57 protein-coding genes and 1 riboswitch are annotated in these 57,671 nt (G+C 46.8%); of the genes, 21 read left to right on the top strand and 36 right to left on the bottom strand.

Translation table 11 applies throughout. The features are described from left to right. Positions 1-173 precede the first annotated feature (173 nt). A complete protein-coding gene (locus tag NLX78_RS13835; protein ID WP_061831457.1) occupies positions 174-740 on the top strand; it encodes a pyridoxamine 5'-phosphate oxidase family protein in 567 nt (188 codons plus the stop codon). 94 nt (positions 741-834) lie between these two features. Here NLX78_RS13835 and NLX78_RS13830 read toward each other — a convergent pair whose 3' ends face one another. Both NLX78_RS13830 and yyaC read right to left on the bottom strand, forming a co-directional pair. Continuing rightward, complete coding sequence (locus NLX78_RS13830) at positions 835-1,629, bottom strand: alpha/beta fold hydrolase (protein ID WP_254350704.1); 795 nt, start codon at positions 1,627-1,629, stop codon at positions 835-837. An 88-nt stretch (positions 1,630-1,717) separates the two neighbouring features. After that, positions 1,718-2,308 (bottom strand): spore protease YyaC, encoded by a 591-nt coding sequence (yyaC, locus tag NLX78_RS13825; protein ID WP_254350703.1) that lies wholly within the window; start codon positions 2,306-2,308, stop codon positions 1,718-1,720. A 120-nt stretch (positions 2,309-2,428) separates the two neighbouring features. Here yyaC and NLX78_RS13820 point away from each other — a divergent pair, with 120 nt between their 5' ends. Continuing rightward, positions 2,429-2,656, top strand: coding sequence for a DUF1128 domain-containing protein (locus NLX78_RS13820; RefSeq protein ID WP_013373034.1), 228 nt, complete (start codon positions 2,429-2,431; stop codon positions 2,654-2,656). A 197-nt stretch (positions 2,657-2,853) separates the two neighbouring features. Here NLX78_RS13820 and NLX78_RS13815 read toward each other — a convergent pair whose 3' ends face one another. Then, entirely contained in the window at positions 2,854-3,573 is a 720-nt protein-coding gene (locus tag NLX78_RS13815) for a pirin family protein (RefSeq protein ID WP_254350702.1), read from the bottom strand. Between the two features lie 231 nt (positions 3,574-3,804). Here NLX78_RS13815 and NLX78_RS13810 point away from each other — a divergent pair, with 231 nt between their 5' ends. The 4 genes from NLX78_RS13810 to NLX78_RS13795 all read left to right on the top strand — a co-directional run bounded on the left by NLX78_RS13810 (position 3,805) and on the right by NLX78_RS13795 (position 5,924). Beyond that, entirely contained in the window at positions 3,805-4,509 is a 705-nt protein-coding gene (locus NLX78_RS13810; protein WP_250260434.1) for a phosphatase PAP2 family protein, read from the top strand. A 137-nt stretch (positions 4,510-4,646) separates the two neighbouring features. Further along, complete coding sequence (locus tag NLX78_RS13805) at positions 4,647-4,904, top strand: GlsB/YeaQ/YmgE family stress response membrane protein (RefSeq protein ID WP_069011991.1); 258 nt, start codon at positions 4,647-4,649, stop codon at positions 4,902-4,904. 50 nt (positions 4,905-4,954) lie between these two features. After that, positions 4,955-5,356, top strand: coding sequence for a YtxH domain-containing protein (locus NLX78_RS13800; protein WP_023990268.1), 402 nt, complete (start codon positions 4,955-4,957; stop codon positions 5,354-5,356). A gap of 91 nt (positions 5,357-5,447) precedes the next feature. Continuing rightward, the gene (locus NLX78_RS13795) at positions 5,448-5,924 is read left to right on the top strand and encodes a DUF5665 domain-containing protein (protein WP_250260433.1); all 477 of its coding nucleotides are present in this window, start codon (positions 5,448-5,450) and stop codon (positions 5,922-5,924) included. A 115-nt stretch (positions 5,925-6,039) separates the two neighbouring features. Here NLX78_RS13795 and NLX78_RS13790 read toward each other — a convergent pair whose 3' ends face one another. The 11 genes from NLX78_RS13790 to NLX78_RS13740 all read right to left on the bottom strand — a co-directional run bounded on the left by NLX78_RS13790 (position 6,040) and on the right by NLX78_RS13740 (position 18,086). Further along, positions 6,040-6,999, bottom strand: coding sequence for a magnesium transporter CorA family protein (locus NLX78_RS13790; protein ID WP_165179366.1), 960 nt, complete (start codon positions 6,997-6,999; stop codon positions 6,040-6,042). Between the two features lie 119 nt (positions 7,000-7,118). Further along, a complete protein-coding gene (locus tag NLX78_RS13785) occupies positions 7,119-7,892 on the bottom strand; it encodes a sigma-70 family RNA polymerase sigma factor (protein ID WP_013311929.1) in 774 nt (257 codons plus the stop codon). Further along, a complete protein-coding gene (gene rsbW / locus NLX78_RS13780; RefSeq protein WP_254350701.1) occupies positions 7,889-8,341 on the bottom strand; it encodes an anti-sigma B factor RsbW in 453 nt (150 codons plus the stop codon). The genes NLX78_RS13785 and rsbW overlap by 4 nt, the downstream gene beginning before the upstream one ends. An 18-nt stretch (positions 8,342-8,359) precedes the next feature. Continuing rightward, positions 8,360-8,698 (bottom strand): STAS domain-containing protein, encoded by a 339-nt coding sequence (locus NLX78_RS13775; protein ID WP_061831464.1) that lies wholly within the window; start codon positions 8,696-8,698, stop codon positions 8,360-8,362. A gap of 99 nt (positions 8,699-8,797) precedes the next feature. Next, on the bottom strand, positions 8,798-10,468 hold the full coding sequence (locus tag NLX78_RS13770) for a response regulator (protein WP_250266672.1): 1,671 nt from the start codon (positions 10,466-10,468) through the stop codon (positions 8,798-8,800). A gap of 19 nt (positions 10,469-10,487) precedes the next feature. Further along, positions 10,488-11,357, bottom strand: a complete 870-nt coding sequence (locus tag NLX78_RS13765; RefSeq protein ID WP_254350700.1) for a CheR family methyltransferase — start codon at positions 11,355-11,357, stop codon at positions 10,488-10,490. A 79-nt stretch (positions 11,358-11,436) separates the two neighbouring features. Beyond that, positions 11,437-15,156 (bottom strand): response regulator, encoded by a 3,720-nt coding sequence (locus tag NLX78_RS13760; protein ID WP_254350699.1) that lies wholly within the window; start codon positions 15,154-15,156, stop codon positions 11,437-11,439. Continuing rightward, positions 15,140-16,321, bottom strand: a complete 1,182-nt coding sequence (locus tag NLX78_RS13755; protein ID WP_028541849.1) for a PP2C family protein-serine/threonine phosphatase — start codon at positions 16,319-16,321, stop codon at positions 15,140-15,142. The genes NLX78_RS13760 and NLX78_RS13755 overlap by 17 nt, the downstream gene beginning before the upstream one ends. Positions 16,322-16,556: 235 nt before the next feature. Further along, positions 16,557-16,898, bottom strand: a complete 342-nt coding sequence (locus NLX78_RS13750; protein WP_023990277.1) for a YflT domain-containing protein — start codon at positions 16,896-16,898, stop codon at positions 16,557-16,559. A 96-nt stretch (positions 16,899-16,994) separates the two neighbouring features. Continuing rightward, complete coding sequence (locus tag NLX78_RS13745) at positions 16,995-17,513, bottom strand: hypothetical protein (protein WP_254350698.1); 519 nt, start codon at positions 17,511-17,513, stop codon at positions 16,995-16,997. A 51-nt stretch (positions 17,514-17,564) separates the two neighbouring features. After that, positions 17,565-18,086, bottom strand: coding sequence for a DUF948 domain-containing protein (locus NLX78_RS13740; protein WP_250266674.1), 522 nt, complete (start codon positions 18,084-18,086; stop codon positions 17,565-17,567). A gap of 260 nt (positions 18,087-18,346) precedes the next feature. Between NLX78_RS13740 and NLX78_RS13735 the strand changes: the two genes are divergently transcribed. Next, a complete protein-coding gene (locus tag NLX78_RS13735) occupies positions 18,347-18,514 on the top strand; it encodes a DUF1328 domain-containing protein (protein WP_028541846.1) in 168 nt (55 codons plus the stop codon). A gap of 125 nt (positions 18,515-18,639) precedes the next feature. Here the strand turns inward: NLX78_RS13735 and NLX78_RS13730 are convergent, their stop codons facing one another. Both NLX78_RS13730 and NLX78_RS13725 read right to left on the bottom strand, forming a co-directional pair. Next, positions 18,640-19,806 (bottom strand): C40 family peptidase, encoded by a 1,167-nt coding sequence (locus tag NLX78_RS13730; RefSeq protein ID WP_254350697.1) that lies wholly within the window; start codon positions 19,804-19,806, stop codon positions 18,640-18,642. A 191-nt stretch (positions 19,807-19,997) separates the two neighbouring features. Then, a complete protein-coding gene (locus tag NLX78_RS13725) occupies positions 19,998-20,867 on the bottom strand; it encodes a cation diffusion facilitator family transporter (RefSeq protein ID WP_061831470.1) in 870 nt (289 codons plus the stop codon). Between the two features lie 410 nt (positions 20,868-21,277). On the opposite strand from NLX78_RS13725, the gene NLX78_RS13720 reads away from it, so the two are divergent. Further along, a complete protein-coding gene (locus NLX78_RS13720; RefSeq protein ID WP_029517162.1) occupies positions 21,278-21,463 on the top strand; it encodes a hypothetical protein in 186 nt (61 codons plus the stop codon). A gap of 156 nt (positions 21,464-21,619) precedes the next feature. On the opposite strand, the gene NLX78_RS13715 is transcribed toward NLX78_RS13720, so the two are convergent. The 8 genes from NLX78_RS13715 to isdC form a co-directional block, all read right to left on the bottom strand. After that, positions 21,620-23,248, bottom strand: coding sequence for an ABC-F family ATP-binding cassette domain-containing protein (locus NLX78_RS13715; RefSeq protein ID WP_061831472.1), 1,629 nt, complete (start codon positions 23,246-23,248; stop codon positions 21,620-21,622). 283 nt (positions 23,249-23,531) lie between these two features. Further along, positions 23,532-24,311, bottom strand: a complete 780-nt coding sequence (locus NLX78_RS13710) for an ABC transporter ATP-binding protein (protein ID WP_254350696.1) — start codon at positions 24,309-24,311, stop codon at positions 23,532-23,534. Further along, positions 24,301-25,284: a FecCD family ABC transporter permease gene (locus NLX78_RS13705; protein ID WP_254350695.1), complete on the bottom strand. Its 984-nt coding sequence runs from the start codon at positions 25,282-25,284 to the stop codon at positions 24,301-24,303. The genes NLX78_RS13710 and NLX78_RS13705 overlap by 11 nt, the downstream gene beginning before the upstream one ends. 14 nt (positions 25,285-25,298) lie before the next feature. Next, positions 25,299-26,258 (bottom strand): heme ABC transporter substrate-binding protein IsdE, encoded by a 960-nt coding sequence (gene isdE / locus NLX78_RS13700; protein WP_254350694.1) that lies wholly within the window; start codon positions 26,256-26,258, stop codon positions 25,299-25,301. A 159-nt stretch (positions 26,259-26,417) separates the two neighbouring features. Further along, positions 26,418-29,615, bottom strand: coding sequence for an NEAT domain-containing protein (locus NLX78_RS13695; protein ID WP_254350693.1), 3,198 nt, complete (start codon positions 29,613-29,615; stop codon positions 26,418-26,420). Between the two features lie 98 nt (positions 29,616-29,713). After that, positions 29,714-30,211 carry an NEAT domain-containing protein gene (locus NLX78_RS13690; RefSeq protein WP_254350692.1) on the bottom strand — a complete coding sequence of 166 codons (498 nt, stop codon included), beginning with the start codon at positions 30,209-30,211 and terminating at the stop codon, positions 29,714-29,716. A 32-nt stretch (positions 30,212-30,243) separates the two neighbouring features. Next, positions 30,244-30,711, bottom strand: a complete 468-nt coding sequence (locus NLX78_RS13685; RefSeq protein ID WP_025718712.1) for an NEAT domain-containing protein — start codon at positions 30,709-30,711, stop codon at positions 30,244-30,246. Between the two features lie 72 nt (positions 30,712-30,783). Next, complete coding sequence (isdC, locus tag NLX78_RS13680) at positions 30,784-31,299, bottom strand: heme uptake protein IsdC (RefSeq protein ID WP_254350691.1); 516 nt, start codon at positions 31,297-31,299, stop codon at positions 30,784-30,786. Between the two features lie 398 nt (positions 31,300-31,697). On the opposite strand from isdC, the gene NLX78_RS13675 reads away from it, so the two are divergent. The 4 genes from NLX78_RS13675 to isdG are packed head-to-tail and all read left to right on the top strand — an operon-like array spanning position 31,698 to position 34,826. After that, complete coding sequence (locus NLX78_RS13675) at positions 31,698-32,678, top strand: ABC transporter substrate-binding protein (RefSeq protein WP_254350690.1); 981 nt, start codon at positions 31,698-31,700, stop codon at positions 32,676-32,678. A 9-nt stretch (positions 32,679-32,687) separates the two neighbouring features. Continuing rightward, entirely contained in the window at positions 32,688-33,686 is a 999-nt protein-coding gene (locus NLX78_RS13670) for a FecCD family ABC transporter permease (protein ID WP_254350715.1), read from the top strand. Further along, positions 33,683-34,474, top strand: coding sequence for an ABC transporter ATP-binding protein (locus NLX78_RS13665; protein ID WP_254350689.1), 792 nt, complete (start codon positions 33,683-33,685; stop codon positions 34,472-34,474). Before NLX78_RS13670 ends, NLX78_RS13665 begins: the two co-directional genes overlap by 4 nt. Position 34,475: 1 nt before the next feature. After that, positions 34,476-34,826: a heme oxygenase gene (gene isdG, locus NLX78_RS13660; protein WP_061831483.1), complete on the top strand. Its 351-nt coding sequence runs from the start codon at positions 34,476-34,478 to the stop codon at positions 34,824-34,826. 95 nt (positions 34,827-34,921) lie between these two features. Here the strand turns inward: isdG and NLX78_RS13655 are convergent, their stop codons facing one another. The 4 genes from NLX78_RS13655 to NLX78_RS13645 form a co-directional block, all read right to left on the bottom strand. Continuing rightward, a complete protein-coding gene (locus tag NLX78_RS13655; protein WP_254350688.1) occupies positions 34,922-35,932 on the bottom strand; it encodes an MBL fold metallo-hydrolase in 1,011 nt (336 codons plus the stop codon). Positions 35,933-36,143: 211 nt separating this feature from the next. Continuing rightward, positions 36,144-36,254, bottom strand: coding sequence for a cytochrome bd oxidase small subunit CydS family protein (cydS, locus tag NLX78_RS26895; protein ID WP_414126406.1), 111 nt, complete (start codon positions 36,252-36,254; stop codon positions 36,144-36,146). A gap of 6 nt (positions 36,255-36,260) precedes the next feature. Continuing rightward, entirely contained in the window at positions 36,261-37,292 is a 1,032-nt protein-coding gene (locus NLX78_RS13650) for a cytochrome d ubiquinol oxidase subunit II (RefSeq protein ID WP_103050321.1), read from the bottom strand. Beyond that, positions 37,289-38,635: a cytochrome ubiquinol oxidase subunit I gene (locus NLX78_RS13645; protein ID WP_013373071.1), complete on the bottom strand. Its 1,347-nt coding sequence runs from the start codon at positions 38,633-38,635 to the stop codon at positions 37,289-37,291. The genes NLX78_RS13650 and NLX78_RS13645 overlap by 4 nt, the downstream gene beginning before the upstream one ends. 416 nt (positions 38,636-39,051) lie before the next feature. Here NLX78_RS13645 and NLX78_RS13640 point away from each other — a divergent pair, with 416 nt between their 5' ends. Beyond that, positions 39,052-40,185, top strand: coding sequence for a virulence factor (locus NLX78_RS13640; protein WP_254350687.1), 1,134 nt, complete (start codon positions 39,052-39,054; stop codon positions 40,183-40,185). A gap of 121 nt (positions 40,186-40,306) precedes the next feature. Continuing rightward, a riboswitch (Lysine riboswitch) is annotated at positions 40,307-40,509 on the top strand. A gap of 134 nt (positions 40,510-40,643) precedes the next feature. After that, positions 40,644-42,110: an amino acid permease gene (locus NLX78_RS13635; RefSeq protein ID WP_071642967.1), complete on the top strand. Its 1,467-nt coding sequence runs from the start codon at positions 40,644-40,646 to the stop codon at positions 42,108-42,110. Positions 42,111-42,228: 118 nt separating this feature from the next. Here the strand turns inward: NLX78_RS13635 and NLX78_RS13630 are convergent, their stop codons facing one another. Both NLX78_RS13630 and NLX78_RS13625 read right to left on the bottom strand, forming a co-directional pair. Further along, on the bottom strand, positions 42,229-43,605 hold the full coding sequence (locus NLX78_RS13630; RefSeq protein WP_250260417.1) for an MFS transporter: 1,377 nt from the start codon (positions 43,603-43,605) through the stop codon (positions 42,229-42,231). 47 nt (positions 43,606-43,652) lie between these two features. Continuing rightward, positions 43,653-44,780 (bottom strand): transglutaminase domain-containing protein, encoded by a 1,128-nt coding sequence (locus tag NLX78_RS13625; protein WP_254350686.1) that lies wholly within the window; start codon positions 44,778-44,780, stop codon positions 43,653-43,655. A gap of 280 nt (positions 44,781-45,060) precedes the next feature. On the opposite strand from NLX78_RS13625, the gene NLX78_RS13620 reads away from it, so the two are divergent. Genes NLX78_RS13620 through NLX78_RS13610 form a run of 3 tightly spaced genes read left to right on the top strand, consistent with a single transcriptional unit; the run spans position 45,061 to position 47,519 of the window. Next, complete coding sequence (locus NLX78_RS13620; RefSeq protein WP_016820309.1) at positions 45,061-45,306, top strand: FeoA family protein; 246 nt, start codon at positions 45,061-45,063, stop codon at positions 45,304-45,306. Next, positions 45,297-47,306, top strand: coding sequence for a ferrous iron transport protein B (gene feoB / locus NLX78_RS13615; RefSeq protein WP_254329531.1), 2,010 nt, complete (start codon positions 45,297-45,299; stop codon positions 47,304-47,306). The genes NLX78_RS13620 and feoB overlap by 10 nt, the downstream gene beginning before the upstream one ends. A gap of 36 nt (positions 47,307-47,342) precedes the next feature. Further along, a complete protein-coding gene (locus NLX78_RS13610; RefSeq protein WP_081112420.1) occupies positions 47,343-47,519 on the top strand; it encodes a FeoB-associated Cys-rich membrane protein in 177 nt (58 codons plus the stop codon). A 90-nt stretch (positions 47,520-47,609) separates the two neighbouring features. On the opposite strand, the gene xylB is transcribed toward NLX78_RS13610, so the two are convergent. After that, the gene (gene xylB, locus NLX78_RS13605; protein WP_254350685.1) at positions 47,610-49,133 is read right to left on the bottom strand and encodes a xylulokinase; all 1,524 of its coding nucleotides are present in this window, start codon (positions 49,131-49,133) and stop codon (positions 47,610-47,612) included. 57 nt (positions 49,134-49,190) lie between these two features. Beyond that, positions 49,191-50,507, bottom strand: a complete 1,317-nt coding sequence (xylA, locus tag NLX78_RS13600; RefSeq protein ID WP_013311966.1) for a xylose isomerase — start codon at positions 50,505-50,507, stop codon at positions 49,191-49,193. A gap of 134 nt (positions 50,508-50,641) precedes the next feature. On the opposite strand from xylA, the gene NLX78_RS13595 reads away from it, so the two are divergent. Then, positions 50,642-51,814: an ROK family transcriptional regulator gene (locus NLX78_RS13595; protein WP_254350684.1), complete on the top strand. Its 1,173-nt coding sequence runs from the start codon at positions 50,642-50,644 to the stop codon at positions 51,812-51,814. 180 nt (positions 51,815-51,994) lie between these two features. Here NLX78_RS13595 and NLX78_RS13590 read toward each other — a convergent pair whose 3' ends face one another. Both NLX78_RS13590 and trxB read right to left on the bottom strand, forming a co-directional pair. Continuing rightward, entirely contained in the window at positions 51,995-52,225 is a 231-nt protein-coding gene (locus tag NLX78_RS13590) for a glutaredoxin family protein (protein WP_254350683.1), read from the bottom strand. 58 nt (positions 52,226-52,283) lie between these two features. Then, positions 52,284-53,225: a thioredoxin-disulfide reductase gene (trxB, locus tag NLX78_RS13585; protein WP_013311969.1), complete on the bottom strand. Its 942-nt coding sequence runs from the start codon at positions 53,223-53,225 to the stop codon at positions 52,284-52,286. Between the two features lie 281 nt (positions 53,226-53,506). Between trxB and NLX78_RS13580 the strand changes: the two genes are divergently transcribed. Next, on the top strand, positions 53,507-54,238 hold the full coding sequence (locus NLX78_RS13580; protein ID WP_061828899.1) for a ZIP family metal transporter: 732 nt from the start codon (positions 53,507-53,509) through the stop codon (positions 54,236-54,238). Between the two features lie 81 nt (positions 54,239-54,319). Here the strand turns inward: NLX78_RS13580 and NLX78_RS13575 are convergent, their stop codons facing one another. Together NLX78_RS13575 and NLX78_RS13570 are read right to left on the bottom strand one after the other, a co-directional pair. Beyond that, the gene (locus tag NLX78_RS13575) at positions 54,320-54,781 is read right to left on the bottom strand and encodes a hypothetical protein (RefSeq protein ID WP_235309936.1); all 462 of its coding nucleotides are present in this window, start codon (positions 54,779-54,781) and stop codon (positions 54,320-54,322) included. Between the two features lie 10 nt (positions 54,782-54,791). Beyond that, entirely contained in the window at positions 54,792-55,346 is a 555-nt protein-coding gene (locus NLX78_RS13570; protein ID WP_254350682.1) for an NAD(P)H-dependent oxidoreductase, read from the bottom strand. A 132-nt stretch (positions 55,347-55,478) separates the two neighbouring features. Here NLX78_RS13570 and NLX78_RS13565 point away from each other — a divergent pair, with 132 nt between their 5' ends. Together NLX78_RS13565 and NLX78_RS13560 are read left to right on the top strand one after the other, a co-directional pair. Further along, positions 55,479-56,114 (top strand): HlyD family secretion protein, encoded by a 636-nt coding sequence (locus NLX78_RS13565; protein ID WP_103050342.1) that lies wholly within the window; start codon positions 55,479-55,481, stop codon positions 56,112-56,114. A gap of 9 nt (positions 56,115-56,123) precedes the next feature. Further along, a complete protein-coding gene (locus NLX78_RS13560; RefSeq protein ID WP_254350681.1) occupies positions 56,124-57,647 on the top strand; it encodes a DHA2 family efflux MFS transporter permease subunit in 1,524 nt (507 codons plus the stop codon). Positions 57,648-57,671: the final 24 nt, after the last annotated feature.

Here is a 57,671-nt window from a genome sequence, read left to right as displayed (position 1 = left end):
TGACGGTTTTTTTTAAATCAATATTGCTTCTTCGTTAGTGTTGTGATATTTTTGTTTCACACGAAACAAAAAATAATCAGTATATTTAAACATCCCACAAAATAATTCATAATAATTAATTTCTTTAGAAACAAAATTTATATGAATATTTTTGTGAGAAAGGATGATGGAGTTTGGGTAAACAATTTAGCTCGATATTACCGGAACATCAAGAGTTTATACAGCGGCAGCACATTTTCTTTGTAGGATCAGCACCGCTATCCAAGACAGGGCACGTTAACCTTTCCCCCAAGGGATATGATTCCTTTCGTATTCTATCGGACCAAAGGGTAGCCTATCTCGACTTGGCGGGAAGCGGCAACGAGACAAGCGCCCACATTATCGAGAACGGACGGGTAACAATCATGTTTTGTGCATTTGAGGGCGCTCCCAGTGTACTAAAGCTCTATGGTACTGGTACCGTCGCACTGCCCGATACTAAGCAATGGAATGAACTGTACCCTCTCTTCAACCCGCTTCCCGGTGCAAGACAAATCATTGTTGTGGACGTTCATATGGTGCAGAATTCATGTGGTTTTGCGGTTCCCTTTATGACATACACGAGCGAACGGGAAAAGCTGAAGGAAGTCTCGATTCAGATGGGAGAAGAAGCACTTAAAAAATATGCCTATGAGAAAAATCTGGAGAGTATTGACGGTTTGCCGACAGCGTTTGCCTTTAACAAAAGCAATATAAATTAGACACCTTACACACCTAAAAATAATTGACTACCCAAAAACCGGAACCTTCTAATTATCACATCAGAATTGTTCCGGTTTTTGGGCTTACCTTAGTCTACTTTTTCAAGTTTTGCTCTAAAAATGTCAAGATGGTGTTCGCTAATAACTCCGGTGCCTCGAACAAGCTCATGTGACCTACTTCCGGTAGGCTAACCTGAGTTACTCCGGCCCGATCTGTTGTAAACGTCCGCGCTGGAGGAACCGCCTGATCCTGCTCACCCGCTACTAAAAGGGCTGGCAATGCAGAAGCCGACAACACATCCCGCCGATCAGTACGCTCGCGCATAGCCAGTGATGCTCCGACGGCTCCTTGTGGTGGTGTTTTGTAGCCAATTTCTTTGACTTTAAGTAATTGGCTGGACATTGACTTCACATGATCAGGAGCAAACAGTCCCGGTACGAGTCCATCTACAAAGGTCGTAATCCCCTCCGTTTGGATGGTGGATACAGCCTTATTCCGCTTTTCTTTACCTTCATCCGTATCTGCATATGCTGTGGAATGAATCAGTCCAAAGGCTGTAAGGCGCTCTGCATGTCTCTGCACTGCCGAAAGGGCAAGATAGCCTCCTAGGGAGTGACCAAACCAAGCAGCCTGAGGAATGTCCAATTGTTCTTGAAGTTTAAGCACATCATCTGCCATTTGATCAATAGTATAGGCTCCTAGTGGAGCATCGCTGCGTCCGTGTCCACGTAAGTCTGGAACAATACAACGATAGCTTGGGGATAGCAAGGGAACAACCTCATCCCAGTAGGAAGAGCTTCCGCAAAATCCGTGCAATAGAATGATCGGATCTCCTTTTCCCTGTTCGGCATAGCAGATCGTCGTTCCTTCGCATAATACCTTTTCCATGTGGAACCCTTCCTTCTCTGTATATAATCTATTGGATCTGAATATATTAGTGAGTAGAACATGCTGATGTATATTATTAAGCAGACCATCAATATCTGAAACGGTAACCCTCTGGAAAATCTTGCAAAGCTGTTTTTAAACCAAATTCATAAGCCGCCGCATTAGCAATATGCGCAGCCATGGTCATGACCAAGTGAAGCGACGTCATTTGGAGTGTCCAATAGGGTTTGGGACTGCGCTCATTCACAATCGCTGCAACACTATAATGACCAACAGACGGCAGAGACAGCCCCACCGATCGCGCAGGAGTTAGCGGTTCACGCGCAATAAGAAACATTCCCGTTGAGCCGTGCTGTCCAAGACAAGCATCTATGGCGATCACATGATGATCTTGGGGAATGCACTCCAAGTATGAAACCAGATGATCTGCATCACAGGGCTCCGTCATTGTGCCAATCACGTGCGGAAAGCCTTGCTCCTTGAGCATGGTGCCTACCAGTGGCCCGAGTGAATCACCTGATGAGCGATCTGTACCGATGCAAACAAAAGTCAACTTATCTATAGCATGCTGATGATGAATTTCTCGGAAAAACGGCGCGAGTCCATCTCGATCTGTTTTCTTTACATTATGTTCTAAGGACGAGCGACCGGGTGTGGAAGCTCGATTATACAAAGACAACTTTGTCCATCCTCCTTGATTCGGTTGTATATCAGTAATCTGACTTTCAGTACATTCTACAACAAAAACATGATACAATACAGGCAACTTCCCCTGTTATGAAAGGATGGAAAATTAACGATGGATTTGTCTGTACCGTCTCATGCCAACATTGAGTATATGATTGAGGGTATTAAAACCAAGCTCCGTATGGCGAGTGGTGCTGCTATGCAGGCATCCGCTTTCTCGCTGGAGCAATACGAGGACATCCATGATGTCTATGATATGGTGATAAGCAAGCCTAACCTGAGCATTTCAGAGGTTGAAGCTATTGTTTCTGAACTGGGTAGATTGCGTAAGTCCTCCTGAATTAGCTTATAGGAATACAGCTTAGCTGTATTACAACCTACATCATGAACAACAGCCTTCATGATAGTGGCCCTGTCAGCGTAAATAAAGCTCGTATTCCCGCTCGTCTCAACAGACGTGCAACGCGGGATACGAGCTTTATTTTTTCGATTGCATATATGCATTTCCATACACTTTTTCACTCACTCAAGGATGCTTCAAGGCAAATCCGCAAACACCAATTCAGATATATCCTCATTGCCTGTTGCTCGTATCTTTAAGTTACAGCTTTTTTGAATTCGCGCGGCATCGCCAGGCCCTAACTGAAAATCCCCATCCCGGCACGTAACTTCCACATGACCGTTAACTACATAGATGTGGGTGCGGCGCTCCTCTTGCTGCGGATATTCAAGCTGCTGTCCTTTTTCCAATCTGCTCAGATACAGATTTATATCCTGCGCGATGGATAACGCCCCCTCCACTTCTGAACCAGACACAACAGGCTGAAGCCGATTTAGACGTTCACTGTGCTTGAATCTTTGCACCTGATAAGAAGGCTGAATGCCAGGACTCTCGGGTAAAAACCACATTTGCAAAAAACGAACCGGTCTTTCATCCCCAGTATTTCGCTCTTCATGTTCAATTCCGGTGCCTGCACTCAGAACTTGGATCGAGCCGCTTTTCAAATCCTGCTCATGTCCTAAGCTGTCGCTATGATGCAATTGGCCTTCAATTACATAGGTGACGATTTCCAAATCGTGATGCGGATGTCTTTTGAAGCCTTGTTGCGGTTCAAGCTCGTTATCATTATGGGCTAGCATACAGCCAAAATGGGCATTGCTCGGATCTTCATAATCGGCAAACGAAAAGCTAAACTCACTATGAATCCACCCTTTATTTGAGGTATGTCTTTCTGCCGATGTCACTATTTTAATCATCCTTAACACCTCCATGGATTACAGTTCCGTAAAGCAGCTTTGCTTCGTGATGACTATTCCACTTCCGGCCCTGGCATTACAAACGCTGTGATACGATCCCTTTACCCCGGGCTTATATGCCTCAATCAGCCTGTCGTCGCCGTCGGGTTTTGCTCTTAAGTTCATTATTAGTTAAGTTAATAGTACGAAAAATTAAATCTATTACAGCCATAAGGAGGAGATTTATTACATATGCTATCCCATGAACCCCAACCATCCCGGTTCCTACCAAGCTATTTGCGTCGTAGTCTGTATGCATCTATTATCATGATCGCTGTGTTGCTTCTCATCGCCTACTCTGTGAAGTGGATTGGCACAGCTCCTTTTCTATATTGGGATGAACGCATACAGGATGCCGTTTTTCCAGACACAGCAGCTGCTCGTTACCAACTGCTAACCATCGCTATATTCATTACATCTTTAGGTTCACTCCGCATGTCGTTGATCATCGCCCTCGGTGCTGCTACCTTGTGTTGGGTCAGCCTTCGTTCAAAAGCTTATTCCTTTGCGATCCTAAGCAGCTTTACGGCGATGTGGGTGCTAAATACGCTCATTAAGGAAATTTTGCAACGGGAACGCCCGTCACTTCAACATTTGGTTGAAGCCGGGGGTTATAGTTTTCCCAGCGGTCATGCGATGATTTCCATGGGATTTTTCGGAATGATATTTGCCATTTGGGCCATAGAACGAAAGATTCGTGGGCGTTCGCTCTTTCTTCCGTGCGCTCTGGGTGTACTACTGATTCTTTTGATTGGATTAAGCCGCGTATATCTAGGCGTTCACTTTCCTACAGATATTGTGGGTGGCTATATTGCAGGTATAATTTGGCTGGTGTTTACCGTTCCTGTGATCTATTGGCAAGCGCGCATGCAGCTTCCTTCCACCCCCCACCGGTAAATGTCCGAGACGGCTTTTTGTTTCACTCCGGGTCACGACGTTTATATACGAAGTAAGCAAGGCACAGCAATATCAAAGCTCAGCATTCATCAAAAACGTTATGGTTTTGTGAACTTAGGATAAGGGAGGCGATCCTTGTGTGGGGAATTGTACTAAGTATTGTAATGGCTATTATTATCGGATTGATTGGCGATGCACTGGCTGGTCATGAAATGCCTGGCGGCATTGCCGGCTCTATGATTGCTGGATTTGTAGGAGCTTGGCTAGGTGTCATGCTATTGGGAGACTGGGGCCCGGTCATCGGAGATTTTGCAGTCATTCCAGCCATACTCGGAACCGCATTGTTCGTGTTCTTGCTCGGACTGGCGTCCAGGCTATTAAGAAGGGCTACCTAACATTTATATATATCTTTTATTCTTTAATTCTATAAGAGGAGTGATATAACATGAGTAACATTGACAATCAAAATATGGCAAGTACTTCAGGTTTTGCAAAAGGTTTATTTATTGGAGGTTTGATTGGTGCTGCCGCAGCCCTGCTGTTCGCGCCGAAGCCGGGTCGTGATTTGCGTAGTGATCTGTCTGATAAAATTACAGTCGTCTCCGATAAAACAAAGGACGTGGCATCTGTAGTGAGCAGCAAAGCGACAGATTTGGCCAAAACCGTTTCCACCAAAACAGCAGATGTAGCCAAAACGGTATCCGAGAGCAAAGACAACATCGTATCCAGCGTAACCAAAGCTTCTGCAGATGTCGCTAATGAAGCAGCCAAAGCGGATAAAGAAGTCATGGATGCAACGGCTCAAGCGGCCAAGGATACGCAAAAACAATTGAATGCAAATTCCTAACAGCTACACATTCTGATGGCAAAAAATAAGCCCTACACTGAACAGCCAGCATGCAAGAAGCTGGCTGTTTTTAAATGATAGAAAGGCTGGGATGACAATGAACAAGCCAAATTCCTATGGAGATGATCTTACCGCGAACAACAAAAGAACCTTTCATCCCCTACAGACTCAAGATCAGCCAGATGAAGTTTCATCCAAGCAGACTTCTTCTACTCATAATCATGTTAAAACACATGATCAGGAGAGAGACTTTGATGTAAATGAACATCCTTTTGAGCTGCGCCATGAGGTCAAGCGGCTTAACAAACGCTTAGATCAAATAGCAGATACGCTCGAAAGAGCAGAATTCAAAGATATTCTGGAGAACTACTCCAGCACTAAAAGAAGAATTATGAGCAATCTGACCGCAGGCATTGCACGTGGTCTCGGTCTTACGCTGGGCACAGTGGTCATACTCGCCTTGCTCGCTTGGTTGCTCAGTTTCCTGGTGCAATTAAATCTTCCGGTCATTGGAGATTTCATCGCCGAATTATTAGGATATATCAAAATGAGCCAAGGTACTAAGTAATCGTCCTTATCTCATTTAAAAACGATCCATCGTAACCGGTAATAGACTCCTCAAAGAGCCTCCAGTTACGATGGATCGTTTTTTATTTTTATATTGTAACGACTGTAATCAGCCGTTACAATTTGTTGCGCTTGTTAGCCTTCAATAAGTCTCCTGTCCACCCCTTCATCATCAGCCAGCCGTACATTCCCGCCATACTTAGCAATGTGGCAATAATCACGGTTGTAAAACCCCAGCCTGTTTTAATCCAAGGCATATTTTCAAAGTTCATGCCCCATATAGCGCCCACTACGGTTGCTGGTGTAAATACGGCGGTGACAATGGTGAGCGTCTTCGTAATCTCATTCCCTCTAAATGCGGAAATGGCATCGTCAATGGAGATCAATGTGTCGATTTCCTTTTCATAATGCAGGAAAAGTCCTTCCATCCGAGTAACACGGTAAAGTAACTGCTTGAAAAAGCGATTCTCCTCCAGTTGATCCAGATATGCCTCCCGAGAAGCCGTCACCAGCTCTGAAAAAGGAATGAACATATTGCTCCAATACAACAGCTCGAAACGTGCATTCAATATAGAATCCATCAGCGTACGGGCATTCCTTTTCTCCATCTCCTCTTCCAGTCTTCTCAGGTTGATCTCGAACTTATCCATACCTGTATGAAAATAATGAAGCACGGCTCTCGCCAATACAAACATGCCGTCAGCTGCATCCTCACACTGTTCCAGCATTTTTTGGCGTTCCGCGGTGTGCATGATTTCACGGGTATTTTGATCCAGATTTAACGTCACTAACTTTTGGTTTAGAACCAGAAAATAAAACTTGTTGCAATTACGCTGACTGTCGATCTCCTCCTGAACGGAGTAAATCAACGACCCGTACATTAAGGGTTGATTGCCATCTGGAAAGCGCACAGATATAAAGCTGGATGGAATGTCCTCTACCTTGTCCAGCCATTCTGCGGCTTCTGGGAGCTTCTCCTTCAAGTGCTGTATGACCGAATCTTGCCAATTCCCAGCACTGATGTCCCACCATTCCCATCCTCCGCGAAAGGAAGAAATCTGTTCAAATGCTGTCATGGATTCCAACCTTCCTCCCAACCTTTTTGCTTTATAAAAAGGACACGCTTCCCATATCGGAATAACGTGTCCTTACGATGTGACGCCAAATATGTTAAGCCAAGAATTCCGCGGTCTTCTCATGAAATAGAGGAATTAGACATAATCTGCTTCAGCTTTTCCGTTGCCCGCTTCTGAATACGGGAAACGCTCATCTGCGATACGCCCAACGTCTGTGCAATCGCACGTTGAGATTGACCGTCCTGAAATGCCAGAAGAAGCACCTTTTGTTCCTGCTCCTTCAGTTGGCTTAAAGCCTGCTGCAAATCCATTCGTTTTTCCACAGTGTCATAATCGTTAGCATCCGAGCTAATGAGCTCGCCTAACGTAGCTGCACTCTCTTCCTGGGATAAAGGCGAGTCCAGTGAAACATAGTGATAGCACTCACGGCCAGCAAGCACCTCAATCGTTTCTTCTACGGTAAGATCCAAGTAGGTCGCAATCTCGTCCACATTGGGTGAGCGTTCCAATTTAACGGTCAGTTCATCAATAGCATGTTGAACAAGCGCACCCTTTTCCTTAATACGGCGAGGAACCTGGATATACCAGGATTTGTCGCGCAAATAATTTTTCATATGTCCCAGCATACTTTTCATAGCGTACGGTTCAAATGGGATACCCAAGCTGATATCGTATTGCTGAAGCAGACGTATCAAAGCCATCTGACCGGTCTGATATAAATCCTCGTATAAATCCGGACGGTTACGGGAGATCTTCCCGGCAGCCATCTTGACCATCGGCTCATACTTGCGGATCAGCACGGTAGCAATCTCGTTATCTTTTGTTTGCTGGTACTCCCAGATTAGACCAACGGCTTCATCCATCGACTCCGGGGGAGTTACCTTTTCATTCATACTCTTTCCTCACTTCTGGTCAGGCGCTTTACCAGCACCACTTCGGTGCCTTTTCCTGTCTCATTCAAGATATGGACATCGTCCATAAGCGCCTGCATGAGATAAAAGCCTAATCCGCCTATCTGCGCATCATTCAACTCCTTGTCATGCAAGGATGCGATACGGGACGGGTCATCCACACGTTCAAAGCTCTCCCCTTCATCTTTGACACGAATAGACAACGAAGCTTCATCAAATTCAAATGTTACTTCCACGACTCCCCCCTCATGACCATATGCATAAAGGACAGAGTTATTACAGGCTTCCGATACAGCCACTTTCATGTCTTCAATATCCTCATAAGAGAATCCCATTTTCGCGGCAATACCGTATAAATTTAATCTTACAATATCAACAAAGTCAGCAGTTGCCGGCAAATTAAGAACTACTTTTTGAATTTGAGCATTCATTTCTTTTTCTTTCCTTTCCTATTGGGAATTCTCCTGGGGGGCAAAGAATTTGGCAATACCGGTCATATCAAACAGCTTTTGAATCTGAGGCGGTACCTCTTGAACTGTAAACCGGGACTCCATCCCATGCCTTGCTTTTAAAATAGATAACAAGATACCAATACCCGTGCTGTCAATGTATTTAAGGTCTCTCAAGTTAATAATCAAATCTTGGCTGGACTCCCCCACCAAAGGCTCCATCACCAGACGAAAATCAGGTGCTACCGAAAGATCCAACTCTCCACTCAGATAAACGGTATTTACACCATCGGTTGTTTCTGTAATTGCATTAAATTTCTCATTTTTATTTGTATTCATAGGCCTACTCTCCCGAAAAAAGATTTCCCTACATACTAACCCATTATACGAGCGTTTGAATCACGGTATAACTTTTTAAACACTACCAAATGCCACCATCTAGGCTTCATTGATTTGATCTTTACCCGGCTGCATTGGAAAATGGTCCGGAGAATGCCGTAGCAACGCCTGTTTTACACTGCTGATTTTAACGGGCTTACTAATATAATCGTTCATCCCAGCTTCAATACATCGAGGCTGAATACCCTCCATGACGTTAGCCGTCATGGCGATAATGGCAGGTTGGGATCTTCCCGCCAATTGTTCACGCACTCTACCCGTACACTCCAGACCGTCCATCACAGGCATTTGCAAGTCCATAAAGATATAGTCATAGTCCTGATTCGCCATGACCATATCAAGCGCCTGTTGCCCATCTGCTGCCACATCTGAAGCTAAACCGAGCTTATCCAGTATATTAACCATTAGCTTCTGGTTGATCGGATGGTCATCCACCACCAGTACAGGTTTACGACTTGGAGACTCCTGATGTGGAATTTCCCAATCGTGGCTGGACTCCCCCTCCAGTTCATTTTCCTCAGCAAAGCCAAGCTTCATTGTAAAATGAAACGTCACGCCTTGTTCTCCACTCGTATCTACACGAATATCTCCGCCCATCATATTCACCAAGGTTTTACAAATGGCAAGTCCTAACCCGGTACCACCATATTTACGCGTCATTGAAGAATCCAGTTGGGAAAAGGGCTGAAATAGCCTTCCGACCTTAGCCGAATCAATGCCAATGCCTGTATCCTTCACAGAAAACTCAACGGTAAGTCCATTGTCACTGTGCTCTTTGACAGATGCGAAGACATATACCCCGCCTCGGTCTGTAAATTTGACGGCATTGGATACCAGGTTAATCAATACTTGTCGCAATCGCCCCATATCTCCATATAACACCGGAGGCATCTGTTCATCGAGAAAATAAACCAGCTCCAAATTCTTTCGGTTGACTTCTACTGTAAACAGGCTGAAAACTTCCTTGATACAGGAAACCAGATCAAAAGGATATTCCTCTACCTCCATTTTGCCTGACTCCAGCTTGGTAAAGTCCAGAATATCATTAATGACCGCTACCAGCGCGTCTGCGCTACGACGGATGATATCAGCATATTCCTGCTGATCGGTCTGCAGCTCTGTCTCCATCAGCAGATCAATCATGCCAATAACACCGTTCATAGGTGTGCGGATCTCATGGCTCATCATTGCCAGAAATTCCGTTTTGGCATTGGCAGCAATCTCTGCTGCCTCCTTGGCGGCAATCAGTTCGCTGTTCATCTTCTCAAGCTCCTGCGTCTTGTGGTGAAGCAGCATGGATTGTGTCTTCAAGCGTTTGTTTGTCAGATACATTTGCACGAAGCCTTCAATTTTGGACTTGAGAATTTGAGGGATGAACGGCTTCACCATATAATCAATACCACCGGCTGAATATCCCGCAAACAAATGCTCAGCTTCCTTGCTGTTAGCTGAAATGAAGATAATCGGAATATCCTTTGTTTTCTCTCTGGCCTTGATCAACTTTGCAGTCTCAATTCCATCCATACCCGGCATTTGTACATCGAGGACTACGAGTGCAAATTCATCTTTTAATAGACATCGCAGTGCTTCTTCCCCGGATGTGGCCTTTACTAGATTATATTGTTCACTCTCCAGCACCGCCTCAAGAGCGAGCAGGTTCTCAGGTCTGTCATCTACCAGCAATATATGAATCGGTTCATGAAGCCCCATGGAATCCTCCTAAGCATCTCTATTTAATCTTCCGGTATATTTTTTCTATCCGGTCCAGCGGCTCGTAGGAATCACTATAATCGGTAAAATGTATGGATTCCTTGGCCCCAAGCACCAACACACCAAAATGACTCAAGCTATCATAAAACAACCCATGTACATGGTTGCGAAGTTCGTCGTTAAAATAGATCATGACATTCCGGCAAAAAATCACATTGAACTCGTTAAAGGACCGGTCTGTCGCTAAGTTGTGCTCCGCAAAAATAATATTTTTCCGTAAAAAAGGATGAAACATCACTGAATCATACTTGGCTGTATAATATTCAGAGAACGAATGTGTGCCCCCCGACTCCAAATAATTTTTGGTATACAGCTTCATTCGGTCGATCCCGTATACGCCTTCCTTCGCCTGCTGTAAAGACAGGTTATTCATATCCGTCGCATAAATGCGAGCCTTATCATATAAGCCTTCCTCATGCAGCAAGATTGCCATAGAATATACTTCCTCACCAGTGGAGCAACCTGCATGCCAGATTCGAATGTACGGATACGTTCGCAAAATAGGAATGATTTTCTGCCTGAAATTCAGAAACAGCTCCGGATCACGGAACATCTCGGTTACCGGAATGGAAAGGCTTTGTACCAGTCTATCGAAGGCGCTGCGATCATGCAGCACCTTCTCCTGAAGTCCTGATATCGTGCTTACGTTCTCGGACTGCGCATGATAATAAACACGCCGCTTAATCGAAGGCAGAGCATAGTTACGAAAATCGTAGCCGTACAGCCGATGTATACCTTCCAGCAACAGCTCAATCTCAATCAATTCCCGCTCAGTATCATTCGATTTCACTTCATTAGCAGCATTATCCGCCATATCCTTAGATGTCATAATCTCTCTCCAATTCCTAAATAGGTTTTGCCTATGCCGCTCCAATCATGTGTCGATTTATATTACCCATTTTTTTGGGTTACGAATACAACCAAACCCGCATTAATGATAAAAGCTGTTCGGTTTGAATCGGTTTTTTCACATAATCGGAAGCGCCTGCCTCAATACACTTGGAACGATCATCCTTCATGGCCTTGGCTGTCAGGGCAATAATAGGCATCTTCTCGAATTGTGGCATTAGCCGAATACGTCGCATCGCTTCATATCCATCCATTTCCGGCATCATCATATCCATCAGCACCAGATCAAAATCAGGTGTCTGTTCCAGCAGTTCCAGTGCTTCTCTTCCATTTTCCGCAAAGGTAACCTCCATACGATAGCTTTCCAGCACACTGGACAGAGCAAATACATTGCGAATATCATCGTCTACCAACAATATTTTTTTACCTTCAAACAGCTCTTCCTTGTTGTATAGCTTCTGCAAAATTTTGCGTTTGTCCTCAGGAAGGTTCGCCTCTACACGATGCAAGAACAACGTTGTTTCGTCCAAAAGCCGTTCCGGCGATTTAACATCCTTAATAATAATAGACTCTGCATATTTACGAAGTTGCGTTTCTTCTTTGCTATCCAGATCTTTGCCTGTATAAATAATGATCGGCAGATCAGTTAGCTGCTCATTCTCTCGAATACGATCCAGCAGTTCAAAACCAGTCATATCGCTCAGCATCAGATCCAGTACCATGCAGTCATACCGCTGGGTAGCCAGCTCATTTAGTGCTTCCTGACCTGTCGATACCGCCGTAATGGCAACATCATCATGATCGATCAGCTCAATAATGGATTTACGCTGATTATCATCATCTTCAACCACAAGAAGACGTTTGACCATCTGGTCCGTATACGATTTGATATGTGAAAATGCCTTATCCAGACTTTCCTTCGAAGATGGCTTTTTGAGATAGGCAATCGCGCCCATCATCAAGCCCTGCTTCACATCATCTATGACCGAAATAACATGCACTGGAATATGACGTGTCGATGAATTTCCTTTTAGCTCGCCCAAAATGGACCAGCCATCCATCACAGGTAATTGAATATCTAATATAATAGCGTCCGGCAAATAAGACTGAGCCATGTTGAGCCCATCGTCTCCTTGGAGAGCGATCAGGGCCTTAAAACCCCGGCTACGGGCCATATCGTACAAAATATTAGCAAAATTAATATCATCTTCAATAATCAGCAGCACTTTATCCTGCGAGGTAATCTCGTTTCGGTCGTCCCCCGGATGTATAATGTCCGCCGCTTTGTTTTTCGAAGGCATCTGATATAATGGCAACCGTTTAGCAGGCATAATCATGGGAAGATCCGTTTCTGCCGAGGCTGCGACATTCTCAACATCCGAATTCACAACCGTACCGTTAAATTCCTCTCTCGAATGAGAATCCATATCCTCAGCCGTTGGCGTTTGTTCCGGCAAATACAATGTGAAGCAACTGCCCTGTCCCTGCTCGGATTCCACCGTAATAACGCCGCCCAACAATCTGGAAAGCTCGCGGCTGATCGACAGACCTAGTCCTGTCCCTCCGTACTTCCGGCTGGTTGTACCGTCTACCTGCTGGAAGGCTTCGAAGATCAGATCCGTTTTATCGGAAGCAATCCCAATGCCCGTATCACGCACAGATAGAGCCAGATAGGCTCTTCTTGGATTTAGCAGACCAGGAAGCTGCTCTCCGTTTGCCCGGGATACATTGAAACGAATAGAACCTTCCGTGGTGAACTTGAACGCATTGGACAGCAAATTACGTAAAATTTGTTTGAGACGATAACCGTCACTGATAATGGCATCCGGCAGGTTCTCTTCGATTTGGGTATGCAGTTGAAGCTCACGTTGGGCTGCAACCGGAGCAAAATTCTGCTCCACAAACAGTTCCAGTTCCTTCAAGTGGACCGCTTCATGGTTAATATCCATTTTTCCAGCGTCTACTTTGGATAAATCCAGAATTTCATCAATCATTTTCAACAAATCGGCGCCTGACATATAAATGGTTTGTGCATATTCCACTTGCTTTGGCTTGAGATTGCCTTCCTTGTTCTCAGACAAGAGCTGAGAAAGAATAAGCAAGCTATTTAGCGGAGTACGCAGCTCATGAGACATATTGGCCAAAAACTCGGATTTGTATTTGCTTGTAATTCCTAGCTGCATTGCCTGTTGCTCCAACTGAGCTCGTGCATGTTCGATCTCGTCGTTCTTTTCTTCCACTTCTCGAACTTGTTCTTCTAACGCTCTAGTTTTGGCAATCAGTTCAGTATTAAAATGCTCCAATTCTTCTTGTTGACGTTGTAACAATTCCTCTGAACGCTTGAGTTCTTCTGTTTGCTCCTCCAAATTTTCGTTGGAGCGCTTGAGTTCCTCTTGCTGAGTTTGTAGCTCCTCAGATTGGCATTGCAATTCCTCAGTAAGTGCCTGGGATTCGCGCAGCAATTGCTCTACACGCATCCGTCCCTTGATATTGTTCAGAATGATTCCCAAGCTCTCTACTAATTGAGCAAACAGCTTGGTTTCCAGATCACTGAAGCGATCCAGTGACGCTATTTCTACAGCACCGATACACTCATCCTCGAACAAAATAGGAAAAATCATAATTCCCACTGGCTTACTTTCTCCTAAGGCAGAGCCTATGGACAAATATCCGTCAGGAGCCTCTGTAATCAAGATCGGCTTACGATCCAGAACACATTGTCCGAGCAAGCCTTCGCCCACATGGATAACGTCCCTAATCGAATTTTCGCCAGTCACCTTTGCATAGGAACCGTATAACTTAAAACGGTTGTCTTCTACATCTTTCCCTTGCAAATAGATGGCTCCATAGCTGCCTCCCAAGATGGGCGTAAACTCACTAATGAACATCTGAGCAACCTGCTCCAGTGAATTTACGCCACGGAACAACTCAGTCACCCGAGCAGTATTGGCATTAAGCCAAGTTTGGTCCTTCTGCGTTTGAAGGACGGAATGTTCAAATTTCCGCTTTTCTTCCAAGTCTCCGGCCATTTGTTGAAATACACGAGCGACCTCACCAATTTCATCTTTGGAGGCAACACTTATTCGGCTGATGGCCCTGTACTTTCCCTTGCCAAAACCATTAATCATGAGATTCACGACATTTAGACCTTTGGCAATGCTTGGGAGCACCCACAAAATAACCAGTAAGCCCATGATCAGGCCGGCGGCCATCAGAATTGTGGTAATCTGCACAGATTCTTCATACGCCAAATTGGCCTGCTTCATGTCGCTATCAATTTCCCGATCCTGAAAAACGGCAAGGGCATTAATACTATCCATCGCCTCTTCTTGGGCAGGCAAACCAGTACTATTGCGGAAAGCGTTAGCCTCATCAATACGATCTTGCCCCAACAAAGAAACCAGTCTTTGTTCGTAACTTAAAAATTCATTCCACGCGACGGCTACCCGATCAACCTGCTGTTGCTCTTCACTGGTGCCGGAATTCGTTTGCAGACTAGCCAGCACTTTCGTTCCAGTAGCCGAAATATCGTCCAGCTCGCGTTTGGCCTCACTAACGGAGGAACCTGGATTCAAGATCAGATTGGCCATCACTTTGGCCATATCATTCACCTGCCCGCGAATAGCTGTTGTTTTCCGGACCTTCATATATCGATCCTGATAAACCTGGTTTAGCTGTTCATTCAGGCTCCCCATCCGGTCATAGCTGATTAGCGTCAGCACAAGGAGGATCGCCATAAGCGATCCAAAGCCGATCAGCAGTTTATTTCTGATTTTCATGCAAGCTCTCTCCCTCTTTCAATGAAATCCAGATCAGGCACTTATCATCATCGCGATCCTGTGGCGTCTCATTACGAAAAAATGCATCCAGCATCGCTTCTTCGTTCCATTCCTCATACTTACGTAGACACTCAGTCAGATACTCCAACTGCTCCTCATATTCACCTTCCACCGCTTCCAGCAAGCCATCCGTATACAAAGCGATATGTCCAGTTCCTTCATAATGAATCGTGTGCATTTCTGCATCAATCTTATCAAACAAACCAACCGGGCTACATGCACGGTCAAATTTGGTAATGCTGCCATCCTGGTTGAACAGCAAACCGGGAGGATGTCCCGCATTTACATAGTCAATTCGCCGTGAACGGGTATCAATCACCATATAAATCGCCGTAAAATAATACTGTACCAGCTGCTTGCCCAGATCCAGTTGATTAAAACGACGATTCAGCTCTTGTATGACTTTCTCAGGCTCCACATATGTGGTCACCGTATCCTTAAGTACAGACGCAATGAACATGCAGAACAACGAGGAAGAAATGCCATGCCCCATCATATCAAGCAAAATGATGGCATATCGCCCCTCCCCTAACGGATACCATGAATATAAATCCCCTGCCAGTTCAAAGGAAGGCTGATAGAGCGCATTCACTTGCAGCACTGGGTCATGGATGGCAGGACTAAGCACCGCCTGCTGCACCATCGCGGCCAGCTTCAACTCATCCTGAATTCGCTGATCCCGATCCTTATGCCAATCCTTCTCCTGTTTGAGACGCAAGGCAGACCGGATTCGCGCCATGAGCTCTACCTTGTTGATCGGCTTCGTGACGTAATCGACGGCTCCCACATCTAGAGCTTCGGCCAATTTTTTGGAATCTCCTACCGCCGTTACCATAATAATCGGGATATCTTTTAAATGCTCATATTCCTGCACAATACTGCAAGCTTCAATGCCGTCCATTTCAGGCATCATCATATCCAGCAGCACCAGATCAATATCGGAAGGACGGGGCCGAAGACTAATGGTACGGTCGCCGATTCCCAGATGCTCCAACATTTCTGCGGCCGAGCTAGCAGAGATCACATCCCGATAATTTTCTTTTTTCAGTATTTCACGAATAATAATGACATTCGTCGGGTTATCGTCAACAATTAGAATTCTCATTGGCCTCTCCTTATCTGTAACTCATGTATTATACTATACCTGCTTAAACGGCAACACCCTTGTTGATTGGAAGTAGTGTTTCCGTAAGAAGGCATTCCAAAAACATAGATAAGGAATGAGGCTAAAACCCCATTCCTTATCTATGTTTTTGGAGGACCCGCGAAACACTTGTGCTGCGGTCAACATCCTCTTTTTCGAATCTAATGTCACTCTGCTTTTATGTTGAACAGCAATATCACGCTTTTTTAGCAATGACCAGCACTTTACCCTGATCCAGTTCTTTTTCATAAAAGTCAGCTTCGGTATCTGTAAATCCCAAAGAAGTAATTTTAGCGCGAAGCTCATCGCCACGGGAACGGAACAAGTTGGCTAATGAATCGAAAACGCCCTCTTCCTTAATCCCGATTTCCTTGGCATCCACCGTATCGGCAATACGATCTGTCCGATCCTGATCATGAGCGAGCACGAACACATCCTCATAACGATAGCCCGTGTTACGCAACTCATTTACTGCTTCAACGGCTTGTACACCGTTATCTACCACTTTGGCATAAGATTTATGATTGGTCTGATTCATGTTTCTCACGCTCCTTTAAGGATTGACTTCTCTGACTATTACACTTCACATATCCATTTGAAACTTCCATGTTATGTCACGCCTCAAAAAAATCGATTACCACTCCGTTTCATCAAAAAACTCAACATACTTAGGTTTATCAGAATTCTCATCCATAAACACTTTGATTGCACGTTGTCCGCGTACATAGACCTCTCCGTCTTCCGCTGTGAATTGCGAGCCACCCAGCGCCTGATCCAGCGTTTTCCGTTGCAGCGGCAGCCACTTATCATTTACCTTGATTCGACCAGCAGCAGGATTTACATGCACATAAGAAACGACGTCCTCACGCATACCTACGACAACATCTGGATATTGGTATTCTGTAGAAAGCAGCAGCATATCCTTTTTGACTCGTTGTGGCTTGCCTAGCTTCTTCAACACATCCGCACGGGTGTCATCCAAAGATATGCCATTTAAGGTATGAAAATCTGCTGGTACAGCATGTGGAGCGGGTATCGTCTGCACAGTCCTAACCATATGCCCCGCTGTTTGCGGGGAAACGGTTTGCTGAACCGTATCCTGTCCGGAAAAGGGAGTGAGCAAACCAGCAGCTAGTAATAACGTCTTCATCATAAATCTCACCCTTTCAATGAATTTCCTGTAGTTTACGGTTCAGCCACTATGCTACTGACGCATTTTCTGCCACACCCCAGCAGCGATGTCTACATAACCCAACCAGTTTTTACCCGGTTTGGCCGCAGGTTCCTCATAAGTCGCATTGTAGCTCTGAACCGTCCGCTCCGTTGCGGTCAAAGGTCTATTCGGTGTCGTTGCCTTGATCGCGTGATCCGTTCTGGAGGTATTACTCGTAGCGCTATGCGATTTCTGAAACCGTGTCATTAACGCTGTTGAAGCCTGCTTGGCAGCCAGCGTCACTTCGCTGAGTACCTCTCCCAAGTTTCTAACCGATTCCATCACTGGCTCCACTTGCTTCAATTTATGATCAACGTCTGCGGTGATGTCATTCGCATGTCGAACCGTTTGTTTTACTTCATAACTCAGTTCATCTATCGTTTTTTGTACATCCTGCAAGGTTTGAGTCACCTTATCCAGAGAGCCTTGTGCTGCTTTTAACGTTTTGATGAGGAAAATAACGAGAACTGCAAATGCGATAGCAATAATAAAAATGCTGACCTGTGTTAACATAGCGTAACCTCTCTTTCGTCTTTCACGATGATGTTTATGATTACTGCATAGTTACCCTTTAGATTCAGACACGAAACAACGTCCAGGCTGGCTTCTTCTCCGCTCCAAACGTTATGATTCACGGACTCTCGCACCGTTTAAAACACCATATAACGATGGCACAGCCACGAATAATCTATAGAAGTCATTGTCATCTGCAACCACGCTCTATCGGAGCGTGAGTATGCCACATTATATACAATTAAAGGAGGATACAGAACATGCTAAAATGGTCCGCTTTATTCTTAATTTTTGCTGTGATCGCCGGGATCTTAGGTTTTTTTGGTATCGTCGTGTCCATAGCTGCTACAATCGCTAAAATATTATTTGTGATATTTCTGGTGTTGTTCGTCATTTCACTCTTTACCGGAAGAAAACGGGTTTCATAGTTATCGGATGCTAGCTGCACAAGAGCAATATTCTAAATGTTTATCAAAAAAGGATGTTCCCACCCTGGTTAACAGGGCTGTGGAACATCCTTTTTTGATGCAGCTTTTTAACAGTTAGCGGCGCTTTATTGAATCACGCTGCCCCCAAACAGGAAACGATCCTGCCAAGGCTTGCTGAAATCCGTAACTTTTACACCGCCACCCGCTACAGAAAACGTATGGAGAAGCTTGTTGTCTCCCAAATATACAGCTACGTGTGTAATCGTTTGGGAGGAATTATCCAAGGACGTGTACGCCCCGGAAGATGCATTATAATTTGTAAAGAAGAGCAAATCGCCACGCTTCAGCGTAGTCATGTCCGTATTCGGCTGACTGTTTTGCTTGATCCACTCACCCTGTGAACGAGAATCTGCCGGAAGCTGGATACCTACAGCCTGACGGAAAATTTGACGGGTAAATGCCGAGCAATCAAAAGTAGCCGTACTGTTGCGATCTGAACCATATTCATATGGAGTTCCGAGATAAGTCATCCCCGTGTTAATAACCTGCTCTATGGCAGCCGCTGCATCACCGGAAAACATGTTCATAGTTGACACAGGAGAGGCTGTCGCAGGTATTACGGTAGTATCAGGAGTGGTTGTCACCGGGGCAGACACAGGCTGCTGCACAACAACGCCCTCACCAATACGAATATACTGTGGAGACGAGCTGACGTAGCCCACCGTACCATCAGCTTTGGTAACCTTGAACCAATAAGCATTACTTGGGTCGGTAATCGTTACGACATCCCCTGCATTCAAATAGCCCAAAACCTCGGAAGAAGTGGATGCCTCCGCCCGCAAACGAACGGACGTTTGAATCGTGGCTTTCGTTTGACCGGCAGAACTATTCACTGAGGCCACTGCCTCTTTAGCTGAAACATTTTTAACTGACTCTGTGGCTTCCGATTTACGAGTGGTAGACGGGGTGACAGCAGCAGCGACGCTGGTAGCGCCAACTTTTATGTACTTGTCGGAGCTGCTAGTGTATCCGGTTACTCCATCAGAAGTCTTGATCTTATACCAATAGCTGTTGGTTTTCTCCAATACCGTTACGGCCTCTCCCTGCTTCATAAAGCTGACTACATCCCCTGTAGTCGAAGGACCGGATCTAAGCTTTACAGCCGCCTGAATAACCGCCTTCTGTCCTGTGGATGCTGTTGATGCGGCTGCGTCAACCTGACCCGGCGCCACATGAATTGCTGCCAACAGCGCGGCTGACGTCATGAGCATTCCCATCACGCGTCTTCTCAATGTTGCACCTCCTGGCTGTTTTTACGAATTTGAAGAGCATATCCAATTCCGACGAATATAGCCGGACATGCCTTCATTATAGTAAAAGCAGCAGGAAGAGAGATATAATCCAAACGTCACAAAAGGAAGCGTATACGCCTTTTGCATATAGGTCTAAAGTCACTTTTAATACTAACTATTTAATAATTAATCTATAATTTGGGTTCTACATGGACATGGACATGCATCGTGTTATGAACCTCTTGCAGGCGTTCCTCAATCCGGTCGCTGATCCGATGCCCTTCAATCAGGCTGAGTTGCGGATCCACCTCAATGACCACATCCACCAGCGCATGATTTCCGTGTACACGTGCCTTAACGTCCCGAATCCCCTCTACTCCAGGTATACAGGCAATCGTACTCCGTAAGTCAGACAGTTCTTGCTCATCAAATCCATCGGTCAAGCTGTGCGTGGAATCCTTAAAAATATCCCATGCTGTTTTACATATGATGAATCCTACCGCGATCGCAGCTACAGTATCCAGCCAGGGTAGCCCGAACTGTGCGCCGATAATGCCAACTGCTGCCCCAACACTGACAAGTGCATCCGATAGATTATCCTTGGCCGCTGCCAGCAAAGCCTTATTGTTAATTTGCCGTGCTAGTCTGTTATTGTAAAGGTACACTCCCAGCATAATCACCGCACAAATCACAGCTACACCCGCGGAGGTGATATCCGGTATTTGCTTTCCGCCCTTAAAAATGCTCCCGATCCCATCAATAAGCACCTGCAAACCGACGACAGCCATAATAAAGGACGCCAGCAGCGCCGCGATCGTTTCTGCCCGAAAATGTCCATAGGCATGGTCAGAGTCCGGTGGTTTTTGGGAAATTCTCAGCCCCACCAGTACAGCAACCGACACTACAATATCGGTGACATTATTGAAGCCATCCGCCCGCAACGCGCTAGAAGCAAATATATATCCGCTAATCAGCTTAAAGGCGGACAGCAAGAGATAAGCAGCAATGCTCACCCACGCCCCACGCTCACCTTTTCGTATTTCTTCATAGACATTTACCACAACGTAGGACACTCCTTCAAATATATAGTTTCCAGCAGAACGATCTCACCGGGCCCAAAATAAAAATAGCAGCATCGCTGCCCTGAATAATAACAATTTGTCTTTGGTTAACTGTTATTTTCAGGATAGCAGACGAACTTTGTGTGGGTCTAGAGAAACAGTCTTTCCGCTCTGCATCGCTGTAGTAACAACGAAAAAGTATTGCCAGACCCCATTCCTGTAGGTTACACAAAACATTTTTTCCTTCACACAAAAAACATACGTTTTCTCTTCCAACCCACCCGAGATGTGTGTTATCATTGTTGCCCTTGTCCCTTCTTTTAAAAACGTATAAAATGAGGACACAGCCGCGTTTTTCTTCAATCCAGCATGATTGACATGAATCTGGCGGCAACAGGAGGAATTTATTCATGAGCGATGCCAATGAACCACGTAAAGTTAATCTCGCAGATGCCATTCGGGAAAAGCTGGCACAAAAAAAACAGCAGTCCGGCGCTTCACAGCAGGGCGGCTTTCAAGGCGGTTCCACCAAAACACTGAAAAGCCAAAATACGAAGAAGCCGAACAACCAACGCCGTCGTACAGGCGGATCATAATCCACCTCATAGCCTTAATAGGGTATCAAAGGTCTGGCGTACCTCACTGCCAGAACCAAGTAAGCTATGGGCATGGTACAAAAACGAAAAAGAGGAGTCTCCCTGCCATCTTAATGGCCTGAAGGAGCTCCTCTTTCGTTTATCTAGTTGCTGAAGTTAGCCGATTTCTACCGGATACATACGTTCACGCAACTTTGTGATTTCTTCATTTTCCAAGTACTCATCATAGCTCATCGTACGGTCGATTACGCCGTTTGGTGTAATTTCCACGATGCGGTTCGCGATCGTTTGAATAAACTGGTGGTCATGCGATGTGAACAATATAGTACCATCAAAATCAATCAGACCATTGTTCAGCGCTGTGATGGACTCCAGATCCAAGTGGTTGGTCGGTTCTTCCAGCAGCAACACATTGGCACCGTTCAGCATCATTTTCGCCAGCATACAGCGAACCTTTTCGCCCCCGGACAGCACACTTGCTTTCTTAAGCGCTTCTTCTCCAGAGAAAAGCATACGTCCCAAGAAGCCGCGCAGGAACGTTTCGTCCTGATCCTTGGAATATTGACGGAGCCATTCCACAAGATTCATGTCCACACCTTCAAAATAGGTGGAATTATCTTTCGGGAAATAAGCCTGGCTAGTTGTAATCCCCCAAGAAAATTCTCCGCTGTCTGCTTCAATCTCGTTCATCAACACCTGGAAGAGCGTCGTTTTAGGCAAACCGTTCGGACCCACAAACGCGATTTTATCGCCCTTGTTCACAACCAGACTGAACTCGTTTAACACTTGCTCGCCTTCAACGGTTTTACTGAGACTGTCTACGGTCAGCAGTTGTTTGCCCGCTTCACGCTCAGGCTTGAAGTTAATGAACGGATATTTACGGTTTGAAGGACGGATATCGTCCAGCGTAATTTTATCCAGTTGCTTTTTACGTGAAGTTGCCTGTTTGGACTTGGAAGCATTCGCGGAAAAGCGCTGAATAAAGGCTTGCAGTTCCTTGATCTTTTCTTCCTTCTTCTTGTTCGCATCACGAGTCAATGCAAGCGCAAGCTGGCTGGACTCGTACCAGAAGTCATAGTTGCCGACGTACATCTGGATTTTACCAAAATCGATATCCGCAATATGCGTACATACCTTGTTCAGGAAGTGACGGTCATGGGATACAACGATGACGGTGCCTTCATAGTCCATCAAGAAATTTTCCAGCCATTGAATGGATTCGAGATCCAAATGGTTGGTAGGCTCATCAAGCAGCAAATTGTTCGGACGACCAAACAACGCTTGAGCCAAGAGAACGCGTACCTTGTCGTTCCCGCTCATCTCAGACATATTTTTATCATGCAGGTCACGCGGAATACCAAGACCGATCAGCAATGCAGCTGCATCCGGCTCGGCATCCCAACCGTTCAGCTCTGCAAATTCGCCTTCCAGTTCACCGGCACGCAAACCGTCTGCTTCGGAAAACTCCGTTTTAGCGTACAGCGCATCCTTTTCCTTCATGATTTCATACAGACGCGTGTGACCCATAATAACGGTTTCCAGAACCGGGAATTCATCGTATTCATAATGGTTCTGCTTGAGGACTGCCATCCGTTCGCCCGGTGTCATGTGAACCTCACCAGAATTGGCTTCGATTTCACCGGAAAGAATTTTCAAAAAGGTGGATTTACCCGCGCCATTCGCCCCAATCAGGCCGTAGCAGTTCCCAGGAGTAAATTTGATATTTACGTCTTCAAAAAGTGGGCGTTTACCATAACGAAGCGTTACGCCGCTTGTACTGATCATATAAGCATACCATCCTTATCATTAGTAAAGTGCTAAACACAAAATTACCGACGGCAATAGTATAACACACAAAAGATCGGATTCGAACCGTAGTATAAGCATAACCGTCCCTGAATCTCATCCAATATCTTATAAATAAAATAAAAAACGCTTCTGTCTCCACGATTGTCACGTGACAAACACATGGACCAGAACCATTTTCATGTTTTAAATTCGTTGAGATGCCGTGAGGACAGACGCGTTATTCAGTCGCAGCATTGATTGTTCTGTGCGCTGGTAAACGTCAGGAAACCCCGACACCTATCGGAATGAGGTACATGCCCGCTTCATCATCCTGTTTGATTACGACCTCCACGTCATAGACCGCCTGGATCAGCTCAGATGTAACGACCTCTGTAGGTGGGCCGTTCGCTATAATACGCCCTTCCCTCATGGCAATCATCACATCGCTATACCGAATAGCCTGATTGATATCATGCAGCACCATCACGATGGTCAGTCCATGTTCCTGGTTTAACTGCCGAATGAGCTCTAAAATTTCAAGCTGGTAGTACATATCCAAATAGGTGGTCGGCTCATCCAAAAATAAAATTGGCGTCCGCTGTGCCAAGGCCATTGCAATCCATACACGCTGTCGTTCTCCTCCTGAGAGCTGATCCAACGTGCGAGTTCTACGTTCGTTCAGATTAGTACAGGCTATCGCCCACTCGATCGCTTCCTCATCCTCATCACGTCTCGCTGTGAACATATTCTTATGCGGCAACCTGCCGAAGCTGACGAGTTTTTCTACAGTCAAGTCGGAAGGTGCCTCATTCTGCTGATGGACTACTGCCAGTTGACGGGCCAGCTCCTTGGGCTTGTAGTGGGCTATCTCCTTGCCGTCCAGAATCACCTGGCCCAAGCGGGGAACAGCATTGTTGGACATCACGCTGAGCAGCGTCGATTTGCCGCATCCGTTGGGACCAATTATGGTCGTAATCCGTCCTGACTCAATAACAGTATTAATAGCGTGCAGACGATCCGTTTTCCGATCATATGAGAAGGTTATATCCTTAATGTCCATAGGTGCGATCCGCCTTTCTGATCAGGAATATCAGGAACGGCCCGCCAATGACGGCCATAATAATAGAAGCCGGGATTTCATTGGGAGCAAGCACTGTCCGCCCCAGTGTATCCGCGAGCAGCAACAGCAAGCCGCCGCATAATGCGGAAAATGGAATCAGCCACTTATGATCCGAGCCAACCAGGTAGCGGGCACAATGCGGAACGAGCAGGCCGATAAAGGCAATTACTCCTGCGATGGCTGTAGCCGTTGCTGCAAGCAGCACTGCAATCACAGAAATCAAAAGTCGTGCGCGCGTTACATTGAATCCTAGATTTTTAGCTGTTTTATCTTGAAGGGACAAGAAATTGCACCAAGAGAACACGAGCATGGCTAAAATTAGCCCAATCCCGCCATAAGTCACAATAACCTCGACATCTACCCATTTTTTCATAGACAAGGTTGATGTAGTGACCTGGTTAATACTGGTGACCGCATAACTGCCTCGATAGTTAAACGACTGACCTAGACCGGAAAAAATAGCGTTCACAGCTACCCCGATCAGAATGAGACGAATCGGATGCAAGCCAGATTTCCACGAAAACCCATAAACCATTAGGCAGGCTAACGCACCGCCAATAAATGAAAAGAACGGCATCCAGAAATAAAGCGCCGGAAAGACCGTCACCGCAATCAGCGAGATCAATGCCGCTCCCGAAGAAATGCCGATAACCCCAGCATCCGCCAGCGGATTTTTCATGACGGCTTGCAGCAAAACACCCGCTACTGCAAGTGCTGCACCTGCCATTACGGACACGAAAATTCTCGGTAGTCTCAGGTCCTTGACCACATTCACCTGATCATCTGTACCTGTCCACAATCCGGTCACCAACTGACTCAAATCCACCTTGAGACTGCCTGTCATCGCTGAATACAGCATGACGCCAACGAGCAAGACAATTACAACAATAAAGCTCCAACCTTTTTTGGACATGTCATCAGCTTCCTTTAATTCGAAGGATACAGCATTTTCATCAGCTCATCCAGCGCCGAGTTTGCCGCTAAATTCCCTGTTGTGCCAAACAACGGTTCAGGCAGATCATAGACATGCCCATTTTTCACAGCGTTGAAATGCTTCCAGATATCGTTAGTTTTGAACTCTTCATCGAACATTTTCACTACTTCATCCGGCATCCCGTGTGCAGCGCGCAAAATGATATCGGGGTTGGATTGCTGCAAGGCTTCGGTATTGTGGGCAATGAACTCCACCTTCTCGCCCTGAACCACATTGGTTCCGCCTGCAATTTTAACCAGATCCCCAATATAGGAATGCTCGGTAGCCACCAGATAGCTTCCCGGTACTCCCAGCAAAATCAATACTTTAGGGGATTTCTTCCCTTTGATCTTTTGTTGAATCTCGGCTACTTTCGCATCCAAAGCTCCATTAATCTCTTTGGCCTTATCGGCTTTGCCAAACGTGTCTCCCAGCTTTTGAATTTCTTTTTGCATATTCGCGAGACTTTCAAAATTTAAAAATTCGGCATTGATTTCCAAATCTTTAAATTTAGGCTCCAGATCATATTTCAGTGTCGTCACCGACAGTACGTCCGTCGGCTTCAATGACATCACTTTTTCCATATCAGGACTCATCGGATTACCCACATCAGGCACATCCTTGTAACGGTCAGGCAGCACTTTCGTGCTTGTCGGCTTGCCTGCCAAATCCAGGCCCAGTGCATCCGTGATTTCCGCAATGGCTACCGTAGTCGCCACAATACGAGGAGCTTGAGCTTTACCGTCAGACGACTTTCCGGTTGCATTAGATGTTGCCGCTGATTTCGAACCATCGCTCTGGTTCTGCCCGGCCTGTGCCCCTCCCGAACATCCAGCCAGCAACAAGATCACGATGCCGATTAACATATACAAACCAAACGTTTTTCCTTGAGCCAATGCTATATACCGTTTCATGAAAATCCAGTCACCTCAATTCAAAATATAGAAAAACAGTAGGAGCCCCAACCTTTTCGGGTATGTAAATGCTGACAAGTCTTGATGCCGGGGCACCAAGACTTGCTCGCATACAAACTTTGCTGTTATTCAGACTTCATCGATTATCACAACCTGAGGCTACTTCGCTTTTAGGCTTTCTTCATCAAATTGGAACTGAACTGTATACCAGTGATCATACGGCACTCCGCCAAGGACCAAACCAGGCACAATGACGTGTGTGTAAGCACCCATTTTCTGAGACAAGTCCCCTACCTCGAATTGAACGACACGTGTATCGCCGGATGTCGAGATTACTTCCACATCTTTCAGGGTACCGTTTTGCTCCACTTGGAGAGCTGGCATCCAGGAGCTATTTTTCAAAGTAATTTGAAGATAGCGCTTGTCTCCCTTTTCAATCAGTGTAGCTGGCTTGTCGAGATAACCGTCCATAACGGAAGCTTCACTCGTTTTATCTTTAAATACATTGTAATTAATCGTGTATTGCTTCTCGGAAGCCGTTTGAACCGGTTGCTCAACTACTGGTTTTGTTTCAGCCACAGATGCAGTTGTTTCTGCTGCCTTGTCCGTAGAAGCTGCTGTTGGTTCAGTTGCGGTTGCAGTTGTAGCTGCATTGACTCCCTCACCTTTAAGCGATGCACGGTCAAATTGAATCTGTCCGCCGAATTTCTCATTTAGAATGTGTTTCTCAGGCAGATATACCTGTGTGTACACACTCAACTTTTTATCCAGATCAGGCACTTCGAACGCAATAGTGTGCGTATCACCTTTGGTGTCCGAACCCATAATCGTAGGATTGGCATAACGGCCTTCAAAATCCGTTTGGAATAGCTTCAAAGCCTGGTTGTCCGTAACGGTTACATGGGCCTGCACCTTACCATCTTTCACAATCAATTTCGCTAGATTTTGTACAAAAGGAGCCGCTAGAGAATCCTTGTCCGTTCCGTTTGCAAGCACACGGAAGTTCGCAGTGTACTCTCCATCGGCTAAGTTATTTTTCCCCTGTTCTACTTCGTCTGCTTTGGTTTCGTTGTGATAAGACACATTACTGGTATCGAATTTAAATTCAAAATCGTATACCTTCTCTACCCGATCCTCAGTCTTAAAGACCATCGGAGTGGCACTTGCCACTTTAGGGGCTTCATAGACAACTAGTTGGCCTTTCACATTGTTTTTAAAGTCATTTACGCTAAAACGAACGTGCTTCGTATTGCTTGCTGCATCTTCCTGGGTCACTTCTGCGTCTCGGTAGTCCCCGCTTGCGTTGTCCCAAATGCGCAACGCCTTCACTTCATTACTGTTTTGCAGCTTCAGACCTACAAACCGTTTGTCGCCTTCCACGACCAATTGCGCCGATTCGTCAGTGATGAAGCGTTGAGCCGGAGAATCCACTCCTGTGGAACCATCAGACAAAACGATACTGAATTTCAAAGCATATTTGCCATTGACAAGCTTGTCAAAATCCAATTTGACGATAGGATCTGTAGCTCCTGTTGAGGAAGGCTCGACAAAGCTGCGAATAGTAGCAGGCTCGAATTGAAATTGCACATCATATACGTGATCATATGGGATGCCGCCCAAATCTAATCCAGGTACAATGACATGCGTATTCACTGTCACTTTATCCGACAGATTTGGCACTTCAAATTGTACTGTTCTTGTATCTGCGGATGTCGATTGCTCAACCACCGGAGCTTCTGCACCATTTACTTTAAAGGTTTTGATCCAGCTGCTCTTGTCCATTTTGATCTGAATCACATTTTTACCGGACTGTCTTAGCAGCGTGGCTGGTTTTTGCATATAGCCATCCATCACAGATATTTCATTGCTTCCGTTTTTAAGTACGGAGAAATCAATGCTATATCTCCCGTTTTCAGTCACGGGAGTTGTACCGCCATCAGTCCCTTTTACCGTGATGCTGCTGCGGTCAAATTGCAGACGAAGCTTATGATCCATCTCATAAACCCCACCTGGATAGGTCGTGCTCACATGTACTTGTGCATTCAAAATCGCGTCCAAATCCGCTACTTTGAATTTCACAATACGCGTATTGGCTGTCTTGTCCTCACTTACAATATCCGCATCTGTTAACGTTCTGTTTTGTTCTGTTTTGAACTCCGTTACTGTGGTGCTATCTTTAATGGTAAAGGAGACTTCTTTTTGTCCCTTCGATACCGTCAAAGTCGCTGGAGACAACAGATATTGTGCCATCGCTGACGCTTGATCTTTTGTGGCGTGCAGCGCGTTAAAGTTAATCGAGTACGTTCCATCCGCCAAATCTGATGGTGCGGGTACAGAGGCCAGCTGAAGATCTACGTTATAAGTATTCACGTAGCCCAGCTCAGGCCAGTTGATGCTTACCCATGCGTTCAGCTTGGCAGGCAGATCTTTTACTTCAAACTCGATCATTCGTGTATTCGCAGTTTGATCTTCACTTACAACAGAGGTGTCGGTTAACACTCCATTTTGCTCTACCTTGAAACCATCAATCTGCTTACTGTTCTTTAATATAAATTGGACATATCGTTTACCACCATGCTCAATTAGAGAGCCTGGTTTCTCCGTATACCCATCCATCATTGACTTTTCATTGCTTTCATCTTTCAAAAGGGTAAAGTCCAAATCAGCGAGTTTCTCTCCTGTATTAGGAGGCGTTACCGGTGGTGTTACAGGTGGAACCGTTGGATTCTCCGTTGAGTTTTTAAGTCTCAAACTGGAAGGATCAAACTCAATCCATTCCTTCACTGAACGGTCTGGATCAGTATCTACATACCATGGAGAACTGCTATTAAATCCAAACTCCGTATTTACATTTTGATGAAAATCATAAACATCGAAGCTTACAGTCCCGGAAGTTTTCCCAGAATCCACCTCTATTTTTGCGGGAACTGTTTCCCCGTTTTGTTCAACTAAAAATTTCGAAAGACCTTGAGATTCCGCAAACTTAAATGAAAAATGGTATTTTCCATCCTTAATGATCAAATCTCCAGGATAGGTATAGTTTGTTTTGAAGCTTGAATCCCTAGTGCTACCGCTGACTGTCTTTCTTAAAGGTTTGTAATCGATCAGGTATTCTCCATCTGCATAGGTCGCATCAGTAGTGGTCACAGCATTGGTAGGCTCAGCATATGTGCTGGGCACTTCTACCGGAATCTCATAAGTAGCATAAGTAGCACTAGTGACTGTAGTGCTTAAATCGGGCAAATTCGACGAAGTGGACTCACCCTCAGGTGTTGCTCCTACATATGGTGAAAATAAAGAAAACAACATTAGAATAGCAGCAAATGTCGTTATAAATTTGTTAAATCGGCTTTTCAAGGTGATGTATCCCCCTACTTAAAATATACTCATTTGGAGCTTTGAAACTAAGCTCCAAATGAGTATTCAATTCAAAATTATATTTTCAAAAAGAAGTCTTAGATATCGCTGTCGTCGAATTGGAATTGAACAACATAGTCGTGATCGTACGGAATACCACCCGTGTATTCTGCAGGCACACTTACATGCAGTTTAACGTTCAATTTTTGAGACGGGCTAGTTACAGGGAATTCGACTATTCTTGTATCCCCTGATGTGCTTACTACAGTCGCATTCACATACTGACCGTTTTGTTGAGTTTTGAATTCAGTAACCCAAGCACTCTTGGTAATAGCTACTCTCACTTTATATTGACCATTCGTAACAATCAGTGTGGCTGGTTTTTTCACATAACCATTTGTATCCATGTAAGATGGCTGAGTCGTTCCATCTTTATAAACGGTATAAGGCAATTGATACGTTCCATTAGGCAAAGCCGCGTTCGCTTTATTGTCAGAAAATGGAGCTAGTACCACAAAAACAAGCGCTGCCATCAGTACAGTAAGCATTACTTTTTTCAAAGACAATTTTTCCATACGATTCATAATCATGTTCATGTTCTTAATCTCCTTTTACGTTTTATTTTGGATTAGATTTCGTCGAATTGCAGTTGTACATCGTACTTGCCTGTGTAGCCGATTACTGGAATTGTAATTTCAGCGTAAGCATTCACTTTTGCATTCAGATCAGCAACTTCGAATTCCACTACACGAGTGTTGTTCGCAGTATCTGTGCTTACCACAGTCGCATCTTGCAATACGCCATTTTGCTCTACTTTGAACGTTGTAATCAGATTGCTGCTTTTCACAGTCAGACGAACGACATTTTTGCCATTAGCTACCGTAACCTGAGCAGGCTTCGTCAGGTAGCTATCCAATCGAGAAGTTTCATTGGTTTGATCCTTCAGAACGGTATAGTCTACGTTATACGTGCCGTCGGCTGCTGCCGCTTTAGCTGAGAATGGAGCAACGAGTGCAAAAACAAGCGCTGTCATGATCAATGCTACAAATACCTTCTTAAAAGAAAATTGCTCAAAGCGATTCATTACCATATTCATATCTACACACACTCCTCCATTTTTTATGCTTCAATTTGTGTTGATTTTATGAACGATAAAGATGGCTTGAATTTACTTCTTGGAAGATTTAGTTGATTTCGCTGACTGGACGGCTGCTATTTTTTTGACGCTTTTGGGATCAAAAGCGAAGCGGATCGTATAGTCATGATCGTAGTTATACGCAGGGACAGTAACATGAATTTTAGAGATTAGCGGGCTGTTCACACTCGTAATTGGAAATTGTACGATGCGGGTATCGGTTTTGGCATCCTTATGGATGACCTTTGTATCGATGATTTCGCCTTTGTAATCTACTTTAAACCCAGTTGTCCATTCGCTATGATTCAGCTTAATTTGCATGGTCATTTGACCTTTTTTTACATACAACTTAGCTGGTTTTTCAAAATAATCATTAGCCATGGACACCGAATCATTTTCTGCCTTGAGGATATTGTATTTGAGCGTGTATGTACCATCCGCCAATTTTGGAGAAGCCGCAGCGGCTACTACAGATGACGAAGTTGGCCAAAAGCTCAGCACACTCACCAGCAGAAACACAGCAATAATTGCAGAATACCCCTTCTTCATTTTGACAGCAGTCCCTCCCCACGAGAATAAACTAATTGATTATCATTCTCAATTGATAAGTAAAAAAAATAGCTCTTTTTGAGCCGTGTCTTCCCACCTTTCTATTCCAGAATTTCGCAAAATAAAGTAAACCCATCACCAATATATCTTACACTTTTCGAAAATGTCAATATGTATTTGCATGTACATAAACCCTTGATATATGCAATTTTTTAAGAAAAATTTGTAGTTCCTTCTTCTATAATTCGAATATAGCCCTTTTATTTTTAGTTCAAAATTTATTTAAAAATTTGCTTTTTTCAATTGACAATCCTCAGTGATATTCATTATCATTCTCTTATACATAAATGAAAATGATTATCATTATTGTTTAACTTGAAAATTGCAGGAGGAATAACATGAAATCTTATGTGTTGTGGTCATCCGCAGCGCTTTTATTGGCAGTTACCGGATGCAGTAATGGTACCTCGACCGCAGATCACAAACCAGCCAGTACTTCCGTATCCACCGCTTCAAGCACGACAAGTGGCGCGACGATTCAAGTTACTGATTTCTCAAAACGGACATTGGCCTTTCAAAAGGTCCCTCAACATATCGTTGCGCTCAGCAATGGCGATCTGGATATTATTTACGCATTAGGCGGGACAGCCGTGGGCAGACCCAACTCCAATGGACCTTCCGTCGTACCTGCTGCTGAGAACGTTCAGCAAATAGGCTCCACTCATGAAGTAGATCTGGAGAAAATTACGATGCTCAAACCGGATGTCGTACTAGGCAACTATCCTATGAATGAAAAAGACATCCCAGCCATTGAAGGAGTCGGTTCACAGCTGCTGCTGACGGGAGCCAATTCAGTTCACGATATTCAGTCGCAAATTACGCTGTTCGGACAATTACTGCAAAAACAGGCTCAGGCCGTGAAGCTGAACCAGCAAATTGACCAACAAGTAGTTAAGCTGCAAAAGGAAACCGCTTCTGCCTCAAAACCGAAGGTGTTGCTGGTCTACGGAGCCCCGGCTACGTATATGGCGGCACTGCCAAATTCATTAAGTGGAAACATACTGGAAGCTGCGGGTGGCTCCAACATCGCCGCTGATTTTCCGGGCCTGCAAAATTTCCCGCAATATGCGCAGCTGAACACAGAACGCATCATACAGGCTGACCCTGACTACATCTTCATCATGACCCATGGCAATACGGAAGATGTTAAAGCCGCATTTATGAAAGAAATGCAGGAAAATGCAGCTTGGAACGGAATCCGAGCAGTCAAAAACAATCAGGTCGAGGTTTTACCTTCAGATCTGTTCGGTACGAATCCGGGCACACGTGTCACTAAAGCGCTGGATTTGATGCATCAAAAGCTGTATCCGGCGAAATAGGCGATGGAGATGAACAAACTACAGCGCGCCAGAAGACGCACCATCGCCTGGATTACCCTTCCGATTCTAATGCTGGCCGTCTCTGTGTACGGTCTGGCCTACGGTTCGGTGTCGATTCCACTTCAAGAAATCAATCATGTTTTGCTACATAATGATGAATCTACATATAGCACGATCCTGATGGATCTCCGTCTACCTAGAGTATTAGTAGGTTTACTGGTGGGAGCTTGTCTTGCAGCTTCCGGAGCACTTCTTCAAGGTGTGATGAAAAATCCATTGGCTGACCCTGGCATTATTGGTGTATCGGCTGGAGGTGGACTTGCCGCCGTCATTACGATGGTGATGCTTCCACAGCTCAGCTACCTTCTTCCGATAACCGCCTTTTTGGGAGCCTTTCTAAGCGCAATCGTCATTTATCTGCTGGCTTGGGACCGAGGGGCATCGCCTGTCAAAATTGTGCTCGCTGGCGTTGCGATCAACGCGCTACTGGGCGCACTCACCAACGGCGTAATGGTCATGTACAGCGACCGCGTACAGGCCGTTCTTCCTTGGCTATCCGGCGGATTAAATGGACGAAGCTGGCATCATCTAGAGTTCATGGCGCCTTACGCCATCATTGGATTAATCGCCTCTTTCTTTGCGATTAAACCTGCTAATTTACTGCTGCTGGGCGACGATTCAGCACAGCTGCTGGGTCAGCGAGTAGAGCTTCAACGTATGCTCATTATCCTGCTGTCTGCCCTGCTCGCCGGTACAGCGGTCAGTGTAGCCGGACTAATCGGCTTTGTAGGGCTGGTCGTTCCCCATGTCATACGGCTGCTAATCGGGGAAGATTATCGTTTCCTCCTCCCCCTTTCCATGGTAGGCGGTGGAACGCTGGTTGTCCTGGCAGATACGGTGGCACGATCCTGGTTTGACCCGATTGAACTGCCTGTAGGTATTTTGTTGGCCGTCATCGGGGCACCGTTCTTCTTAATCCTGCTCAAGAAACGGGGGAATTTCGGATGACAGCCATTCAGAGTGAGCATATCTCCTTACAACGTGGGTATTTCAAGCTGGTCGATGTGAATATCACCTTGCCCGCTGGTCAGCTCACCGCGATCGTCGGACCAAACGGTTCAGGCAAGTCCACGCTTTTGCGGATTATGACCCGGTTGCTCAAGCAGGATCAGGGTCAGGTTTCCGTGCTGGGCAAACCCGTGCAGGAGTACAAGCGGCGTGACTTTGCCCAGACGATTACAATGCTGCCGCAAATGAAGGATATGCTGCCGTTATTGACGGTCCGCGAGCTGGTCGCTTACGGGAGATCTCCTCATGCCAAAGGCTTGAGGGTACGCCATACCGGACAGGACCAGCAAATCGTGGACCATGTCATGACGATCACGGGCATCCAGCCCTATGCAGATCGAATGTTCCATACTCTATCAGGAGGTGAACAACAAAAAGCGCGAATTGCAATGGCTTTGGCCCAACAAACAGGTATTCTTTTGCTCGATGAACCGACCACTTTTCTGGATATCGCCCACCAATTTGAAGTTATGGATATGCTGCGGCGTATCAATCACGAGTCCGGCTTGACGATTGTTATGGTACTGCATGATTTGCAGCAAGCTGCGGCCTATTGTCATCATATGATTGCACTTAAAAAGGGACGAATCGCCGTTGCCGGCGAACCCCGTGAGATTTTGACGTCTGCTTTTCTTCGCGACATTTATGAATTGAACGCTACCATCAAATTTGAGGATGGCTATCCGGTTATTATACCGACCATACCACATCATTCAGGAGGAATTTAATATGGTTATCGTTACAAATACATCTAAAATCACACCGGGCAATGCACATTTACTCATCGAAAGATTTAACAAAGAAGGAAAAGTTGAAAAAATGGAGGGCTTTCTCGGTCTAGAAGTACTGCTGACTGAAAACACGAAAGATTATGAGGAAGTAACCATCAGTACACGCTGGAAAGAAAAAGAGAACTTCCAAGGCTGGACGAAAAGCGAAGCATTCCGCGAATCCCATAGCCATCGTCAAATTCCGGACTATATTATTGAAAATAAAATCACGTTCTATGAAGTTAAAATCGTTCGTCATCCCATCGCCAACAGCGATTCCTCTTTGGCAAGTGATTCCGAAGCAGTTTAATCCTGCATAATAGCTAAAAACCAAAAAAAGCGGCCCGGCAGGCAAAATTAATTGTCCGCCGAGCCGCTTTTTTTATAAGGATTATGTCGAATTCCTCAAATTGTAGTTGAGCATCGACGTCCAATTTTCAGCGTCTCTCCGTGCCCCAGAACATGAATGCGTTCCTTCGCAATACCCATACGCTCACGCTCCGCTTCGAGCCGGTCCAGCGCCTCTCTTGGCGTATCATCCGCCAGCTTGAAGGCTCCGTAGTGCATCGGAATCATCTGTTCTGCGCCGCAATCTACAAACCCTTGCAATGCCTCCTCCGGTGTCACGTGCTGCGAGGTCATGAACCATTCCGGTTCGTACGCGCCAATCGGCATAAAGGTCAGGTCAATGGCAAAGCGCTCGCCAATCTCCTTAAACCCACGAAAATATCCGGTGTCTCCCACAAAATACAACGTTGGTGCATCCTCTGAGTCTGCATTAGAATGAGGATTGGATTCCGTGACGGACGTGGCAGAGCCAATCACCTGCTGTTCACTTTGCAGAACGTATCCACCCCAATGCGAAGTGTTCGTATCAAACGGCGTGCGTCGTGTCCAATGCTGGGCTGGAACAAACGTAAATCGTACCCCTCCTACCGTAAAATGCTCCCACCATTGCAGCTCATGACAGTTACGAAAACCTTTGCGGATCATTTTTGCCTTTAACCCCGAGGGTACGAGCATCAGCGTATCTGCACGATATAATTTCCGCAACGATTCTAAATGTAAATGATCATAATGGGAATGAGACAGCAGAATGATGTCCAGTGGTGGTACATCCTGAATACGAATGCCGGGCGGAGCCAACCTTTTATCAAAAGCCATACGCTCTGCCCATACCGGATCGGTGACGATATTCAGCCCAAGATACTGGATGAAAAAGGTGGAATGTCCCACCCAGGTGGCTGTCGCCATCTCCCGATTGCTATGCAGAAATTCCAGCTCCGGGGGATGGTTTGGCACAACGAACGTATAATCCTTTATTTTGCTGCGTCGCTCCTGCCGCCATTGTCTGAATTGCTTGATTGTTTTATCGGTATTTACATGATCCATATTGTTAAAACGTACTTTGGGCATGATGCAGCTCCCTCCCTGATGAACCCGTTCTCCAAAAAACACAGCGGTTCAATTTAACTATATATTGTCACTCGAGTGTGAACATGAAATGATGCAACATCCTGATATATGTAAAGTATAATTCAATCACGTCTGTAAAGGAAATTCTGCGATAATACAGCAAAAACAGACCTCCCGTATCAATCAGGAAGGCCTGTTCCACCTGTAGTTGTCAGTCTTGTGGATTTTTAAAGCGTGCCGAATAAATAAACAAAAACGCTATCGCCACGACAATAATGATAGGTGACTCGTACATAATCGTAAAATGCTCGAAAGCAGCCACTCTAACTCACCCTTTCTTCCCTTCATGTCCGCGCACATATTTTGCATCGAACAGAAACAATCTTAATATCAGGATCAGCGAAGGGATCAGCACCAGCAGACCCGCAACAAACGCCGTAATCAACGCATACGCCATCGTAGAATTTGTAAAGCTGTCGTAGACATTAATGTAGGGATACAGAACATACGGGAGATGCGAGCGGCCGTAGCCATACCAGGCAAATGCAAATTGCAACATCACCAATATGAATGAAACCCCCAGATGCCGCCGCTGCCATACCAGATAAACTGCTCCTGCAAAGCATATGAAGGATGCAACAAACATCCAGGCTATGTTCAGCATATTGGTAAAATGATCAGGATTTTGTTTGTTAATCTGAAAAAATGCGAGCAGACTCGCAACAATCGTTGGACCGCTCCAAAGCAGCGCATATCCCCGTACGATTTCAAAAGCGACCTTGTCTCCCGCCCTTTTGGCATAATAGGCCAAAAACATTGCCGAGATATACAGCACGCTCACCAGCGCCAGAATAATAACCGCCCACGTGTAGGGATTACTTAATAGCTGACCCCATTGCAGGTGTACACCTGTACTGTTTTCTACAATAATGCCGCCCTCCGAAATAGCGAGAACTGTGGACAGTGCCGCCGGAATCAGCAACCCTGTCGCACCGTACAACGCCATGTAGACGATATTATTTTTACCGGAATGCCCATACGTATTGTATGCATAATACACTCCCCGGATGGCAAGAAGCACAATCGCAATACTGCCGGGAACGAGTAACGCCGTACCATAGTAATAAGCCGCATCCGGGAAGAACCCGTTTAATCCCACCACAAAAAAGATGAGAAATACGTTTGTTACCTCCCACACTGGGGATAGATACCGTTGAATGATATTGTGGATTTTGTTCTGGTGGCCTGTTAACACACTGTAAAAGCTGAAAAACCCTGCACCAAAATCAATGGATGCCACAAGCAAATATCCGAACAGGAACGTCCACAAAATGGCGATACCTACAATTTCATAGCTCACTTGCCTTCAGCCCCTTCCAGGCCCAGCTGCCTTATCTCTTCCACCGCATCCTTATTGCGGAATAGCTTGCTGAGTACCTTAATGGCCGAGAAACACAACACCAGATACAAAATAACAAACAACACCAGCATCCACCCGACACTCGTAGAAGTGGTCGCTGCTTCGGAGACCTTCATATATCCGCGTAAAATCCACGGCTGTCTACCGACCTCCGCAAACATCCATCCGAGCTCAATAGCTACCATCGCCATCGGCCCGACCAGAATGAGCGCCAACAGCAGCCATCTGGGGTATGGTTTGCGGCCTGGCAGGCGCTTACGGATCAGATACAGCAGTGGGATGACGAGAATCAGCACTCCTGTGGTGATTTTGAGGTCAAACATATAATGAATAGACAGCGGCGGACGCTCCTCCACCGGATAGTCATTTAATCCCTTAACCTCCGTACTGGGCAAATTACCAGCCAACACACTAAGTGCATAAGGCACTTTCAAGGCATATTTGATTTCACCGTTTTCATCCATAAAGCCACCATATACAAAGGGGGCGTGCGTCATCGTATCAAAATGCCATTCGGCGGCAGCCAGCTTCTCCGGCTGATATTTGGCCAGAAATTTACCGGATGCGTCTCCGATCATCACGGTGCTGATGGCAAACACAATGGTACAGGTGGCCGTCAGCTTCAGCGCCTTTTTAAAATAAGGGTGATTACGCCCTCGCAGCATGCTGTAAGCAGCCAGCCCCATCAGCACACCAGCGCTCAATGTATACGAAGAAGCCAATACATGGGACACTTTGGTTGGCGTAGCCGGATTTAGCATAGCCTCGATGGGATGAATATTTGTCATGACTCCATTTTTGAGTGTAAAGCCTTGAGGTTGGTTCATGAACGAGTTCACAGTCGTAATAAAAACCGCTGAGGCAGACGAGGCAATCGCTACCGGGATGAGCAGCATCAGGTGAAAATATTTGCTTTTAAACCGATCCCAGGTATACAAGTAGATGCCCAGGAATATAGCTTCGATGAAAAAAGCAAACGTCTCCAAAAATAGAGGCAGCGCAATCGCTTGTCCAGCCACCCGCATAAAGGTGGGCCAAAGCAAGCTGAGCTGTAGACCAATGGAGGTGCCTGTAACGACACCCACGGCAACGGTAATGACAAACCCTCGCGCCCACCGTCGGGCCAGCAGTGTATAATGCGGATCACCAGTTCGCAGCCCGCGCCATTCTGCTAGTGCAATCATTAAGGGTACGCCGACGCCGATGGATGCAAATACGATATGAACAAACAGGGTAATTCCGGTCAGCATCCGGCTTAGCAATACAGGGTCCAGTGAAGACAAATGGGTTTCACTCCTTCATTTCACATTTTAAACATCGCAGATCACTCTGGATTACCAACTAAGGAGTCAAGCGAGCTATGCTTTTAATTACGGCATATAGCATGATGGCCGCAATTACTATACATACAATAATGAGCGTTCTTTCCTGCTTGCGGAACATAGGAACGCCTCCTTCACTTATCTATTGGCGCATTTTGGTAACCTATTCACAGTTTGGTTCATTCTATCGAGTTTTAACCCTGCTTCTGCATTGAATGTAGCAGTATTTCTTTTTAGTGTTTACCTGAATTAGTGTGAGATATGTCATTGTGTTTTTCCTGTATACGCGAACTTATCTTTGGAGACATTCGCAGAATGAGTTACAATACAGATAAGCTATATATGGAGAACTTTTGAACAGGAGGCTGTACTGAGCTATGAAAATAACATCTATCGAGCCTACTCCCAGTCCGAACACCATGATGCTGCATCTGGATGAGCGACTGGAAGCGGGTATCCGCAGAACATATACACGGGACAATGAGCGTTCCGCTCCCCCATTTATCCGGCGCATGCTGGGCATTGAAGGGGTCAAAAGCGTATTTCATACGACTGACTTTGTAGCCCTTGACCGTAAAGGGAATGCAGATTGGTCCACCATTCTGGGTCAAGTCCGGGATCGGCTAGGCGAGGAAGGCGCTGACGCCAATTGGGATTTGCCAGAGGAAACCTCTGGAGAAGCATTTGGCGAGGCACAGGTCTTTGTGCAATTTTTCCGTGGTATTCCAATGCAAATTCGAGTCAAGGCAGGGCAGCAGGAGGAACGAATTTCCTTGTCCGACCGCTTTGTGCAAGCCGTTACCCGTGTAGCAAGTGCAACGCTGATCAAGGAACGCAAGCTGAGCGATTACGGCGTACGCTACGGTGAGCTGCCGGACATTGCACGCGAGGTCGAGCAGGAATTGGAGGCAGCCTTTCCGCAAGAGCGGCTGGAGCAGATTATCCAACAGGCGATTGCCCACGGCGCAAACAACAGCGAATTCGTAGAGGAACGCCGCGAATGGAGCGATGCCGAGCTGGAGAAGGCCCTGCAGCACGAGGATTGGCGCACACGCTACGCTGCGCTGGATCGGCTGGAGCCGACGCCTGAGCATTTGCCGCTTATCCGGCAAGCGCTGCATGACGACAAAATGCAGCTACGGCGGCTGGGCGTCGTCTATCTGGGCGATATTCGCTCACCGGAGGCGATGGATCTGCTAGCCGAGGCGCTGCGCGATCCTTCAGCGGCAGTACGCCGCACCGCAGGCGACACGTTGTCGGACATCGGCGACCCGGTCGCTACCAGCGCAATGATCGGAGCCCTGTCGGATAGCAGCAAGTTGGTGCGCTGGCGGGCGGCACGTTTTTTATACGAGGTTGGAACCGAGGATGCACGTAATGCGCTGGAGAAGGCTGTCGATGATCCCGAATTCGAGGTTAGTCTGCAGGCTAAAATGGCGCTGGAACGCATCGAATCAGGCGAACAAGCCGCGGGCACAGTTTGGCAGCAGATGGCCAAGCGGAACTCTTAATTTAAGATTTTACGAGTGATTTTCAAAAAATTGTCGATTGTCAGAAGATGTACAGGTACGATATACTGTAGTTCGCTATACAATAAAATATCATGTCATACACCTCATCAACCCTGTTTTATGATGAGGTAGAGGTCGCGGATGTAATCAGTACACCGGAGGAGACGATAAGAGCCGTCTGAGATTCCAGTGGAAAGGTACACCCGCCGAAGTATGCGGAGCTGACTCTTTGTAAATACTCCGAATGCTGGGGCTGCTAACCGAAAGGAGCAGAACTGTCACACGCTGTCCTAACACAGACACGTGTGTTGAGCTATCTTGTTATGGAAGAAGGTATGGTGCGGAATGCATAGACAAAACCGCAGGCGTATTCCCTGCGGTTTTTTGATTTATATACTCCCCCTCCTTCTGGCTCTTGCCCTGACATGAAATACAATTTCATGAAGGAGTGTTTGAACGTGCAACACAAAGCAACACCTGACGCAACCTTGCGTAAAAGTCTCAAAGCCCGCCATATGACGATGATCGCCCTCGGCGGCTCTATCGGTACGGGCCTGTTCCTCGCCAGTGGAGGCGCGGTTGCCGAAGCTGGACCCGGCGGTGCGCTGCTGGCTTATGCAGCAGTTGGCCTCATGGTCTACTTCCTTATGACCAGCCTCGGTGAGTTGGCTACATTTATGCCTGAATCAGGCTCTTTTAACACCTATGCAGGTCGCTTCGTCGATCCGGCTTTTGGTTTCGCCATGGGCTGGAACTTCTGGTACAACTGGGCGGTGACGATTGCTGCCGAATTAGCAGCAGCGACCGTGCTCATCAAATATTGGTTCCCGGAAAGCCACTCTGCCTGGTGGAGTCTGTTATTCCTAGCCGTAATCTTCGCGTTGAACGCATTGACAGTCAAAGGCTACGGTGAGTCTGAATACTGGTTCGCCATGATTAAAATTGTGACCGTGGTCATCTTTTTGACCGTAGGTGTGCTGATGATCTTCGGCATTATGGGTGGTCCTGCGATTGGATTTGCCAACTTCACAGTAGGAGACGCCCCGTTCCATGGCGGATTCTTTGCTGTATTGGGCGTATTCATGGCAGCCGGCTTTTCCTTTCAGGGAACGGAGCTGATTGGGGTAGCCGCTGGAGAGAGCGAAAATCCGCGTGAAAATGTGCCGCGCGCCATCCGTCAAATCTTTTGGCGCATCCTGTTCTTTTATATTCTCGCGATTCTCGTGATTGGATTGATCATTCCATATACCAATCCAAATCTGCTGCGGGGAGATATCAGTGACATCGGGGTCAGCCCGTTCACGCTCGTATTTGAAAAAGCAGGGCTTGCGATTGCTGCTTCTGTTATGAACGCCGTTATTTTGACTTCCGTATTATCGGCAGGTAACTCGGGTATGTACGCGGCAACTCGGGTACTATACGCTTTGGCACGGGAAGGTAAAGCCCCGCGTTTCCTCGGACGTATCAATAGACGCGGCATTCCTATGAACGCGCTGCTGATCACGACCGCTGTCGGTATGCTAGCCTTTCTCGCCTCCCTGTATGGAGACGGTGTAGTCTATAACTGGCTGCTGAATGCTTCTGGAATGTGTGGGTTTATTACGTGGGTCGGGATTGCAGTCAGCCATTATCGTTTCCGCCGTGCCTTTACTGCACAGGGCCACAGTCTGAGTGAGCTTCCATACAAAGCCCGCTGGTTCCCGTTTGGGCCGTTGTTTGCCTTCGCTCTGTGTATCATTGTCATTATCGGGCAAGGGGCGGATGCCTTCACCGGACAGGAGATTGACTGGAAAACGATGATCGCTACGTATATGAGTGTGCCGCTGTTCCTTCTGCTGTGGCTCGGCTACAAATGGATCAAACGTACTAAAATCGTTCCGTTAAAAGAATGTGATTTGAGTCCAGATGCTTCTTCGGATAAATAATAGATAACACTAAAAAAAGCCCGTCTCCACATATCAGGGAAAACACGCTGATAAACCTGGTCCAAGACCATTTATCCGCATTTTCACCTGTATATGCCAGGAGACGGGCTTTTTCTGTTTATTTGGAGGAAGGTTCCAATGAAGCTGACAAAGACATGGATAAGGCACGACGACTAAAAACACCGTATATAACAGCAATCAGCGTCAGCACTGCTGAAAACAAGTACAAATTAACGATGCCTAGATGATCTGCAATCCAGCCCATTAACAGGAGCGAAATACAAAAGGTCAAACTTGTCAGTGTGGCCTGGGCAGACAGCACCTTGGGCAAATCATGTACGGACACACTCATTTGCATCATCGTGCGGCGGGATACGACAGACATTTCCGCAGGTAGTCCCATCAACAACACGATAAGCAGCGTCAGCGGCGGTAATGTGTTCAGTGCGTACCATGCTGTCAGCAGCCCATAACCTGCCATCCCCGCCAACATGGCGGGCAGCAGCCTGCGCTGCAAATGCTTGACGCAGGCGAGGACAACGATGCCGCCGCCAATCGCTCCTGCAAAATACGCTGCATTGATGTATCCCCACCATGCTTCGCTCTTGTGCAAAACCTGCTGGGCGAAAGCAAGCGTGAACGCGCCTACCCAAACCGAACCCCCTAGAAGGTCAATCATATCCATAAAAATAAGAGCTTTCAGTCTGCGACTGGCTCCGATAAGGCTCCAGCCCTCACGAAGTATTTCCTTTTTACGTTTGGGAGGTAGTGCGGGGCTCTCTGATTCCGGGCCATACAGTGTATCTTCCAACTGTGAAGGGGGCAAGTCATGATGCCCTTGCCCGGGCTCAGTACCAGTTTCGGAAACCGAAACATCTCCACCTCGTACCCTTGTTCCAGGTTGCAGCAAATAATGGGCTTTGCCCTCTAGTGGATCTCGAATCAAGCTGGTGAAGATCATTGCTACCATATAGAGTCCGCCAGCCACTAGCAGTGTTTTTTCCGAGCCTAGCATGGCTACGAGCACCCCACTAAGCCCCCACCCCGCTAATTGCACCGTCTGATCGCTGACCGACACCAGACTGTTTGCCCGCATGAGTCCTTCCCCGGACGCAAGGCGGGGAATCAGCGCATTACGTGCAGGCGTGGTCCAGCCGTCCAGAAAGGACATGGCTGCCACCAACGTAAACACAATCACCCATATCGGCTCCGTACCCGCTGACCACAAGTGGCCCAGCAGAATAGCGAAGAAAACCAGCTGTCCGAACTGAGAAACGAATAAAATAAAAGGAAGCTGGAATCGGGCCAAAATGAGCGGTGCTAAAAAGCCGCTGATCATCTGTGCTCCCATTCGCAGCAATGGAACGAGCACCGAAGAGAAGATGGAGTCCGTTTCATGAAAAACCAGAGACACAAGTGCCATAATGTAAAGAATGTCGGCCGCATTAGACATGGTCTGCGTGCCAAGCAAATAGGTAAAGGAACGCTTGTGCATATAAATAAAATACTCCTTTGTTAATGTAGCTTTTTACAGCAAGATGATTAGGTCCATTTCAGGGTTACACGAAGATTGCCGGTACTTCCTAGATCCGTAATCTGATAGGAAATGGATTTCAAACCGAGTTGATATAAGGATTGTAAATCCTCCTTGAGACTTCGCTCCGTTCCCTGATAGGCAAAGGTAAGTGTCGTCCCTCCCTTATTTACAATCTTACGTACCTGTTCCTTCATGTCGGCAGATGATTTAACCAGACCCTTGCCGTCTTGCAGCGGATATTCGAGGGTATTGTACAGTTTTTGATACACAACAGCCTTTGATCCTCCGGCAGTTACCAGTGCTGACAAGGTTTCCCGATACGATGTATTCGCTTGAGGATACGGCTTAACCCATGAGTGATCCCGCCGCATTTCGGTATCCGTTAGCAGATAATATGAAGTGCTTACCTCGTTCGCGCGATCCGGGGTTGGATCATCCCATGTCGTATCCATGTGATACCATCGACCATCTAATAAAACCAGATTCCATGCATGCAGCTGGCCCCCTGCTCTTCCTTCCACAATCCGGTTCGTAATGCCTGCACGTTCCAGCATTTTATAGGCCAGCAGTGAATAACCCTGACAGACCGTGCTTCCCGTTTTCAGGCCATCATAGGCTGTGTACTTTTGCTGTGCTTCATCATACTTCAGGCGAACGACGATCCAATCATGAATGGCCTTTACCTTCTCATGATCCGTCATTCCCTTTGTAATAATATCCCCCAGCACCGCTTTAACTGTGCTATCCACATATGCTGTCTGTTCCTTCGTCTCCCGGTAGCTTAGACGAATCGTAACCTGAGCGGAGGTCGTTGTCCCTGTATAGCTGAATGCGTAGCTTTTGATCGTATAATTTACATACGGATCGCTCTCCATGGCCTGTTGGATGGCCGTCTGTAATTGCTGCTTGAGACCGTTCACTCGCCCTTGATATGTAAAGGTCAGCGTTTCACTCCGCGTAGCCATTGCCTGTAAAAGCTTGTTCTGAAGCTGCTGCGATGATACGGATGGAGCCGGCTTAACCGACGTCGCATACACATTGCTGCCCCACTCCACAGCCTGCGGCAGCAACACAGCCAGCGCTGCACCCGCAACCAGACATTTTACAAGCCTAACCCCGATTTTTCTGTTCATACAGAGCGTTCCTGCCCTTCTTAGCATAGTTGTAAACAGCTATATCTTACCATAAAAACAGTTGCCCCAAACGCTCTAGTTTTGTCGGTTGCAGACGAGTAAGGGTGCAGTTCAAGACAGGTTGTGACATCATACTCGGCTATATAACAGATCGGATAATGAGCAAACATGTCGTTCGTAGAGAGTTTTATCACAGCAATCTAGATTTCCTCATGATATGGTACTGGCATCGGAAGTAAATGATATTGATTCTCATTCTAGATCAGAAAGGCTGAGCACCATGCCAGAATGTATCTCACTCCTTCGTACGCCACTGGGTCAGACTGTGCGTTTGCAATCTCTCGCCCCTCTTCATCCCTCATTGCGCCGCCGCTTAACAGACATGGGCATTAACGAAGGTTCCATCATACGGTTAAAAAAAATCAGTTTATTGGGCGGTCCTATTGTCATTGAATGCAACGGCCAGCTGGTCGGCCTTCGCCAAAATCAGGTGAAACAACTGGAGGTTGTTCCAACATGGACATGATCGCTCTATTCGGTAATCCCAACACAGGAAAAACCTCATTATTTAACAAGCTGACTCGTACGTATGCAGAAGTAGGAAACTGGTCCGGCGTCACAGTGGAAAAGAAAACAGGAATCCTGCGTGACAAGTCTGCCGTATTGGTGGATTTGCCGGGCGCCTACTCTTTACTCCCTCTTTCGCTGGATGAAGGTGTCGCAACTCGATATTTGCTGGAAGAACCTCCTACGGCCCTGATCAACATTGTGGATGCCTCCCAGCTCCAGCGTAATCTCTATCTAACCGTACAACTACTGGAGTATGGCCGTCCGCTTGTACTTGGCTTAAACATGACTGACGTAGCCGATGCCACGGGTCTTCGTGTAAACAAGGAATTGTTAGCTGATCAATTGAACGTTCCCATCATTCCTATGGTGGCGCGTACAGGCAGTGGAAGTAAGCAAATGCTCGCTTCTCTTCGGGAGGTAAGACGTACATCCAATGCTTTTCAATTGGACTACGGCCCTGCCGTTGAAGCTGCTATTACCGATATTTGCAACTTGCTGCCAAATGCACCTGTGCCGCAACTGCGGTGGGCCGCACTGCAATGTCTGGAAGGTAATCCTGTCGTCATGGAATGGATGACGAATGAGGTACAGCGTGAACAAGTAACCGCACGCATCCAACGTTGCGAGGAAGAACTTCTCGGTGAAGGCCATGCCATCACCCCTGCTCAGCATATTCGTTCTGTACGAACAGCATGGATTGCTGATCTGTGCACCAAGGCACTCGACACCTCCAAACTCAGACCGCACAGCCTGACGGATAGACTAGATGCACTATTAACTCACCGGTATCTGGGGATTCCGATCTTTTTGCTGCTGATGTACGCTACCTTCAAGTTCACCTTCGATTGGGCGGGTACGATCCTTTCAGATATGCTGGATGGATTTTTTTCAGGGACACTCAGCACTTGGATTTCTGAATTACTCGTTCACTTGAACGCGTCCGCTTTTACGCAAAGTCTAGTCGTGGACGGCATCGTGGCTGGAGTCGGGGGTGTGCTTGTTTTTCTGCCTCAAATTGCTATTTTATTTCTGATAATTTCTGTGATTGAAGACTCTGGTTATATGGCACGGGTCACGATACTCATGGATCGCCTGATGCAAGCCGTTGGCTTGAACGGGAAAAGCTTCATTCCCTTCATCATCGGATTTGGCTGCAATGTCCCTGCGATTATGGCGGCACGCACCATTGAACAGCCCAGAGAACGTCTCATTACCACGTTGCTGGTGCCCTTTATGTCGTGTTCAGCCCGCCTGCCGGTATATGCGTTGTTTGCGGGTGTGTTTTTCCCAACACATGCGGCAAGCATTATCATGCTGATGTATGTGTTAGGAATCATCGTTTCACTTATACTTGCCAAAATTTTTTCCAAAGTATCCATTTTGTCGGGTGAGCCCTCCCTCTTCATCGTGGAACTTCCTCCCTATCGAGTGCCGCAGGCTCTTACACTATTCCGCAGCACATGGGAGAAGGTCAAAGGCTTCGTCCGTAAAGCCGGAACCATTATTCTTGCAGGTTCCGTTGGCATCTGGCTCTTGTCCAATTTCGGTCCGCAGGGCTTCGGGGCAGAAATGAATGACAGCCTGCTTGCCACCGTTGGGGGTTGGTTCGCTCCATTACTGGCCCCTCTCGGTTTTGGCACCTGGCAAGCAGGAGCTTCCCTGCTCACAGGCTTTATGGCCAAGGAAGTTGTCGTATCAACGATGAATATTATTTACCACGTTCCCGATATGCAGGGACTTGAACTACAAGTCAGACAGGCCTTTACACCGCTTGCCTCTTTTAGCTTTATGGTGTTCATTCTGCTGTATGTTCCGTGTCTGGCTACGGTAGCGGTCATTCGTAAGGAAACCCTTTCGTGGCGTTGGACCGCATTTTCTGTGATCTATCCTTTGACCGTCGCATATATCATCGCTGTTTTGATCTATCAATGTGGCAGATTATTAGGCTGGGGTTAAGTCAGGCCCTATAGTAAATAAAAGGAAGTGAATTCCATGATCAATATCATCATTTTATTGGCGATCCTCGGTTATAGTGCATGGGTGCTGGTACGATTTTTGCGAAAAAGCCGTCAAGGCGCCTGTGCGGGGTGTTCGTCGAGCAAGTCATGTCCTGGCTGTGCCGTGAGTTCTATGAATGAAGATCATGCGAAAATCAAGAAAAGTATTTAATTCAAAAACTCATCATTACATGAAAAAAGCGGCTCCGGGGGTTTCTTACACCCGAAGCCGCTTCTTATTTACGCTTAAAGCTCACCGTATTCACCGATATACTGCCAAATGCTCACTTAGCTCCCGCGTGTGGAGATAAACTTCACGATACAGCTCGTATAAGCCTTCATATCGTGCCACACGTTCCGGGTTCGGGGAATATCTCGCTGCTTCGCGCAGAAAAGCTTCAGCGCACGCTTGCAGAGATTCAAACCAGCCGCTACCATAAGCAGCCAGCATGGCCGCTCCCAAGGCAGGTCCCTGTTCGCTTTCCAGCTTAATGATATCCGCGTTAAAAATATCTGCCTGCATTTGCAGCCATGCCTCATTACGCGCACCGCCGCCGATGGAAATCACTTCATTCACCGTTTTGCCCGTTCCTCTCAGAATATCAATGGATTCCTTGAGCGAAAACGTAATTCCCTCCAGCACCGCTCGTGTAAAATGCGCAAGCTTATGCCCCGCATCCATCCCGATAAAGCTGCCTCGAATGGTTGCATCTGGATGAGGTGTACGCTCGCCGACGATATAAGGCGTGAACAGCAGCCCTCGGCTGCCTGGTTCAATAGAGTTCACATCTGCCAACAGTGCATCAAAAGAATGCTCTGGTGCAAAGGTATCCTTAAACCAAGTCAAGCTGTATCCGGCCGCGAGCGTAACCCCCATAATATAATAAGCATCCTGCTCACTATGATTAAAAAAATGTGCCCGTCCCTGCACATCAATATCCTTGCGCTCCTCATAGGAAAGTACAACCCCTGAGGTGCCGATGCTGCACAGGGTGCGGCCTTCGCTCAAAATGCCAGCGCCAATCGCGCCACATGCGTTGTCCGCACCACCTGCAAAGACCTTCGTTTCAGGCGAAAGCCCGCTCTGCTCCGCAATCTCCGGCAACAGTGTACCCGTCTGATCAAAGGATTCCACCAACGGCGGGAACAGCGACAACGGTAGGTCAAACGCGGCAGCGATCTCTTCGCTCCACTGCTTGTTCGCAATATCCAACAGCAGCGTGCCCGCCGCATCCGAATACTCCGTCGCCAGCTCTCCTGTCAGACAGTAGCGCACATAATCTTTGGGCAGCATAAAATGTGCCGCACGGGCCAGCACGTCTGGCTCATGCTCCTGTACCCACAGCAGCTTGGGCAGCGTGAAGCCTTCCAGCGCGCGATTACGTGCGATGTTCAGCAGCTTCGCCCCGAGCTTTTCTTCAATACGACGGCATTGTGCTGTTGTACGCGTGTCATTCCACAGAATAGCTGGACGAAGCACTTGGCCTTCCTTGTCAGTCAGCACAAGCCCATGCATCTGTCCCGAGAAGCTAATACCGTCTACGGCATCTGTGTCGCCGATTCCGGCCTTCTCCACAAGCTGTTTCAGTGATGCTAACGTGCCACTGACCCAGTCCTCAGGGTGCTGTTCGCTATACCCTGCCTTCGGCTGATGGAGCGGATAAGACTGGGAGGTTTCATAGGCCACCTGCCCCTTGCGGTTAACCAGCACCGTTTTGACCGCGCTGGTACCCAAATCTACGCCAATGACATAGCGTTCCTGCTCCTGATTTAGCTTCTCCTGCATTGGAGTTCCTCCTTCCTTGTCATCGTGCAGCCGTTGTTTCATATATAAGTCCTGGTATTAGTCAGCCAAAATGTATTGATTTAATGTTGCTTTCAGATATTCCTGACGACCGGATACGTTTTTACGTGGTGTTTCGTTCGCCAAAGCATATTCAGCCAGAGAAGCAAGCGTTGCTTTTCCGGATACGATGTCTGCTCCAATACCTTCTTTAAAGCTGCTGTAGCGCTTCTCAATAAAGTCTTCAAACACACGATCCTCGATCAGTTTGGCGGCTACCTTCAGTCCCTTCGCATACGTATCCATACCTGCGATGTGCGCAAGGAACAAGTCTTCCGGCTCAAATGATGCTCTGCGCACCTTGGCATCAAAGTTGATACCGCCACGGCCCAAGCCTTCATTTTGCAGCACTTCATACATGGTTAGTGTGGCATCATACAGATCCACCGGGAATTCGTCCGTATCCCAGCCCAGCAGTAAATCTCCCTGATTTGCATCCAGTGATCCCAGCATGCCGTTAATCCGTGCTACACGTACTTCATGATCAAAAGTATGACCCGCCAAAGTTGCATGATTAGCTTCCAGATTAAGCTTGAAATGCTGATCCAGATCATATTTTTGCAGGAAGGCAATCGTCGTCGCCGCATCAAAATCATACTGATGCTTCGTTGGCTCCTTCGGTTTTGGCTCAATCAGAAACTGAGCATCAAAGCCGATTTCACGCGCATAGTCTACGGCCATATGGAACATACGTCCCAAATTGTCCTGCTCCAGCTTCAAATCCGTGTTCAGCAGTGTTTCGTAGCCTTCACGGCCTCCCCAGAAAACATAGTTATCTGCGCCCAGACGTTTGCCCACTTCCAGTCCTTTTTTAATCTGAGCAGCTGCGTGTGCGTATACATCTGCATTGCAAGTCGACGCAGCCCCATGCAAATAACGTGGATGGCTAAACATGTTTGCCGTGTTCCACAGCAGTTTTTTCCCTGTAGCTTTCATATGTTCCTCAATCAGATCCACGATGGTATCCAGATTGCTGTAAAATTCCTTCAATGACGCGCCTTCTGGTGCAATATCCACATCATGAAAAGCAAAATAAGGTAAATTCAGCTTATCCAGCAGCTCAAAGGCAGCCTCCACACGTGCCTTTGCCAAATCCAGCCCGGTAAACTTGGACCATGGACGTTCCGCTGTTTCTACACCAAAGGGATCAGAGCCGCCTGCAACCAGTGTATGCCAATAGGCCATGCTAAAACGCAAATGCTCCTCCATCGTTTTTCCCGCTACAATTTCCTGTGGATTATAAAATTTGAACGCAAAAGGATTGTCGGATTGCTTGCCCTCAAAGTTAATTTTAGATACCTGTTCGAAATAAGCCATTATAAGTTCCTCCTTTGTAGTAAACGTTTACAAAAACGATTCTAGCACAGCCAAAAGACTTTGTCTATTGCTTAAACTAAGTTTGTTTTTATGATATAATATCAGGAATTACACCAACAGGAAGTGAATTAACCATGAATGTCACTGGCGATCAGGCGCTTGTCAAAAGGCTAAATAAATCCATTGTGCTGGAGCGTATTCGCCTTCATGCTCCGCTATCCCGGGCACAGTTATCCAGTCAAACTGGATTAAACAAGGCTACCGTTTCCAATCTGGTGGCAGAGCTCATCACCGATGGACTTGTATATGAGACGGGATTAGGGGAATCCAGCGGCGGGCGTAAGCCTTTAATGCTGCTGTTCAACAGCCGTGCAGGCTTTGTACTCGGTATTGAGGTGAGCGTACAGTACATCAAGGGCGCTCTGACTGATCTGGCAGGTACCATTGAAACTGAGCTTACCCTTTCCCTTACTCAGCATGATCCCGCCTTTGTTATGGAACAGATTCGAAAGCTCGTTCAGGAGCTCATGCAGGCCACTCCTCCCTCCCCTCACGGTATTGTCGGCATTGGGCTGGGGGTGCCGGGTATGGTGGATGAAACCGGAACCGTTTTGTTCGCACCCAATCTGGGCTGGGAAGAGGTTCCGCTGCGGCAGCAACTTGAGGCCGAGCTATGTCTGCCCGTCGTAGTGGATAACGAAGCTAACGTCGGCGCACAGGGCGAGTTGTACTATGGGATGGACGGCGATCACCGACAGCAGGTGCGGGATCTGGTTTACATCAGTGCAGGGTCCGGGATCGGAGCCGGGATTATCATTGATGGCAAACCGTATCAAGGAGCTTGGGGGTACGCCGGAGAGACGGGTCATATGACCATTGATTGGAACGGACGACTCTGCTCCTGCGGTAGTCGCGGCTGCTGGGAACTCTATGCTTCAGAGAAGGCGTATGTAGCATCCACATTGAAACTGCCTGCACAGAATACAACGGAATTACTGCCATTTGCTCAGCAAGGTGAAGCAAGTACATTAAGCGTCCTTGATGATATTGGGCGATATTTGGGTGTGGGTATTACCAACATTGTGAACAGCCTCAACCCCGGAATGCTTATCATCGGCGGTCCACTGGCGGAAGCCAGACCTTGGTTGGAGCAAAGCATGCGTGATGTGATTGACGAACGTGCCCTGCCCTATCACCGTCGGCAACTACAGATTCGTTTCTCCACGCTTGGCAGCCGTTCGACGATGCTAGGTGCCGCCTATGCGGCAACAGCTCCTTTTCTGGGGCGAGTACGCGTGTCTTTATAAGAAAAAAAAGCGTACGGGAACACTTAGGTTCCTGTACGCCCACTTTTCTCGGAATTTTGCAAAATCCTATAAAAAAGATTAGGGACTATAAAAAGGCCCCCTCCGCAGTATGTAACTGCGATGGAGGCCTTATCTATACCCTATAACGATCATAGGACCGTCATCTGCTCTTAGGTTGGATTAAGCGTTCAATACTTTTTCAAACTTGGTTTTGTTCATACCGGAAATACGTTCTTCCCCGATCAAAGTCAATGGAACGGCACGAATGCCCATATCCCAAACCTCTTGTGCAAAAGCTTCATTGGTTTCAATGTTGCGTTCTTCGTACTCTACGCCTTTTTCACTCAAATAGCTTTTTACTTGACGGCAATGCGGGCAGTTTGTAGATGTGTATACTATTGCTTTTTTCATGAATATCACCTCATCATTTATTTTGTTACAACATATTTATTCATATTTCCAAGGATCATTACAGGGCCAGTGCGCTGTGCTCCAAGCTTTCGATGTACTTCTCGCTGTCCATAGCAGCCATGCAGCCACTACCTGCTGCGGTAATCGCTTGTCTGTAGCGAGTATCCTGTACGTCACCACAAGCGAATACGCCAGGCACGTTTGTTTCGGAAGTACCCGGATTTACGACGATATAACCGTTCGCATCCGTTGTAATTTGCCCCTCGAGGAAGCCTGTATTCGGATGATGACCAATCGCCACGAACACGCCGCTAACTGTAATAACTTCCTCTTCACCTGTTGCATTATTCAGCACTTTCAAGCCAGTGACTCCGTTCTCGTCCGCAATCACTTCTACAGGAGTACGATTAAGCGCCCATTCAATTTTGTTGTTCGCACGAGCACGATCCTGCATAATTTTGGAGGCGCGCATTTCTTCACGACGATGCACCAATGTCACTTTGGAGGCAAATCGAGTCAGGAAATTGGCTTCTTCCAAGGCAGAGTCTCCACCGCCGATGACAACAATTTCTTTGCCACGGAAAAAGAAGCCGTCGCATGTTGCGCAAGTGCTTACGCCACGTCCGATATTATCCTGTTCACCGGGAATACCCAGATATTTGGCAGTCGCCCCTGTGGAAATAATCAGCGTATCAGTAACCAGTTCACCCAAACCTTCTACATCCAATGTAAATGGACGAGCCGTTGTGTCTACTTTGTTTACCCAGCCTGTGCGGAATTCAGCGCCAAAACGCTCCGCTTGCTTACGCATATTATCCATCAAATCGGGTCCCATGATTCCTTCAGGAAAACCTGGGAAATTTTCGACTTCCGTAGTCGTAGTTAATTGTCCGCCTGGCTGTGGTCCTTCGATCACCAGTGGGCTCATGTTAGCGCGTGCCAGATAAATTGCAGCGGTCAAACCGGCAGGGCCGGTACCTATAATAATGGACTTGTACATATCTTGGTTCCTCCTAAAATATCATAAGTATTATATAACGAGTTTTCGGCACCGGGCGCTGGGCAGCTGCATATACTCTAAAAGTAATTCCACCAGAAGCTTATCCCAAAATGTGGACACCCGGATATTGCAAAAACGAATCACTTGTTTTGTAGCTTCTTATGACTTAGACTGATTCTAAATCCTAATTTCATTATGCGGAAATAGCTGTAAACAGTCAAATGAAGTTTTCATGAAGCGAAGTATAAAGATAAATCAGGTATGGAGGGATTATCCCCATTATGAATGACGTTTTTTTAGGTAGCTTTATTTCTGCCCTGTCCACTGGACTCGGCGCCGTGCCCATACTGTTTATGCGCAATATCACGCATCGGCTTCGCGATGTTCTGTTGGCTTATGCCGCAGGAATTATGACCTCTGCATCCGTGTATAACCTCATTCCCGAAGCAATCCAGCATTCTAATTGGTTCGTGCTGACTGCGGGAATCCTGCTCGGCTGTCTCGTATTACTGGTGATGGAAATGTACATTCCCCATGCGGATTTGGAGGACCCAGACTCCAAGACGTTTCAACTGGAGTCCAAATCTTTTCTCATTATCGCAGCTATTACATTGCACAATTTGCCAGAAGGACTCTCTGTTGGGGTCAGCTATGCAAGTGAAACTCAAAATCTCGGCAATCTGATCGCCTTCTCTATCGGCCTGCAAAATGCCCCGGAAGGCTTTATCGTAGCGTTGTTTCTTGTGAATCAAAATATCGGCCGTTTCAAGGCCTTGGGCATTGCTACCCTCACCGGAGCCGTGGAAATCATTACGAGTCTGATCGGGTTTTATTTGAGCAGCTGGGTGAACGGACTGGTACCTTACGGCCTTGCTTTTGCCGCCGGAGCCATGATGTTTATTGTCTACAAGGAATTGATTCCCGAGAGTCACGGGGATGGCAACCAGCGGATCGCCACATTTTCTTTTATTCTCGGCTTAATTACGATGATTGGGCTAACCGAATGGCTATAGCCGAACAACACAAAAAGGCTGCCGTCTGCCTGTAATCCAGACAGATAAGCAGCCTTTTTAGTATGTTCACATGGAGATACCTCATTTTTTTTGGTTCATGGAGCGCAGTGCTTCACGATACTGCTCGTCCTCACTTTTGTGAGTCTCCTTCTCTCCCTTGGATATTTGGGAACGTCCATCCTTTTCTTCGTCCTTCCTGGCAAAACCACGTAAAGCCGCACGATAATCCTGATCTCCGTAAGCATCCTTGATGTTCTCGCGATCCTTTTCTACCTTCTTATCCGTCTGGATATCAGGCACCTTGTGTTGTTCCTCCGCATGACGTTCTTCGACGTCGATATCCTTATGCGGCATCTCTCGCGTAGAATCTATCCTTTCACGTGCCTCGGGTTCCACCTGTACAGGATAAGGACGTTTGCTTCTTTGACGTGACTCCTCTTCCGTGGGGCGAGTTTTGGGAGAGGATTTGCGCGTCATCTTTGTATTAAATACCAGCAAAAAAATAAAGGCAACCGCAGCTACTACGATAAAAGCAATGGTCATCGGTAGCCTCCTATTCTCTTTCAGCGCTACGGTACCGTCCCGCTATCTCAGCGACCCGTTTGCCCAAAGAACGACCTAGTGCAAGATCATCACCCGTTGGAAGATTAGGCAGACCATTGGGGTCTGTCTCCACTGGACATGTTACCCCTACGCCGTAATAGGAGCCGTATAATGCATTTTCCGTAATATTAGCGGGCAGTCCTACAATAATCATGCCTTGATGAAGCATCGGAGTAATCAAATTCAGAAGCGTAGATTCCAATCCACCATGAACGGTAGCTGTTGTGCAAAACACAGCGCCGATTTTATCCATCAGCTTGCCCTGCGCCCACAGATACCCCAGCTTATCAATCCAGCTTTTCAGACCGCTGCTGATGGTACCAAAATGGCCCGGGCAACCCCATATAATGGCATCCACACTCACTAGCTCATTCACATCGGCCTCATTCACATGCTTTAACAACACTTCCGTATGCTCAAGGTGTGCTCCTTCTGCGATCGAGCGAGCGAGACGTTCGGTATGCCCATTTTCACTGTCATATACAATCATGATTCTGGTCGTCATTATGCGCATCATCCTTTGTCAGCAAAATCATCTTTTTCGCATGCGCTCTTAACCTTGCCCAAAACCCATCTGAATATTATGAATCGTTTGACGCATACTTTGAAAATCCAAAAACTAGGGAGGCATGTAAACATGAATTCACGCGCCATATTAGTCAACCTGCTAGTTATTATCATTATTCTGGCAGGTGGTGGAGCCGCCGCCTATTACTACAATCAATCCGCCAACTACATAAAAACCGATAATGCCCAAGTGAGCGGACAAGCAGTTACCGTTGCCTCTCCAGGCGCTGGCAAACTCACTGGCTGGAATGCTGAAGTTGGTAAGACCTACACCGCTGGAAGCACGCTTGGTAGTGTAGAAGGAGGCGGAAGCCGAATTAGCGTTACGATTCCAACCGATGGTACCATCGTACAGCAATCTGCAGTCAACAACTCGATTGTTGGGGCAGGCACACCCTTAGCGAAGGCTTTTGATCTAAACAATTTATGGATTACCGCCAATATTGACGAAACGGCTGTACAAGATCTTCAAGTAGGACAGACGGTAGATGTATATATTGATGCTTACCCGGATACGTCCCTGAGCGGTAAACTCGAAAAGATCGGCCTGGCGACCGCATCAACTTTTTCACTACTGCCCACTTCTAACACCACTGCCAACTATACCAAGGTGACACAGGTCGTGCCTGTCAATATTTCCATTCAAGGTTACAAGGGGCTGGGTATTATCCCGGGAATGAGTGCGACCATCAGAGTTCACAAGTAGGAGGCTGTCATGGATCAAAAAATGTCCGTCGGACGTATTCTGTCCGTGCTGCTGCTAGGCGCCTTCATTTCGATTTTGAATCAAACGCTGCTCAACGTGGCCATTCCACATTTGATGAATGACTTCAATGTGTCTGCCACAACCGTTCAATGGCTATCCACCGGATATATGCTAACCAACGGGATTTTGATTCCTATCACTGCTTTTCTGATTGAGTCATTCGGAACACGTGCGCTATTCATCTCCGCGATGGGGTTATTTACTGCCGGGTCTGTCGTCTGTGCTACCAGTACCGGCTTTGCTCCTATGCTGGTTGGACGCGTTATTCAGGCCAGCGGAGCGGGCATTATCATGCCTGTGGTCATGAACGTGTTCCTGACTGTGTTTCCCCCCGAAAAACGAGGCGCTGCTATGGGGACCATGGGGATTGCCATGATGTTTGCCCCGGCGGTTGGACCGACTTTATCCGGTTGGATTGTGGAGCACTATAGTTGGAGACTGCTATTTTTGCTGGTGATTCCGTTGGCAATCATTGATATTCTGTTTGCCATACGCTGGCTAAAAAATGTATCCAAGCTAACGAAACCGAACTTTGATCTGTTGGGAACCATCTTTTCCACACTGGGCTTTGGCTTCCTACTGTATGGCTTTAGTTCAGCTGGAGACAAGGGCTGGGACAGCAATACGGTAATACTTACACTCGCTGCCGGGGTTGTGTTTATTGTATTGTTTATCGTGCGTGAGCTGAACATGATACAACCGATGCTGGAGTTCCGTGTGTTTAAATATGATATTTTTACCGTATCGACCTTAGTTGGGGCTACCGTCAACATGACGATGTTTGGCGGGATGCTGCTGCTACCGATCTATTTGCAAAATATACGCGGCTTTACGCCGCTGCAATCCGGTCTGCTGCTGTTACCGGGTGCACTGCTGATGGGTGTGATGTCACCGATATCAGGGGCAGTATTTGACCGTATAGGCGCAAGGCCGTTGGCGATCATTGGACTGATCATTACAGCAGTCACAACCTGGGAGTTCAGTCTGCTGACCGATGCCACCACCTACGGACATATTATGATCATCTATACGATTCGCAGCTTCGGAATGTCATTGCTGATGATGTCCGTCCAGACGGAAGGGCTAAACCAGCTACCTGCCCATCTCGGTAGCCACGGTACAGCCATGTCCAACACAGTACGGCAAATTGCCGGGTCTATTGGTACCGCTTGGCTCATTACTGTAATGAGCAGCCGAACGACAATTCATGTAGCGGATTATGCGAATGTCGCTACCACCGCCAATGTTCCTTTAACCGAAGGGGTAGCACAGTTGGGACAAACCCTCGCGCAAACGGCGGGCATTTCAACAGAAAGTGGTTCATCGTTGGCGCTACAACAGGTATACCGAAGTGCCGTTACAGAATCAACGATCCATGGTATTAATGATGCCTTTATCATTGCTACAGGGATTGCACTAGCGGGGCTATTGTTTTCCTTGTTCTTACGACGATCTACGCCGCGCCGAAGATAGACGTACAGCGTTGCGAGGCTGCAA

Source organism: Paenibacillus sp. Lou8.1 (assembly GCF_024213565.1).
Taxonomy (GTDB): Bacteria; Bacillota; Bacilli; order Paenibacillales; family Paenibacillaceae; genus Paenibacillus; species Paenibacillus polymyxa_B.
The sequence above is the reverse complement of the archived record's forward strand: the minus strand, read 5'-3'. Positions and strand labels throughout refer to the sequence as shown.

Bases quoted from the DNA above. Each gene is read 5' to 3' on its own strand.
- NLX78_RS13830 (WP_254350704.1), bottom strand. From the start codon at position 1,629: ATGGAAAAGGTATTATGCGAAGGAACGACGATCTGCTATGCCGAACAG.
- NLX78_RS13820 (WP_013373034.1), top strand. From the start codon at position 2,429: ATGGATTTGTCTGTACCGTCTCATGCCAACATTGAGTATATGATTGAG.
- NLX78_RS13815 (WP_254350702.1), bottom strand. From the start codon at position 3,573: ATGATTAAAATAGTGACATCGGCAGAAAGACATACCTCAAATAAAGGG.
- NLX78_RS13810 (WP_250260434.1), top strand. From the start codon at position 3,805: ATGCTATCCCATGAACCCCAACCATCCCGGTTCCTACCAAGCTATTTG.
- NLX78_RS13800 (WP_023990268.1), top strand. From the start codon at position 4,955: ATGAGTAACATTGACAATCAAAATATGGCAAGTACTTCAGGTTTTGCA.
- NLX78_RS13795 (WP_250260433.1), top strand. From the start codon at position 5,448: ATGACAATGAACAAGCCAAATTCCTATGGAGATGATCTTACCGCGAAC.
- NLX78_RS13790 (WP_165179366.1), bottom strand. From the start codon at position 6,999: ATGACAGCATTTGAACAGATTTCTTCCTTTCGCGGAGGATGGGAATGG.
- NLX78_RS13785 (WP_013311929.1), bottom strand. From the start codon at position 7,892: ATGAATGAAAAGGTAACTCCCCCGGAGTCGATGGATGAAGCCGTTGGT.
- rsbW (WP_254350701.1), bottom strand. From the start codon at position 8,341: ATGAATGCTCAAATTCAAAAAGTAGTTCTTAATTTGCCGGCAACTGCT.
- NLX78_RS13775 (WP_061831464.1), bottom strand. From the start codon at position 8,698: ATGAATACAAATAAAAATGAGAAATTTAATGCAATTACAGAAACAACC.
- NLX78_RS13770 (WP_250266672.1), bottom strand. From the start codon at position 10,468: ATGGGGCTTCATGAACCGATTCATATATTGCTGGTAGATGACAGACCT.
- NLX78_RS13765 (WP_254350700.1), bottom strand. From the start codon at position 11,357: ATGACATCTAAGGATATGGCGGATAATGCTGCTAATGAAGTGAAATCG.
- NLX78_RS13760 (WP_254350699.1), bottom strand. From the start codon at position 15,156: ATGAAAATCAGAAATAAACTGCTGATCGGCTTTGGATCGCTTATGGCG.
- NLX78_RS13755 (WP_028541849.1), bottom strand. From the start codon at position 16,321: ATGAGAATTCTAATTGTTGACGATAACCCGACGAATGTCATTATTATT.
- NLX78_RS13750 (WP_023990277.1), bottom strand. From the start codon at position 16,898: ATGAATCAGACCAATCATAAATCTTATGCCAAAGTGGTAGATAACGGT.
- NLX78_RS13745 (WP_254350698.1), bottom strand. From the start codon at position 17,513: ATGATGAAGACGTTATTACTAGCTGCTGGTTTGCTCACTCCCTTTTCC.
- NLX78_RS13740 (WP_250266674.1), bottom strand. From the start codon at position 18,086: ATGTTAACACAGGTCAGCATTTTTATTATTGCTATCGCATTTGCAGTT.
- NLX78_RS13735 (WP_028541846.1), top strand. From the start codon at position 18,347: ATGCTAAAATGGTCCGCTTTATTCTTAATTTTTGCTGTGATCGCCGGG.
- NLX78_RS13720 (WP_029517162.1), top strand. From the start codon at position 21,278: ATGAGCGATGCCAATGAACCACGTAAAGTTAATCTCGCAGATGCCATT.
- NLX78_RS13715 (WP_061831472.1), bottom strand. From the start codon at position 23,248: ATGATCAGTACAAGCGGCGTAACGCTTCGTTATGGTAAACGCCCACTT.
- NLX78_RS13710 (WP_254350696.1), bottom strand. From the start codon at position 24,311: ATGGACATTAAGGATATAACCTTCTCATATGATCGGAAAACGGATCGT.
- NLX78_RS13705 (WP_254350695.1), bottom strand. From the start codon at position 25,284: ATGTCCAAAAAAGGTTGGAGCTTTATTGTTGTAATTGTCTTGCTCGTT.
- isdE (WP_254350694.1), bottom strand. From the start codon at position 26,258: ATGAAACGGTATATAGCATTGGCTCAAGGAAAAACGTTTGGTTTGTAT.
- NLX78_RS13690 (WP_254350692.1), bottom strand. From the start codon at position 30,211: ATGAACATGATTATGAATCGTATGGAAAAATTGTCTTTGAAAAAAGTA.
- NLX78_RS13685 (WP_025718712.1), bottom strand. From the start codon at position 30,711: ATGAATATGGTAATGAATCGCTTTGAGCAATTTTCTTTTAAGAAGGTA.
- isdC (WP_254350691.1), bottom strand. From the start codon at position 31,299: ATGAAGAAGGGGTATTCTGCAATTATTGCTGTGTTTCTGCTGGTGAGT.
- NLX78_RS13675 (WP_254350690.1), top strand. From the start codon at position 31,698: ATGAAATCTTATGTGTTGTGGTCATCCGCAGCGCTTTTATTGGCAGTT.
- NLX78_RS13670 (WP_254350715.1), top strand. From the start codon at position 32,688: ATGAACAAACTACAGCGCGCCAGAAGACGCACCATCGCCTGGATTACC.
- NLX78_RS13665 (WP_254350689.1), top strand. From the start codon at position 33,683: ATGACAGCCATTCAGAGTGAGCATATCTCCTTACAACGTGGGTATTTC.
- isdG (WP_061831483.1), top strand. From the start codon at position 34,476: ATGGTTATCGTTACAAATACATCTAAAATCACACCGGGCAATGCACAT.
- NLX78_RS13655 (WP_254350688.1), bottom strand. From the start codon at position 35,932: ATGCCCAAAGTACGTTTTAACAATATGGATCATGTAAATACCGATAAA.
- NLX78_RS13640 (WP_254350687.1), top strand. From the start codon at position 39,052: ATGAAAATAACATCTATCGAGCCTACTCCCAGTCCGAACACCATGATG.
- NLX78_RS13630 (WP_250260417.1), bottom strand. From the start codon at position 43,605: ATGCACAAGCGTTCCTTTACCTATTTGCTTGGCACGCAGACCATGTCT.
- NLX78_RS13625 (WP_254350686.1), bottom strand. From the start codon at position 44,780: ATGAACAGAAAAATCGGGGTTAGGCTTGTAAAATGTCTGGTTGCGGGT.
- NLX78_RS13620 (WP_016820309.1), top strand. From the start codon at position 45,061: ATGCCAGAATGTATCTCACTCCTTCGTACGCCACTGGGTCAGACTGTG.
- feoB (WP_254329531.1), top strand. From the start codon at position 45,297: ATGGACATGATCGCTCTATTCGGTAATCCCAACACAGGAAAAACCTCA.
- NLX78_RS13610 (WP_081112420.1), top strand. From the start codon at position 47,343: ATGATCAATATCATCATTTTATTGGCGATCCTCGGTTATAGTGCATGG.
- xylB (WP_254350685.1), bottom strand. From the start codon at position 49,133: ATGCAGGAGAAGCTAAATCAGGAGCAGGAACGCTATGTCATTGGCGTA.
- xylA (WP_013311966.1), bottom strand. From the start codon at position 50,507: ATGGCTTATTTCGAACAGGTATCTAAAATTAACTTTGAGGGCAAGCAA.
- NLX78_RS13595 (WP_254350684.1), top strand. From the start codon at position 50,642: ATGAATGTCACTGGCGATCAGGCGCTTGTCAAAAGGCTAAATAAATCC.
- NLX78_RS13590 (WP_254350683.1), bottom strand. From the start codon at position 52,225: ATGAAAAAAGCAATAGTATACACATCTACAAACTGCCCGCATTGCCGT.
- trxB (WP_013311969.1), bottom strand. From the start codon at position 53,225: ATGTACAAGTCCATTATTATAGGTACCGGCCCTGCCGGTTTGACCGCT.
- NLX78_RS13580 (WP_061828899.1), top strand. From the start codon at position 53,507: ATGAATGACGTTTTTTTAGGTAGCTTTATTTCTGCCCTGTCCACTGGA.
- NLX78_RS13575 (WP_235309936.1), bottom strand. From the start codon at position 54,781: ATGACCATTGCTTTTATCGTAGTAGCTGCGGTTGCCTTTATTTTTTTG.
- NLX78_RS13570 (WP_254350682.1), bottom strand. From the start codon at position 55,346: ATGACGACCAGAATCATGATTGTATATGACAGTGAAAATGGGCATACC.
- NLX78_RS13565 (WP_103050342.1), top strand. From the start codon at position 55,479: ATGAATTCACGCGCCATATTAGTCAACCTGCTAGTTATTATCATTATT.
- NLX78_RS13560 (WP_254350681.1), top strand. From the start codon at position 56,124: ATGGATCAAAAAATGTCCGTCGGACGTATTCTGTCCGTGCTGCTGCTA.